This is a genomic window from Chryseobacterium sp., assembly GCF_045629545.1.
In the GTDB taxonomy this organism is placed as follows: domain Bacteria; phylum Bacteroidota; class Bacteroidia; order Flavobacteriales; family Weeksellaceae; genus Chryseobacterium.
Map to the genome: position 1 here is coordinate 1 of NZ_JAZQRK010000033.1, position 57,671 is coordinate 57,671.

The following is a 57,671-nucleotide window of genomic DNA, read 5'->3' on the forward strand; positions in this document are numbered from 1 at the left end:
GCAAATCTCGTTGTTCTTTGAAATGATTTCTACAATCTTCTTCGGTGCCAAAATGTGCTGTGAAACTAAATAAATTCATCGTCAATCTTTTGATAAACACAAAGATAATGATTTTTAGGCAATTTTACGGATATTCATTAAAGAATTACACTAACTTAGATAAAATATTTTCGATAATAGATTTTGCATGGATTCTAGAATTTTCTATAAACCAAAGATGCGTATCCTTACCGCCACAAACTACGCCTGCAAGATACAAATTGGGAATATTGGTTTCCATAGTTTCTGCATTATGACGAGGTATCAACAGATCTCCTTGCAGATCTATACCACAGTTTTTTAAAAATTCAAAATCTGGGATATAACCTGTCATTGCCAAAACAAAATCGTTTTCAATTTCTTGAGTCTTTCCATTTTTATCTTTAAAAACAACAGAATTTTCTTTAATTTCTATTAATTCAGATTGAAAGTGGGCCCTAATTTCGCCTTCAGCAATCCTATTTTCAACATCAGGTTTTACCCAATATTTTACATTCTTAGAAAATTCGGCTCTTCTCATGATCATCGTTACTTCGGCACCTTTTCTATAAGTTTCCAAAGCAGCATCAACAGCAGAATTACTCGATCCAACGACCACCACTTTTTGTTGAGCATACGGATATGGCTCGGTATAGTAATGATGTACTTTCGGAAGTTCTTCCCCAGGAACGCCGATCAGTGCAGGGATATCATAGAATCCAGTAGAAACTATTACGTTTTTGGCATAATACGTAGATTTGCAGGTAGTAATCTCGAAAATACTACCATTTTTGGTGACTTTTATAACTTTTTCATAAAGATGAAGTTCCAATTTTTTTTGTCTTGCAATACCTTGGTAGTATTCTAGAGCATCTTGTCTTCCCGGTTTTGGAGACGTTGTAATAAACGGAATTCCGTCAATTTCTAGTTTATCAGCTGTAGAAAAAAACCTCATGTACAAAGGATAATTGTACAAAGAATTGGCAATAGTACCTTTTTCTACAATCAGATAAGAGAGGTTGTTTTTCTTTGCTTCAAGTGCGCAATTCAGGCCAATAGGTCCGGCACCTACAATTAGAATATCTAAAATTTCCATCTTATAAATTTACTCAATTATCAGCCTAAGAAGCCAATTGATCTAAAATTTCGGATAAGTTTTTTGTTAAATTTCTTCTTGAGAATTCTTCAATATTTCCCTTGCGCTCAGAAAGTTTCCCATGTTTCCAAAGTTGATATTTTTCTAATATAAATTCCGTAATTTTTGACTCATCACTATATCCAAAATGATGTCCAGCATCCGTTTTATTTAAAATCGTTGCTACATCTGCTTCATCAGGACCAAATGAAATAATTTGTTTCCCTGTCGCCAAATATTCAAAGATTTTTCCTGGAATTATTCCTTTAGAACTATCGTTCGGGAAATTGGTCATTAGCAATAGAGTAGAGTTTTCCATCTCCAAGATGGCTTTATCATGAGATAGATAACCTAAATTCTGAAGATGATTTTTTAGGCTTGAATTTTCTAAATTTTGAAGGATTTTATCATCCACTCTTCCAACAAATTTCAACTTAAAATCTTTGGCAAATTGAGAATTCACAGCGACTAAGTTTTGCAAAGATTTCCATAGATATTCAGGATTTCTCAGCTGCTCTAGTACGCCAATATAACTTAGGGTAAAATAAGTTGAGGAGTTGGCAATTGGGTTGTTTTTAGCATCTTGCTCATCAAATCCATTGGTAATACAGATGGCATTTGCTCCATTTTTTCTAAAGTTTTCTGCATCGGTATAGCTTGTCGCTAATGTAAAATCTGCCGTTTTGAAAACCTGGCTCTCGAGCAAACGATGTTTTTTGTCAGAGCCCTTCGTGAGTTTTAGATGTTGGTAGTAGGATATTTCTGTCCACGGATCTCTAAAATCGGCAATCCATTTTATATTGGGTAATTTATTTTTTAAATTCAAACCAATCAAATGCATAGAATGGGGTGGCCCCGAAGTAACTATGGTATCTATTTGATTTTCTTTTAAATATTTCTCTAAAAATTTCACCGATGGATTCACCCAAAAAACTCGCGCATCGGGAATAAAAAAATTACCTCGAACCCAAATTGAAAGTTTAGATTTCCAAGATTGATTAGTTCCTACATCAAACTGACCAGCCTTGAATTTTTTGTTACTTTTATTAAGTTTTTCAGCCAATTGATAAGGTTCCCAGATTTTTGTTTTCACAATTTCAATATTCTCAGGAACGTCATTTACTAAGGTTTCATCCAACAATGGGTAGCTTGGATTTTCTGGAGTATAGATAACAGGTTGATATCCAAAGTCGGGAAGATATTTTGCAAACTTTAACCATCGTTGTACACCCGGACCACCTGCTGGAGGCCAATAATAGGTGATAATGAGTACTTTTTTCCGATTCATTATAAGACTACGCTACAGGTAAAGCTGTTTTCTTATTTTTATTTAAGTAAAATATCCCAAATCCACTCAAACCTAAAAATAGGAAGAAACAAATCATAGAAATCCATTTTCCTTTTTCAATAACTTCTGGTTCAAAAACCATTTTTACAGTATGAGTTCCTGCAGGAATCTCTACCGCTCTCAACATATAATTTGCTTTGATGTATGGGACTTCTTTCTCGTCTATCATAACCTTCCAACCGTGTGGATAGTAGATTTCTGAAAATACAGCCAACTGAGAAGTTTTGGTTTGAGCTTTAAACTCTAAAGCATTCGCTTCGTATTTTGTCAGCTGAATAGTTGCAGTAGAATCTGTGCCTAAATTTTTATCTATATTGATGATTTTATCCGCGTCTTCTTTTCCAATAATGGCAACCTTTTTTGTATCAACATCACCAATAAGTTTTAGCTCTTCATCTGGTGTGTTTCCTACTTTTACCTCTTGCACAAACCAAGCATTTCCGTTGTTATTCGGGTTCGTTACCACTTGTGGCTGCTGAGGATCTCCAAAAATCATATACTTTGTATTTAGCATATTAAGGATTCTTGGTGTTTTTGCGCTATCAGGCTGTGTAATGTATGCATTCAGCACATCATCATAACGTCTTAGTCTTACGGCATGATAACCACCTATGGAAGATTTAAAATAAGAAGTATTAGTTTCGCTTGTAACGCCCAAAATTTGGTTGTAAATTCTGTAATGATTCTTATCTTTTTCAGCAATAGTTTCCAATGTTTTGTTTACCGGAATACTTGCCAAAATGGATTGCAAATTGGCATTATCGCCTACTTTTTCAGCTAAATAATCTGAGCCTTCTGTTTGGAAAGGGTTCTCTGCGAAGATTTTATCAACATAATTGTCATCATTTAAATAACGCTTGTTTACAGTCCAAAGATCAAATAAACTTACGACACCAATAATGACTAAAGCAATATTTTGACCTATTTTTTGTTTTAAACTTAAAAATAAAACTCCTGCAGCAATGGTTACATATAGAAATGCTTTAGTAGCATCAATTCTAAATAATTTAAATCTTTCTTCGCTTAAATAATCTAATAAATATGGTGGGAAATAAGTTTTCTCATTGTCTGTATGGAAGCCTAAAATAGATTTGCCGAAAACAATCATTAATAATGTAATTCCCAATACACCACCACTTGTGTAGGTAAGTATTTTCTTTTTGTAATTTTCTTTTAGGGTAGAATCTGTGAAGAATCTGTACAATCCAACAATCGCAATCAGAGGAAATAATAGTTCTACAACAACTAATATTGAAGATGGAGCACGAAATTTACTATAAAACGGAATATAATCGATAAAGAAATCTGAAAGGAACATAAAATTACTGCCCCAAGCCAATAGAATGGTAAGAATACTTGCTCCCAAAATCCACATTCTGTATTTTTTCCAAGCAAAGAAAAAGCCTAGAAGAGCTAAGAAACATACAATTGCTCCCTGGTAAGCTGGGCCAGAAGTTCCGGGTTGATCTCCCCAATAGGTAGCGCCACTAAAGCCTTTAGAAATATTTTGCGATACATTGTCCATCTCTTCTTGCGAAGAAACATTCTCTTGCACTAATTCTGAAACTTTAGACATGATTGCTTCACCTTCAGGTTCTTGGCTTCCTCCGCCCATCAATCTAGGGATAAAAAGGTTAAAGGTTTCCAATTTACCATAACTCCACATGAGGATGCTTTCTTTATCCATTCCGGAGTTTCCAGCAGTATGCTCGTTATTGCTAAGGATTTGTTTTCCTCTTACGGTTTCCTTAATGTATTCTGAATTGGCCATAATTCTCTGAGAGTTCATCCCAACACCCAATGTCAATGCAAAAGCAATAATTCCAGAAGAAATAAGGAAATGTTTCATCAGGATTTTTTTCTGTATCGCTCTTATTAATTCTGATAAGAATAAAAATCCTAAACCTAGAAACAGATAATACGTCATCTGTGGGTGGTTTGCAGCAACTTGTAAACCAAAGAATAGGGTAGTAATAATAAACCCGAGAACGTATTTTTTTCTGATATAAACTAATAATATCCCGGCAAGTAATGGAGCAAAATATTCAATTGTATTCACTTTTCCATTGTGTCCTGCAGCAATAATAATGTAGAAATAAGTAGAAAGTCCAAAGAAGGTAGCACCCAATAAAGCGTACTTCCAATTTCTTACAGCAACCATCCCAAGTAGAAAAAATCCTGAGAAAAGTAAGAAAATATAGTTTACAGGTCTGGGCAAAAAGTTGAGATAACCATCTATCTTTTTTATAAAATCTCCTTCAAATCTACTTCCCATCTGGTAAGTAGGCATACCTCCAAACATAGAATTACTCCAATACGTCTCTTTATCATGAGCGGCACGGTAATCTAGAAGTTCTTTGGCTCCACCACGGTATTGTACGATATCGTGCTGGAAGAGTTGCTTGCCTGTAAAAACAGGTGTAGAGTATAAAAATGCTAAAACTAAAAAAGCGATTATAGAAATTGCTATAAAAATTAAGTTTTTGTTTTTGGTCATATTGGTTATCGTCTTTTGATTGCTCAGAAGTTATTTTTTATATTCTTTCACTTCCTCGTAGTCCACAGTTTCAGCGTCCCACTTTACTTTTTTTTCAATATTCGTGTTTGAGTTTTTGGTTTCTTGCTTACTATTATTTTGAGGATTAAAGCCTGTGTATTTGTAAAAAGCTTTAAAGAAGATTCTTTTTAAAATATTCCACACAAAAAAGCAAATTATCGTAGCGAGTACAAACTCAAAAAGGAATTTCATATTCTTTAAAATTAATTAAACTTCAATTATTTACCAGAAGGATTCACCATTACAGAAGATTTCGACTCGCTCTTCATAGATTGAGATTGTTTTCCGTCTGATATAGTTTCTATCTGTGTAGTATTTACCGTAATATTTTGGTTGGTAATCCAACCTGTATTCTGATCAAATTTAATTGTACCATTCTGTACCAATTCGCTACTCATACTGTGCGTCATTGGCCCTTGAGTTTTCTTGTCAGATTTCTTAGGAATTCCACCACTGATACCAATTTCTGCAACTCCATTACCTACACTTTTGAGCACATAATTAGAAGTTACTTTCATTTTTCCTTCAGGATCAGCATTTTCGCTAGTGGTCCATTTATCGCCAATTTTAGCACCTTTTTTTGGTAAAATAGAAAGGTTTTTTGTAAACTGATCTTTCAACACTTTCTCATTAAAACTCTCCTTAAGGCTAGCAACAACGCTTGCTTTTTGGTTAGCATCTTTGATCATTGTTCCCAATGCGGTGGCAATCTTTGTGTATACTGGTTCAAATCCAGTGATAGAGATTACGTTACCTTTGGTATCCATTTTCATATTTAGCTTATTACCCGTCAATGCTGTGTTTACATTCCAAAGCATTTTCAAGTTGTCATCTTTAGGTAAAGCTTGTTTTGTATCTACAATCACTGTTTTTCCATCAGCAGTCTGAGAGTTTCTTTTGCTAATAAGATTAATTGTGATATCGTATACATTACCTTTTACATCATTCACGGTAAAGCTCATCTCGTCAGTAGATTCGCTAGTGCCAGTTATGGTTTTACCTTGAGGATCCGTCATTGTTTTCACATCTCTTTGGTAAGTCGTCAAAGGATATGTTTTTCCTTTTTCTAGCTTAAAAGATTGAGTGTAAAGACCTAATGAATCTTTGATTGCAGGGTTTTCTTTCACTTCAGCAACAGAATCTGCTGGAACTTCTACAGTTATTGTTTTTCCTGTTTTTGGATCTAGTTTTGTCACCGTTGCAGTTTCTTTCTTACAAGAAAATAAAGCCAGTGAAATAAATGCTAATGCAGCTATATTGTTCATTAAATAGTGTTGAATTGTTGTTAATTGATCTTTACCAATTTTTGTCTCACCGCTTCGTACATAATTGCTCCACAAGCTACAGATACGTTTAGAGATTGAGTTTTTCCTTCAATAGGTAATTTTATTTTCTCATCAGAATGGTGTAATACTTCCTTAGAAATACCAGTTTCCTCATTACCCATTACGATGGCACACGGTGCTGTAAAATCTACATCGTAGATCATTTTTTGAGCTTTTTCTGTTGCTGCAAATACAGAAATTCCACTTTGTTGTAAGAAATCTACTGTGTGTGCAAGATTGGGCTCTTTACAGATTTTGATATTGTACATTGCTCCAGCAGAAGTTTTTATTGCATCCGAATTGATAGGTGCGCCCCCTTTTTCTGGGATTACGACTGCGTGGATACCAACGCATTCTGCAGTTCTACAAATAGAACCAAAATTTCTTACATCGGTAAGTCTGTCCAAAATTAAGATAAAAGGCGTTTTTCCTTCTTCGAATAATTCGGGAATAATATTTTCTATTCTGTGAAAAGGCACATCAGAAATAAATGCCACAACGCCTTGGTGGTTTTTTCTTGTAAAACGGTTTAGTTTTTCAATAGGCACATAGTTGGGACGGATTTTATTTTTAGCTAAAATTGCTTTCAATTCTGCATAAATTTCCCCTTGCAATGCATTTTGTATAAAGATTTTATCAATAGTTTTTCCTGCTTCTATAGCTTCTAAAACGGGACGTAGCCCAAAAATAAAATCATCTTTCTTGTTGTCTGTCATCTTAATTTTTTTCTCCTAAAATTGCTCTCTTTTGTGCCAGTGCATATCCATAATGCAGGCATTCGTGCATATTATTAAAAATTATCGCATCCTGTATACTTTTCAGATCCATCCCAAAACTGGTGGTGTAAGGTGTGTAGTCTAAAAAGAAATCGTTATCATAATCTTTCATCAAAATCTTTGAAGTTTCGGTAAGCAAAAACTCCAAATCTTCTACCTCAGAACGGTCTACATTCATATTCGGAAGCGTCCCCTTTTTGTAAGTTTCTATCCAATATTTATCTATTCTGAAAGGATTTCCGCTCAGATAATAATGCAAAAGTTGCTGAGTTGCAACGGTATGTGCAATATTCCAATACAAATTATTATTAAAACCATCGGGTATCAACATAAGATCCTCATGCGAAGTATTTTGTAAGATATCAAGTAGGTTTTTTCTTACCTGACGATGTGCTTGAAAATGATAATTCATTTTGCGAAATTTTTAATCATCAAAAATAGTTTAATAAACTGATAATTACAATTTTTGAAGGGCCGTTTAAAGTAAAATTTATATAAATTTATGAGTTTTTAAAGAAAACTATAGATAAACAGCGAGCATTGTGAAAATACGTCCATTATCATCCTTGCAATATTTAACAAATTTTAACTCAAAAACTCACTTTTTTGGGTTGATTTGTGCAAGTATTTATCAGAAATTTACCAATTATTTTAATTATAACTATGTCAGATTCATACCAAGCAGAAGACATCCGTCAGCTTACAGAAAAAGTAAGAGAACAGAATTATTTTTTTACGCTTTTAAGGCAAGAGATAAATAAAGTTATCATCGGGCAAGAATACATGATAGATCGCCTTTTGGTGGGTCTTTTGGGTAACGGACATGTCTTGCTAGAAGGTGTTCCAGGCTTGGCAAAAACACTTGCGATAAAGACTTTGGCAGATGCTGTAGATGGAGACTTCTCTAGAATTCAGTTTACGCCAGATTTGCTTCCTGCAGATGTGGTAGGAACTATGATTTACAACATCAAAGAGAACGATTTTACTATAAAAAGAGGTCCTGTTTTCGCAAATTTTGTTTTGGCAGATGAGATCAATAGAGCGCCTGCAAAGGTACAATCTGCACTTCTAGAAGTGATGCAAGAAAAGCAAGTGACTATTGGTGACGATACGATGGCATTGCCTAAACCATTTTTGGTATTGGCTACTCAAAACCCGATAGATCAAGAAGGAACTTATCTGTTGCCAGAAGCACAAAGTGACCGTTTTATGCTGAAATGTACGATAGATTATCCAAAATTGGAAGACGAACGCGCAATTATGAGAATGGTTTCTACGGCGCATCAGCCAGAAGTAAAACCCGTAATTTCGCTCTCTAATATTGTAGAAGCAAAAGCGATCGTTAACCAAATTTATTTAGACGAAAAAATAGAAAAATATATTCTAGACATGGTTTTTGCAACTCGTTATCCTGAAAATTATGGTTTGTCTGAATTGAAAAATTACATCAGTTTTGGTGCTTCTCCAAGAGCGTCTATCAACTTGGCAATTGCTTCTAGAGCCTACGCTTTCTTGCGTGGAAGAGCATTTGTAATCCCAGAAGATGTGAAAGAATTGGCGAAAGATGTACTGAGACATAGAATTGGACTTACGTTTGAAGCGGAAGCAGAAGATATCACAACGGAAGAAATTGTGAATAGAATTTTAGCAAAAATTCAAGCACCATAAACGATTGTTGAAAAATAGCAATGTTTGAATGATCAATTTATTTATTGTTAAATTGAAATTCTAAAATATTGTTGCCTATTAAACTATGGAAATAAAAGATATTGTAAAGAAAGTAAAACAGATAGAAATCCGAACTCGAAAGAAAACGGAAGCTTCTTTGATGGGGCAGTATCACAGTGCTTTTAAAGGACAAGGAATGACGTTTTCTGAAGTGCGACCTTATCAATTCGGGGACGAAATCCGTAGGATAGACTGGAATAAAACAGCACGTTTTCGAGAGCCTTTTGTGAAGGTAATGGAGGAAGAACGCGAGCTTACCATGATGATTTTGGTAGATATTTCGGCTTCTATGGACTATGGGACAAAGACGCAGCTGAAAAAAGAATATGTGGCAGAAATTGCAGCGAGTTTAGGTTTTTCGGCTGCTGGAAATAATGATAAAGTAGGTCTTATTTTGTTTGCTGATAAAGTATATAAAGTCGTACCACCACAGAAAGGGAAGAAACATATTTTGTCTATCATAAGCTCTATTATTACAGCAGATTATATACCAACGCCATCCAAAATAGACAAAGCGCTAGAATACATGATGGGTGTTTTCAAAAAGAAATCTTTGGTGTTTTTGTTATCAGATTTCGAGGATTCTTATGACTCCAAAATGCTAAAAGTAGCTTCGAAAAAGCATCAGCTTTTAGGAATGAGAGTTTTTGACGAGAAAGACAATGAAATTCCGGATGTTGGATACGCGCTTTTGTATGATGTAGAAACGGGAAGAGAAATTTGGGCAAATACTTCGGATGCAAGATGGAGATACACTTTTGCTGAAGGTCAGAAACAAAAAATAAGAAATCTAGAAGAAGATTTTGCCAATAGTTCTGCTAGTTTCCTTAATATTAATACAGGTGATGATTACTCTCGAATGCTGTATAATTATTTTCAGAAACGATAATTATTTTTAAATTTAAAATATTCATTTTCCTTTAATGATAAAATTGAAAAAAATACTATTTACCTTTTGTCTTTTACTCTGTGCTAATACTTTTTCACAGATTTTATCTTCTACGTTAGAAAAGAAAACTTTGGCATTGGGTGAAGTGGATAGTTTTGTAATAAAAATTGACAATCTCAACAATCAAAAAGTAAGTGCTGCACCAAAAAACGAGTTGTTGCCCTTTCATTTTGAAGAAATAAAAGACAGCGTAAATGCTCGACCCAATTCTTATTACCGAAAAGTAGAGTTTTCTGTGTATGATGAAGGAAAATTTACAATTCCAGAGCTTGAATTTAAAGTTGGAGATAGAGTTTTAAAAACCATATCTTACGAAGTAGAAGTGGTAAATACCGCACAAAAGACAGATGCCATCAATGATATTATGAATAACAAAGATGTGGAACTGGATATGCAAGATTACTGGCAGTTGTACAAATGGTATGTTTTGGCAGCATTGGCAGTTATTGCAACCCTAATTGCCATTGTAATAATTGTGAAATATGGAAAAAAAACAAAAGATTCCCCAGTAGTTGCTACCAACCAAACTTTGAAGGAATTGGAATCCTTGAGAAAGAAAATGTATGTTGAAAAAGGTGATTTTAGATCTTTTTATGTTGAATTAATCGATATTTCTAGAAATTTTATGACCAAGCAATATCATATTCCTGCAGACGTTTTATTAACAGACGATTTGATAGATCTCATGAAGAGAAATAATACTATTTCTCAGGAAAATGAAAAAATAATTGAGAATGTATTCATGCGTGGTGATAGGGTAAAGTTTGCAAAAACGTTTCCTGACGAAAAAACAATGGAGAAAGATTTTGCGGATATCAAAGACTTTGTGAAGAGATCATCAAAGGATTTAGAATTTGAAAAACTAAGAAAAGATGCCTGATTTTCAATTTCACAGTCCGTGGTTTTTTCTTTTGTTCCTGCTTTTCATACCCTTATTATTTAGAGATTTAAATAAGACAAAAAAGAAAGGCATAAAGGTTCCTACCACTCATCATATGGAAAGTAGTGGTACCATTTTTCCTGTTTTATTTTTTTTAAGGATATCAAAATATATCCTTCTTTCTTGTTTAATTATTGCGATGGCGAGACCTAGAAGTTTTACCATTTCCCAAGATAGAGACGATACAAAAGGCGTCGACATTATGTTTGCGGTAGATGTTTCTCTGAGTATGTTGTCCAAAGATCTTTCACCAGATCGTCTAACTGCGCTTAAAGATATTGCCGTAGAGTTTGTGAAAAAGCGTCCGAATGATAGAATTGGCGTAGTTACGTATGCTTCCGAAGCTTTTGCCAAAGTTCCTGTAACATCGGATCATCAAGTGGTAATTGATGAGCTCAATCATCTCAACACCCAAGAATTGTATCCTGGTACTGCTATTGGTGAAGGTTTGTCGGTAGCAGTAAATCACTTGAAAGACAGCAAAGCGAAAAGCAAGATAATCCTCTTGATGACAGATGGAGTAAGTAATGTGGAAAATGCAATTCCACCCCAGTTGGCTGCCGAATTGGCGAAAAATAATAATATAAAAGTGTATTCAATCGGGATTGGTTCCAATGGATATGCACTAATGCCTACTCAGGTTGATATTTTTGGTGATCTAGTTTTTACAGAAACAGAAGTGCAGATTGATGAACCTGCATTGCAAGAAATTGCTGACTATACTGGAGGGAAATATTTCAGAGCAACTTCTAATGCAAGTTTGGAAGAAGTGTATAATGAAATCAATAAATTGGAGAAAACAGATCTAAAAATATCAAAATTGTACAATTTCCAAGAATATTTCCATATTTTTCTGTGGATTGCACTAGGAGTATTATTAATAGATGCACTATTAAGATGGGTATTATATAAATTTTTAAGCTAATGGAATTTTATTTAGGAAATTATTGGTACTTATTATTACTCTTACTGATACCAGTTTTAGTATTTATCATTTCAAGATATTTAAAATGGAAAATAAAAAAACGAGCATTATTTGCGAATAGTCGTTTTCATGATTCTTTGTTTGAAAGAAAATCTAAGTTTGCACGTTATTTCTCCATCTTCTACAGCATCGCTATTTTATTCTTGGTGCTATCTATTGTCGATATTTTGGAAGGTTCGGAAGAAGTATCTACTCGTCAAAAGCTTAATAATGTAATTTTTATGATTGATGTTTCCAATTCTATGAATGCGGAGGATGTATCTACAAATAGACTTCAAGAAGCAAAAAATGTGATGATACAAACTATGAAGAAACTGAAAAATGATAAAGTAGGCGTGGTTATTTTTGCAGGACAAGCGACCTCTATTATGCCTTTGACAACAGATTACAGTTCGGCTGAAAATTTTGTGAGTGCTATAGAAACAAACACCATCAAAATTCAAGGGACAGATTTTCTAAAAGCCATGGAAGTGGCTGTAGATAAATTTAAAAATACTAATAGAAATGGAAGGAAAATAGTATTACTAAGTGATGGCGAAGATAATGAAGGACATGAAGATGAAGCCATAAAATTGGCAAATAAAGAAGGTCTTATTGTAACATCAGTTGGTATAGGTTCTGAAGAAGGTGCTCCAGTGCCCGAATATGTATATGGACAATTGATGGGGTATAAAAACGATGCTAATGGGCAGACTGTGCTTACCAAAAGGCAAACAGAAGCGCTTTCAAAAATCGCACAATCCACAGGTGGAACTTATATAGATGGCAATAATATCAATGATGCACCAGACCAAATTGTTGAAGCTTTGAGTAAAAACGCCTCATCTTCTGAAACAATGGTGAAATCTCAAAATGCAAGCCATTATTACCAATATATTTTGGCTATTTCTATTTTGTTTTTTATGATTATATATATGTTTAATCCTAAAAGAGACTTAAATATTTGATCTAAATTTCATAAAAAATAAATTGAAAAATACTTTAACCCAACTTTAACAATCAATAGACAGTTTATTAACATATAAAGGAATAATTTTGCATAAGATGTATACTAAATTTATAATTTTTACGTTATTAGGTATTTCTATGTTTTCAAATTCTTTATTTGGACAAAAAAGTTATAAAACTTTAGTCTACGAAGGAAATGAAAAATTTAAGGCAAGCAACTATGATGCTGCCTCGTCTCGCTATTTGGAAGCTATTAAATCTAAGGGAAAAGATTTTACGGCTCATTATAATTTGGGTAATGCTTTGTATAAAGGCAAAAAATATGAGGAGGCAAAAACAGAATTTGAAAAGGCTCAAAAACTATCAGAAACTATTCCGGACAAAGCAGCGGCTCTTCACAATTTGGGCAACACTTATATGCAAATGAATCAGCCCGAGAAAGCTGCCGATTTTTATAAACAAGCTTTGAAGCACGATCCTTATAGTGAGGCAACAAGAAAAAATTTTGAAATTGCTAAGCTGAAGGAAAAGCAAAATCAACAACAAAAGAACAAACAAGATAATAATCCTGGTAAAGGAGGTGATGGGAAAGATCAGCAGGATAATAAAGACCAAAATGGAGATCCCAAAGATCAAAATAAAGACCAAGGAAACGGACAAAAACAAGAAGGAGAGAGCCAAAATGGCAAACCAGATCCCAATAAGCAAAATGATGGTAGGATGCCTAAAGAGCTAGAGAATGCCATCCTCAACAAAATTGCTGATAAGGAAAAAGAAACCGCTAAAAGAATATTAAACAAAGATTCTTATTCTATGCCTCAGAGCAATGAAAAAGATTGGTGATGAAAACTAAGTTAATCTACATACTGCTTATTCTCTTTTCCGTATTTGCTTACGGACAGGTTGAGTTATCTATGAGACCCGATAAAACCGACTATAATAGCAAAGAAGTAGTAACGTTAATATTAGTTTTGGAATTAGATGGAAGTGAACTTCAGCAGCAAACAGGTTTCCAATTGCCAGATTTATCAAAATTTACCATGATTGGCAGCGGATCGGTTACCAACACTTTGGTGGATCCTGAAACCAATACAGTAATTATCCAAAAAATCACGAGAATTGCCCTAGAACCCAAACAAAAAGGAAAGATAAAAATAGGATCTGTTTTGGTAACGGTAAGTAATAAGCGTTATAAAACCGAGCCCTTCAATATTTTTGTGAAGGATGTAGAGCGCAAATCTTTAGGTGGGAATGTGGACAATGATGTCTACCTCAATATGGAAATTGAAGATAGAGAAGTCTACCAAGATCAGCCTACAATGGCAGTACTTAGAGTTTATTCTAAAAATATTGATAACCTCCGAAAAATTAAAAAAATACATCTTCCAGAATCCGATAATATCAATGTACATCCTATAGATTTTCAAAAATCTGAAATTGATCCTTCTGGAATTGGCAATATGCCTTCGCAGATCCTAGGTATGTTTATGATTTTTCCTAATGAATCTGGAATCGTAGAGGTACCTTCAGTTTCCGCATCGGTAAGCAGCTATTCTCATAAGGCAAAGATTGTGTCCAATAAGGTAAAATTGTCTGTAAAGAAATTGCCAGAAGGGGCTCCCACCTATTTCAAAAATGCAGTAGGTAATTTTAAATTGGATTTATTTGCAGATACTAAAGAAAAAATAGAGGTAGAGAAGCCTATCAATGTGAGGTTGAGAATTTCTGGTGATGGAAATCTTGCGGATATGATTATCCCTAAAATTCAAAATTCTGACGATTATAAGATTTTCGAACCTAAAATTACCAATCATATTACAACGGCTAAAGATGGAATGAACGGATATATCCATGCAGATTATATTTTGATTCCGAAAAAAGCTGGTACAATCAATATTACAACAGAAGACTTTGCTTTTTTTAATCCAATAAAGAAAGAGTATGTAAATACTAGTCCCGAAAATTTGAGTATAGTTACATTTTCACACGACGAGGTTTTACAAGCGAGAACTGCCGTTGAAAAGGTAAATGAATACACCAATACGTTTTTGGAAACGGTGGATAGCCCAGTTTTGAAGACAACAGTATTTAAGGTAAAAGAAAAAAAGCAATTCAATTGGAAAGTTCTTTTCATTAATTTGGGAATTTTGTTTGCTCTTTTTATTTTTTATATGCTCATCAGAAGTTGGAAAAAGAGAAAAAAGAATGCAAAAAAACTCGTTCAAACTTCTTCAAATATTGGATCTGTAGCAGAAACAGAGAAAGAAATAAGAGAAAAACTGAAAACAGACCATACTGTTTATTTCAGTTACCTTAGTATCTTGGCTCAGGATAAAAATTATGATCAATTTTTCAAAACATTAGAAGAACTAGATGCTGAGGTAAGAAGCAATTTTCATTCTTCTGCTGCTAATGATTTTATTGCTATTTTAGAAAGGAATTATGGGAATGCAATTGCGGAAGAGTATAGAGTTTTATCTCACAATATTCAGATAGAAAAATATACACCTATGAAAGAAGAGGGGAATATTAACGAACTCTTAAAAAAGGTTGTTAAATTATATGGAGAAATTAATAAATAGTCATTAATTATTTATATTTTTGCGAAATTAATAATTTTTTTAGAAATGATAGAAACCCTGCAAGAATTTTCGTGGAAAGAAACGGTAACTTGTTTTATGGTGCTGTTTGCTGTAATAGACATTATAGGATCCATCCCTATTATTGTGAGTTTAAAGCAGAAGTTCGGTCAAATTGAAGCAAAAAGAGCGTCCATCACAGCAGGTCTTATAATGATTGTTTTTCTCTTTGTAGGGAAACAAATTTTGAGTTTTATAGGAGTTGATGTAAATTCCTTTGCAATCGCAGGTGCTTTTGTGATTTTTATCATAGCCCTGGAGATGATTTTGGGGATTGAGATCAATAAAACTACGGAGGCGAAGTCTGCATCCATTGTCCCTATTGCTTTTCCACTAATTGCTGGTGCCGGAACTCTTACTACAACATTATCCTTGAGGGCAGAATTTCATGACATCAATATTATTTTGGGGATTGTTCTCAATACAATTTTCGTATATTTGGTGTTGAAATCTGCGCCATGGTTGGAGAAAAAAATGGGAGAGGCAACGCTATCTGTTCTGCAAAAAGTTTTCGGGATTATCCTACTCGCAATTTCAATTAAATTGTTTACAGCCAACTTTGCACAATTGGTGCAAAACTATATTAATTTTTAGATCATGAAGAAGTTTTATAAAGTATTTTTAATCTTGTTTATAGTTATTATCGCTATTAATCTATATGCATTCGACTGGAATGGTGATTTCTTGTCAGAAGATAACCAAAAATTCATATTCTCAATTGCTTTTGGTGTAATTGGGGTGGCCTTACTTTTTGTATTAAATACGTGGAGTAAAATAGGAGTGAAAACTAAATAATTTGAGTTGAAAAATTATAAAGCCGTTCAATTTAGTTTGAACGGCTTTTTTAATGCACTTTACGCGAATGAAAGATTTTGCAGTATTGCTTCAGATTTTAACTCTGTTTCTTGCCATTCTTTTTCAATATTGCTTTCCGCAGTTATTCCTCCGCCAACAAACAGATGCACTTTATTTCTATATAATCTTGCACATCGTAGATTCACGAAGTAATAAACCATGTCTTCGGTTTCTATCTTAATGTAACCAGCGTACAATTCTCTAGGAAACTTTTCAACTTTTTGAATTTCATTAAAACAAAAATCTTTTGGAATTCCACAAACGGCAGGTGTAGGATGCAATGCCTGAATTACTGTTTCTAAATCTTCTGCATTAATCTTTGCTTTAAAATCGGTTTTTAAATGTTTAATATTTCCCGAAATATGATCATACGTTTCAGATTCATATAATTTTTCTGCAGTATTATATTGAGTTAAAATATTTCTAATGTAGGTGGAAACTGGCTTTTGTTCTTCAATCTCTTTTGTGCTCCATGCTTCTTCCACAGGCAAAGTTCCGGCAAGGCTCATGGTTTCAAACTCTGAAGTTTTTTTATTGTATTTTCCTAAAACTTCAGAAAAAGCACCTATCCAAGAAACCTCATCTTTTTTAAATACATATTTAAAAGCATTAGGATACGTTTTGCAAAGATTATTGAAGCTTTCGTTAAGGTCTATTACCCCATCATAGTCTATTATTTTTCTTCTGGAAAGAACCAATTTTGGAAGTTTTTTTTCTTTAATAATAGAAATAACATGAGATAAACTTTGAAGATATTCTTGCTTGGTTTCTGGAATATATCCTGTTCTGTCATCAGAAAACTGACGAGTATTTTCCAAATTCAAGGCGATATTTGATTCATCAACTTCAGCTATTTTACCATTAAATTCTATACTCTTTTGGTTGTCGAATGAATGAAAAACAACTAGATTTTCTTTTGTTAATCCATTTTTTTCTACTGTGAAAAGTGTGTTGTTGAAGGGAAATTTAAAATAAATCATTTAAATATAATCAAGACGTTTAATAATAGAATTTAAGATTTTACAACTTCAGATTGAGTATAATGTGTAAAGGCTTCTTCCAAACTTCCGAATTTTCCTTTGAACTCTTCAATTTTACAATCTTGTAGAATATTTCCTTTATGGATAAGAATCACTCTCGTACACAAAGCTTCTACCTCTTGCATAATGTGAGTAGAAAGTAAGATAGTTTTTTCTTTACCAATTTCTTTAATAACGTTCCTTATTTCAATAATTTGGTTAGGATCCAAACCATTTGTCGGTTCATCTAGAATTAGCAAGTCAGGCTGATGTAGGATGGCTTGGGCAAGACCGATTCTTTGTTTGTAGCCTTTGGATAATTGTCCTATTTTTTTAGATTTTTCTGGTGTTATACCTACAAGTTCTATTACATCGCTTACTCTTGATTCTGATATTTTATGAATGTTAGCTACAAACTGTAGATATTCTTTTACATACATTTCTAGATACAAAGGATTGTTTTCTGGGAGAAAACCTATTTTTTTCCTGCTTTCTATTTCATCAACAGTAATATCTTTTCCATTAAAGAATATGCTACCTTCATCTATTTTTATAGATCCTACTATCGATTTCATTAAGGTGGATTTTCCTGCACCATTTGGACCAAGCAGTCCTATTATTTCATTTGAATTAATTGAAATTGAAATATTATTGAGTGCAGTTTGGTCTGCAAATTTCTTAGTTAGATGAGTTATTTCAAGAGACATAATGTATAAAGTATCGTTATACAAAAATAAAATAAAAAAACTCATTCAGGAAGAATGAGTTATATATTATTAAAAATAAATGTATTATTTTCTTTTGTATTTTTTCTTTACAGTTTTCACTGGTTGCACAGCAGGCTGTGTTGGTGTTTCGAGCACAGTATTTCGAACTGTAGTCGTATTTGCGGTAGGAGTAGACCTGTATTTTGGCTGGGTGTAAAGTGTCGCTTTACCTGTGCCTATCCCAAATATTTTATCAACTTGCTTCTTATTAAGAAATTGAGATTTACCAACGTATTTTTTATTTTTATTAATAAATTGGATAAATTGTACTGTGGGTTGTCCATAATTTTTCTCAAAATGAAGTTCTATAATATCATTAGGGAGTTCCAGAGTAATATTACCAGATGGCTGATCGATAAAACCATCAGTAATTAATTTATATAAATCTAATACATCACCATTCATATCTAAAAAAGAAAATGATCTGAATGTGTTAAGATTGGCTGTATTAAGATCTTGATAGTTGAAGGTATACTTATTGTCTTTTTTATATAGACCTACAGCGTTTTCTTTACCTATTTCAACTAAAGTTTCGTTTTTCAAAACTTTAATTTGGGAAAAAACAGACAAACTAAACATGCATGTAAATAGTAGAATTATTTTTTTCATGTATTTGGTTTAAATTTAATATTAACAATGGCGGAAGCAAAAACAATACCATCGTAAATCTAATATCTGCGCAAAATTAGAATAATAAATTTATAAAACAAAAAAACAGCTTAAAAATCCGGTTTTGTGACCAAGACGAGCTTATCTTCAAACACTTTTATAAATGATTTGGTTGGATTGAGCCGAATGAAGCATGAATGACAAAAACTGTTTTTCATCAAGTAATTAATTTTAGTCTATCTATTTACAATATAACTGTAAAAATCGATCACAATTTTTTATTGAAATGGTAAGTATCTCTTTAGCTCTGTTTGTCTTAAATCCATTATCCAAGAATATCGAAATATTTCATGCTCAATTTTTAAAAACTTATTCATTGTATTTCAAAATAGTTTAAAGTAATTTTCTTTACAATTGTCCTGAGTTTTTCCTCGCGATTTTCGCTTCCTTTTGCCTTTTTGGATGGTATCCAAAACAGGGATTTCTCAATAATTGTTTGCTTACTTTTTGTGAGCTTGTCTTTGCGCTACACCTTCTTTTTCTGCTATTTTAGCACAGTTTTCTATTATATTTAGATGATTCTAGATTTGGTTTAGGTTAGTAATAGATGTTTGGAGAAATTTTTATTTCTTTACAATGAGTTTAAATGTTTTTAATGCTTCCCCAGTACCTGAAGATAAGTTGAGAACATAAGCTCCGGATACAAGCAGATTTTCTAATAAGAATTGGTGAATTTTACCTTTATGTAAGTCTTCTTTATAGATTAGTTTTCCGGAAATGTCAAAAAGATGGATTTCGTAATTTGCGGTGCTTAATACATCTCCAGTGATATAGAAATTCCCGTTATTCGGGTTATTAAAAAGCTTAATTTGATCAGCCTTTGTACTTTCTGAGGTTGAAAGGTTTGCGGAGGTAAACTTAGCAATAAAAAAAGTATAGTCTGAACTGCTTGGTCCTGCTATTGGTATGATTGCGGGTTGAAGTGCTCCTTCTGTAGAGAACCCGTTGTGGTTTGCAGTAACTCCAGCCAGGTAGAATGAGTCTGAATTTTTTGAGAAAAAGGATGTAACAGACCCACCCAAGAATACACCTAAAGAAACGTAGTAGCTCCATAATAAGAAGAGACAACCAATTCTCCAGATGTATTAAACATTGCAAAAAATAGGTCAGGTATACTCAGGTTGGGCTTTACGTTGACAAAAGCATTTGCGCTGGCAATATTCTGACTGGATGTTCCCCCTGAAATCAATATTTTGCTGCCTTTTACATCCAGACCAGAGAATGCGTCTGATTCTGTACCTCCAAAGTAGGTACTCCAAACTCGCTGTCCAGAAAAATTAAATTTACTTATTACAATATCCTCACTCCCCATTGGCTGCGCCTGATACGCTCCTGGGGTTGCAAAATAGTTGGTATTATTAGGTGAATAAATTTCAAATGACAAACCTAATGTGTAAATCCCGGTTTCTGTTACTTTTATCTCGCTGATGCTACCATAATTATCAGAGGTTCCATAATAAGTACCCCAGATTCTTTCGCCAGTATTGGCATTAAATCTCGAAATAGCACTGAGCGCTTTTGTTTGCTGAAATGTACCATTGGTGGCAAGTTGCATATTGGTACCTAAAAAATCTGAAGTGGTAACGAGGTACAGATCACCATTATATTCATCAAGTGATAATATTCGTTCAGCGGGATAATAGGTTGACCATATTTTTTGTCCCGAAGAATTTAGTTTTACGAGATAGGCGTTTGGTCTAGGGTTTCCATTTATGTAATCTAGTACAAAATTGCTTTGGTAACTTCCCGTATCAGCTAAGTCTAGTTTATGGGTAAGTCCGGAGAAGTATATATTTCCGGCATCGTCTGTTGTAAAGCTTAGATCTGAAATGCCTGCAGGAATAAAGGTTCTCCATAGAAAAACACCGTTAGCGTCATACTTTGCTAAAAGTGATGTTCTGTTGTTCTGTAGATCTTCTACTATCGGATTGGTAAACCAAACTCCCGCACTTGCGGAAGCATTGAGTATATTTTTATATTCGTTTACATAATAACTTCCATCCTGATCACGATACATTATTTTTTCACTTTCGGATGTGCCTAATGTAGTACTGGGAATTGTATATTTTGAATAGAGCAAAGAACCATTATTATTCAACTTCCCTTCCAGGCGATTGCTTATGCCGGGAGTGAATCCCTGCATGCCTGAAGTGATAAATTGATTGTAATAACTGGTATTCGTGCTACTATTATATTCTTTGTCAATAATAAGATTACCGTCATTATCTTCTATTGCTTTATAATTGGTGGATCCCGTAATTCCGTTGGTATGAACTCCCCCATAATAAGTTCCCCAGCTTCTTTCATAGACCTGAGAAACTTGTGCAGAATATAATCCTGCACAAAATACTAGAATGTAGTAAAAAGAATTCCTCATCTTTATTGAATTATAAAGTATGTTGCACCGCCGACTGTAAACCATTCACCATAGATAGGATAAGGAGCTGTATCTCCAACAGTAGGAACAAATACATTGGAAGTACCACATCCTATGCCACCTATTGAAAATCCACCATTTGGTAAACCTATGCCTGTAACTTTAACAGCATTTTCGTTTCTGTAGAAGAGGTATTGTTGGGGTTAGAAGTAAACCACACATTACTGCTTGCGGCATCTGCTGTTGCATTATATTTTTTGGTATAAATTCCATTACCAATTCCGTCAAACGCCCACTGATACTCATCGTTGATATCATTAGGAGACAAGTATTCGCTAAGTACTGCGTTGCCGGTACTGTTGAAAACTCCGTGTAGTGTGTTGAATAAATTACTACTTTCTACATAATTGGTACTGTTGACTACATATTGATTATACTGAGCATCCGTTAAGCTAGCGTATCCAAAAACAACATTCCCATTAACGTAGATATTATTAGGGAGCGAAGGATTAAAATATACATATCCCATATTATCAGGGCCTCTAAGCTCCGTGACTGCAGGCCTATAGTAGGTGCCATAGGTTCTTTCATAATCAAAACTTTGCGATGGGTAAAGAGATGAAAAGGCTAAAAAGAAAAACAATAAATTTTTCATAATGATTCAATATTTTAAAGAGGTTGTCCTAATAGATTCTTCTTGTAGAGAAGAAACTTTTTCATCATTTTGACAGGCAACCATAGTGCCCGACATAATGAAAACAAAAATGAGTTTTTTCATACGAGGATTTGTATTGTGTGTTAAAAATTTATTAAAGTAGTTCGAACTGTTGTATATAATAAAAAAAAAGACTGTTGATAAATCTTAAGACCTTTTTCGATAACATCTCTTCCAGTAAATCTATATATTTTGTGTGGTAGCATCTGAAAGAATATGTCGTGCAACTTTAAGATGATAACTTTTCCGTTACGATCATTATGGATTAGAATGTATTGTAAATTGTTAAAACTTGTTCCCTCTAGGAGATCAGTAGAAAATAAATTTCCAATTTCAGAAAATTTTCAAGAGTGAGTTGCAGAAGGCATACATGTGTTCATGTTTTGTCCTAAAGAAATTACATATTGATTATAATAAGCAGAACTTAAATCAGTATTAATAATTACCGAAGTACGGATATGCAAATTATCATGATTATCTACCCAAAATCTACCTTGAGAAAAAGCGAAATTACAATCAGATTCCGCCGGAATATTACTGTGTCGCAACTTTTTTTGTATGAAAAATTTTGTAAAATGTAAAAAGAAAATTGTAAACAACAATAAAATTATTAGAAATAATTTAATAGGTTTAAGTGTGTTATTGTTATTTTTTTTACACAAGTAATAGCTGATAATTAATAAATATACGTTTATATTGATTTTGAGAAATAGCAATAATGCACAATAATTTTGTAAACCATTTTTTATTCTTTAGAACTAATTTTTCAGAGATATTACTATTTTTTATATAGAAATTCTCCAACTCTGAACGAGTTCTTGTTGCGATAATACTTTGTTCCATAGAATTTGTATTATGCTTTTTTACTAAAATTCCATTTTTAGTAGGCGAAAATGAGAAATCAATCATAGGTGCTTTGTCCTTTTATGTTTTATCAAACAAATCTTGGCTTTAATTCCGAAAAAAAATGTCATTGTAGAGTTGCAAAACAAAAAACGTCATTGTATCCAACGGACTTAACCCTAACTAAATGTAAAAAACATTAGATTTTGATGACAGAAAAAGAAAATATGATTTGATTGTGATTTGAAATGCTATTAGTTATTTCGTGAAAACAGTCTGTCAATAATTATTTTTACCTCATGATTTTCCAAAGTGGCAATTGGTTTATTACTATTATTCTAATTGGTCAAATCTGGAGATTTTCAATTTGTTATTATCAAAATTAAGAGAGAAAGTATGAAGAAACAGAGATCAGAAATCCGAGGCAAGTTTGCGAACTATGGACCGTCAAAATGTTCGTTACGGAAACAACCGTTCACTCAATGGCTTTGACGGAGGTAAAAAAATTAAAGGCTATGTGATTATTATTTATCATCCTGTTCGTCCATTATCTTAATAAGCCCTTCTCATAGAAATTCAAGGAATTCTATTCTGTTTACCTTACTATTTTGTAGCTCTACATAAATGTGATAAAAATCGCCGAGGTTAACATTGAAAGTATTTTCAAAATGCCTTGCTACTAATCTAACGTCAATATTACTATTATTAAAAGCATTTTGTAATTGAAATTATAAACATTGTGTTAATTTTTTATAATTTTTTCAATGATATGTGGTTTTTTTTTCTAAATTGATACCTAAATTATTTACACCATGACTAAATTATTAAACAAAATTAGAAAAATATGAGAAAATTATTTGTATAGCTTTATTCAGCTTTTTGACAATCGGTTGCCAAAATGAGCAGAGGCATAGTACGGAATCTATTCAAACCGTTGAATCTTCAAATAGTGACGGGATGCAGAGATTTGATAGTGTATTGAAAAGTATTGCCAAAAGCAAAGGGAAATTCGTTGACGTTAATAAACAATTAAGCGATGAGGGAATTGACCTTTTATTCCCTGGCGCTAAAACAATAATATTAGAAGCGGGTATGTACAATTCTCACTTAACCACCATCCCGATTAGTACTTGGTATGTAACAGGTTCTGCTACTACAGCACCATTTCCAATCGCCTCAACTAACACCGTATTAAATGGTATCTATGCAACACAAACAATATGGACAGGAATGATTGTTGAATATTGGGATAATATCAGTGTTAACGCTGGTTTCGCTGTTAATACTGCAGTGGGAAACTGTGAGCAATATCCTTTATATGATAGTGATATAAATATCGAGGCAGAATCTTTTTATATCGATAATAATTTTCTTTTTACAATTATTTAAATAAATAAAATCTACGTTATGTTGAAAAAATTAGCTTTTATTCTACTTTTCTATCTATCTCTTCATCCAATATTTTCTCAAGCTTTTGATTACGAAAGAACTTGGGGAACTTATTACGGACCTGCAGGAAATATTTTTGATGTTCATACAGCAAATGGTGGTTTCATAGTTGACCCTCAAAACAATCTTCACTTACTTGGACAGATAGATATGAATAACGGTGTGAGTGCAAGCTACTATAATCAATATCTTACACACCCGGTGGGCAAGGTGTAGTAATGAATGTTATTGGAAACCTTATTCAGACGAAGTTTGATAGTAATGGCAGTTTGCTAACATCAGAATACACTGGTCATTCTTCTGTCAGTAGTACTGAAGAACATTTGGTACATATTGATGTAATTGGAAATTATTATTATATTAAAGAAAAGCTTGATGCCATTACTGATCCAGCTACTCCCAACACATGGTTTTCAACTGATCCTATTATTTCTACAGGAAATAATATATCTCACCAACTGCTCATTAAAAAAAACAACAGTGGTAATATTGTTTGGAAGACCTTTTTGCCCAATATTGCCAGTAAATTAAATTCTGTAGCTTCTGATGAGAATGGAAACGTATTCGTGTACAGTAATACATTTTTGCAACAAGGAATAGGTACACTAGGTAGTTTTATGCAAAATTATCAAACAAAATACGTTAGTGGAGTTATTCAACCCAATGCTTATGTGGTGAAACTGGGATTACAGGGGCAATTGCTTTGGGGGACATACATTCCCACTGTTGGCAGCAGCAATTTTGCAATAGACTATTACAACCAGCAATTATTTATTATTGGGGGACCGGACTTGGATATAAACATTCCTCAACTTGCTACTTCTAATACCTGGCAAACAAATACTGGAGGTAGTTCTGTAACGGTTCTTAATACTCAAACAGGAAGTCGAGCGTGGGGCACTTACAATGGCTCCGGTCAGTCATACGGGGTAGGTATTGGTGTAAAAGTGAACGCAACAGGAATTTACATATCAGGTATGGATTTTGATCCCGGTGCATCATATTTCGCTACGCCTGGTGCGTATAAAACTCAGGTAACTGGTGGCAGTGATTATTTCCTTACGAAATTAAATTTCACAGGAAATCGGGTTTGGGGAACGTATTTTGGAAGTGATGGATATGAGAAGAGCTTAATACGACGAACCCAATTGCTTTAACCGCTCATGGTGTTTTTATAGCGGGTAGCATACTTGGTACAGGATCTAACATAGTAACTCCTGGGGCGTTCTTGGAAACCCCTCCAGCAAATGGTGGCAACAGTGTGAATTTTTTCTTTGCGCAGTTTGATTTTTTAGGAAACCTAAAATGGAGCTCCTATTATGGTGGATCTCAATACCAGCTTGGTCAGCAATATCGAAGCATTAATATAATTGCTCCTGATCATTCAACATTTTATTTATTTGGTGGCACTGGTGCAGCCACTGGAATTGCTTCTACAGGAGCTTGGCAGCCCCAATTACCAGCAGATTTAGGAGGACGTAGTACAGGATTTCTTGCGCGTTTTAGTTATAAAGGTGAACTTTCTACAACTGAACCACTTCAATTAATAGATTTAGTTCTACTTGACAACCCAAATAACGGCAACTTCAGCTTAAAAGGAAAAAAATTGGGTAAGGAAGACACTCAATTAAGTATTTCTGACGCATCGGGCAGACTCATTTATAAACAAAACTTGCCTAAACAAGAAACTGTAGAAATAAGACTTCAGGATCAGCTGACACCAGGAGTCTATTTTCTGCAAATCAATGGGCAGAAATACAAAGACGTCAAAAACTTTAAAATGATTGTGAAAAAATAAATTGAAGTGCTTGACTTGTCCAAGAAATTCAATAAGAATTTAATTATTATTGAACAGAAATAAATAATTAAACCAAAGCAAAATCGTTTTTGCTTTGGTTTTCGTTTTTATAGGTTTTCATTTTGATTGGCGATTTATAATGAATTTACTTTGGGATAAAAGGGAGCTATTGGAAAAGTGTTTCTCCAGTTCGTTATAAATCTCTATGGATTCACCCACGATTATTCTTCTAAATGAGGTTTCAATTTCAAATTCTTGATTAAAAATATCATCCGCTTCTGTATATGGTTTTTTTATAAATTCGAGATTGCTTAATTCACGAGGGTCTGAATTCTGTATCATATTGCATTTCAACTGATGTTTATCTAAGATTCTGTAACATTTGTTATAATACTATTACAATTCTAGGTCAGAGTGATAAATCAATGATTCGATGATCTATTGTTCTTCAATTTTTTTTTTTAAGTACTGTCAAACTTCTATCTGAATTTAGATTTTTACTACTACAATTTTTATGAAAGGAGTTTTGGTTTTTTATCAAAATGAAAGCGGGAATACCGATGCTTATGTGGAATATTTTGATATGGATAAAAACGGAAATCCAATAAATGCACATCCTTTGACCGTAAGAGAAGCGCAGAGATTATCCAAAACCCTCAACATTAAAAATAGAAAGGACAAGGATTTTTTGAAGCCGAAAGGCATTATTCCTCCACATAATCTCCAGTTTTATAACACCAAACTAAGGCGATCATTACAATCAAAAACAACTTTACCAGTCTCTTTTGGTCTGTAACGTGATTGTTTTCGATATTGAATCCACCACTCTTAAAAGCCTTCAATGATATCTCAATCTGCCATCTTTTCTTGTAATATTCCAAAGATTTCTCAGGCTTATTAAAGGAAACTAAAATCAGAAAATCTAATTTTCCCTGTCGGTCATAATTTTTAATTCCGAAAACATAACACTTTATACCATTGATTCTTACGATATTAGGATGATGATAAAATTCTCCTTATTGTAACTTATTAAATAGCCGAAAAACAGGTTTTTCTTCATTCTTATCAAAACAAGAAACTTTAAAGATATCCCTAAGCCGAATGTGATATTTAATTTTGTTTTGGGTCAGATATTCCAACCAAATAGGTCCCACAAGCTCCCTGTCTGCGAGCAAACAATCGATGCAGTCATTTCCAAACCAGTTTATAAACTGCCGTATAAATTCAATTCTTTCAACCGTATCAGAATTTCCTCTTTTATCCAGCATTGTAAACATGATCGGGATGGCATTATTTTTATAGCAAATCCTAAGCATCAGAATGTTGATGTTTGCTTCTCCAAACTTCAAATTCGTCCTATCCAAGACAAATACAAGGTTCTTTTTCTCGGGCAAAATCTCAAATATGAAGCTAGAAACAAGTATCATAGGCAAGTCAAAATCTGCCATATAACACTGTATTCTTCGCATCGAACTTTCTGCATTGGCACTGCTGTCAAAAACATTGGCCAAATCCATGTAATTTACCATTCTCACTTTATACAAAGCCAAAATCATCATAGAAATGAGATTCAATCTGGCTTTATTAATTTTTTGTTCAAAATTTTGTCCTAAAGCTGAACTGCAATCTTTACTTTTATATTCTTGACTGGTATTCATGTGCTTAGTTGATTGCCTAGAAAACATCTGCTAAGTTGCTGAATATCATTCGTTTATCTAAAATTCCATAATACTTAATTACCTGATTTTTAACAGGTTGTATTTTTTGTCATGTACTAATAAAAAAAATTAAAATTATTTCTTACATTTTTATTACAACTACCAGAGTGAATGAGATATTCTAGCGCTACAAATTTATTCAAATTGGCAATCAAAGGACCTTAAGCTTCCAATATTGTTTGTACATTCAATTAGGTTTCATTGGTCATTAGAAATTGTTGCTTTTTGGATTTTTGATTCCAAAAATTGTATAATTCATCAGTCAATTGCTCTCTTTTCATTTTTAGAAGATCTTCAATTCTTTGTCCAGTCACGCAATCAAATAGAAAATTGCCTAATGTTTTTTTGTGAGACTCAGAAATAAACTCAGAAAATAATATTGGCTCATTTTGGAAACTTCTTCTAATGATAAATTGGTCCTGTGCGATCTATGCTGTCTGATTTTAATATCTTCTATATATATATAGACAATATAGCCACGTGTTTTTAGCCAATTTGATATAATGCTTCACCACTTTTATATTGCTATAAACCGTCACTTCTGCATTGGATTCTTTGAAGAAGAGATATTTTCTGTAATTCTGAATAAATAGATCATTAATTTTGGCAAACAATATTACAGATTGATACTTTTTAAGTTTGGAGAGAATTGCTTTGTGATTTCGAACAGTACCAGATTCCATAGATTTCAAATTCATCTCGTACTCCATAAATGCAACAAAATTTACGGACAAATCAGGTCGCGTTATCATTTCAACACATTTTTCAACGGTCAAAGTTTGGTTGTTTAGGTGAAATTGTATCTCTACTTTGTTTATCTACGTTATGATCTCATTAATGAGAAGATTGAAATCTGAGAGCTCCACAGATTTTACAACTTGCTTTTTCCGGTCCCTATCTGTTTTTTTAAGAAAAGTCTCCACTGGAATTCTTTTTCGCTGTCAGTGTATCCATAGAATAATGTCCAATGGAAATTTCCCATCCTTATTTTTGTAGTCTATTTTGAAAAAAAAGAATACTTCATAGCTTTGATAATAGATTTAGAGCTACGAAAGTGCGTTGTGTAGGGTAGTTGTCCAAGCATAATTTAATGATTAAATTATAATTGGGCAAAAACTGTCACTAAAAAAATTGTTGGTGACAAAATTAGTGACAAAAAAAGGAATAATAGACATTTTGATGCGATGTTGGATTACTCCTTAAAAGCCGTAAATGTTTATTACTCCTATGTTTATGCGATTTTTACTATTTCTAATAATTTCGCTTAGTGACCTCGACAGGATTCAAACCTGTAACCTTCTGAGCCGTAATCAGATGCGCTATTCAGTTGCGCCACGAGGCCTTGTTTATCGGTTTGCAAATATAGCACTTTTTTCCGTTCTTTGAAATATGAAAGCAAAAAAAATAGTAATATTTTTACTTTTAGCCGTAATTGGCTGTAAACAAGAGACTAAAATTTCGTCTACGAATGAAGTCTCTTTGTCCCAAAATTTAAAATTTGAAGAACAGCAGAATATTATTAAGATAAGTTCGGGGAAATTTCAATATCAATTGAATAAAAACAAAATTCCATTCGAAAAAATAGTAGTTCTTAATGCAAGTTTACTTGGCTATATTGAGGAGCTAAATGCAGAAGATAGAATAGTAGGGGTATCTAGCCCGGAGTATATCTATTCTGAAAAAATAAATGCACTTATTGCGAAAGGTAAAATACAGAATGTGGGTAATGAACAGAAATTTGATGTTGAAAAAATTATTTCTTTGAAACCCGATGCTGTGTTATCTAATTATATAGCAAGTTTTGATAATACGTATCAAGTACTAAAGAATAATGGAATAGATGTACTATTTCTAGACGAATATACAGAGCAATTGCCTTTAGAAAAAACGGCATATCTGAAACTATTTGGAAATTTGCTAGGATTGGACGAAATAGCAAATTCAAAGTATGAAGAGATTGCAAAAAACTATCAACAAATAAAAATCCTAGCTTCTCGATCTTCTTCAAAACCTAAAGTATTGGCTAACGAAATGTACGGCGATATTTGGTATCTGCCTGGTGGTGCAACTTCTGTAGCTCATTTTATTTCAGATGCCAATGCACAATATGTATTGCAAAATAACCAAAATAGTAAGAGTGTAACAATGAGTTTCGAACAGGTTTTTGCTACTTCTTATGATGTGAATTTTTGGGTTAATGCGGGAAATCACAAGAGTAAGAATGATCTATTAGCCATTAATCCTTTTTATAATAAATTATCCGTATTCAAATCTGGAAAAATATACAGTATTTCGGCTAAAGAAAAAGATAAAGCAAATGATTTTTTCTGCAGCGGAGTGGTAAGAGCGGATTTAGTACTGAAAGATTATGTGAAAATTTTTCACCCAGAACTTCTGCCCAATTACACGCTTACTTACATGAAAGAGTTACTATAATTGCCACAATTTTCTTTACTTTTGCACAAGGTTTTTAACGTATGTGGAAAAAAATAAAGCAACTGATGTTTATCATTTTAGTGATCAATGTAGTATTTATAATTTGGGGAAGATTTTTCAATCCTCCCATTACTCTTACACAGATAGGTGGACTTTTTGAATACGGAAAATTGCAACGCGACTATATTTCTTATGACGAAATGGGAAATAATGTAAAGAAAGCAATCATCGCTTCAGAAGATCAAAAGTTTTTTAACCATAATGGCTTCGATTTTAATGAAATTGAAAAAGCCATGAAAAACAATGAAAAAGGAAAATCATTGCGTGGTGGAAGTACAATTTCTCAGCAAACTGCGAAAAATGTTTTTCTGTGGCAAGGTAGAAGTTGGCTGAGAAAAGGGCTAGAAGCTGGATATACTTTTATCATAGAAAAAGCTTGGAGTAAGGATATTATCTTAGAGAGATATCTTAATTCTATCGAAATGGGACAGGGTGTTTTCGGTGTAGAAGCTGCTGCGAACTACTATTTTTCTAAGTCATCTAAAGATCTTTCTTCTTCTGAAGCGGCATGGATAGCGGCCGTATTACCAAACCCCAAAAAATATGATCCCAAAAATCCTTCTGCATATCTAAAAAAGAAACACAATTGGATTATGAGACAAATGAAAAATGTAAGTTTGAAATAGTATCTTTGTAGTAATGAAATTTCTCAGCTCAAGCACAAAAAATTTTGAAACCGTTCTTAAAAGGTATTTCTCTTATAAGAATGAAACACTTTCTTTGGAACCCTTTGCAGAATTTCTGGAAAGTATTAAAAAGTCAGATTTTACAGCTGTCCTTAATTATTTAAAGGCTAATAAAGATATAGCTGAAAACTTTAAATATTACGTTCACAAAATATTTAAAGGTAGACCTTTCAATTTATCACTTACTGAAGCTAATATTCTATCAGAAAATGCATTTTTTCCTGAACTGAAAAAAAGAATTCTAAACAAAATATTACCACCCGTAGAAAATGAAAAAACGGTGTGGTATCTTATTGATAACATAAGTTTTAGACCAAAAAAAGATTTAGAATTTCTCCATAATATCCCCGAAAATGAGTTTAATGAATTTTTAGAAATTCTAGAGGTATCCAATTTTATACAAAATACCAATGTTAAAAGAGAACTTATCTTTTCTATGAACATCCTATCATGGCGCGTAACAGGGATGGCTTTGGATGTAGAAGTAGTGAGAATGGCTCCCGAATATAGAAATTTCGATAACCCTTTTTTAGCGCTTCAAAATGAGCTAGAATCATTGGCTGAAGATTTTAAAAACAACACTGAAATCAATCTCCATTCCAAAGATAGCCAATACAAACAGATAAAAATATACATAGAACAGTGTCTTTATTTTGTAAGTATAGCTTTCAAGAATTCTTCTAAGTACGGCATATCAGGTAAGATCAATCAATCTCTACTGAAGATTCGTCAGCAAACCAAAAGAATATTTGACATCGTGCAACTATTAGTAATAGACTCTGATGAAGATGTGGTGAATAATTCTAAAAAATTGATATTCAATATCCTAGGATACAAATCACATAAAAATAATATCTCAGAGCTTTTCAATGATAGTACTAGGATGATTTCTCATCTTATTACCAATCATACCGCCGAAACCGGAACGCACTACATTACCTCCAACCGAAAAGAGTACATGGATATGTTCTATAAAGCCAGCGGTGGTGGTATTATTGTAGGAGCATTATGTGTCTTAAAGATGATGTATGGTTTTATGCCTGGTAGTGATTTTTTCCATGCTTTTTTATATTCTCTAAACTACGCCATGGGCTTTGTGATGATTTACCTCATGGGCTTCACGTTGGCTACCAAACAACCTGCTATGACGGCAGCTACTATGACAAAAGTGCTTTCTGAGCAGGGTAATAATACAAGAAACTATACCGAATTTGCTGATTTGGTTTCCAAACTTTTTAGAAGCCAGTTTATAGCCTTTGTTGGTAATGTACTGCTATCTTTTCCTATCGCCTTAGCAATTATCTATGGATTAGATGTATTTTTCTCTCAAAATCTAGCGGTTGAAAAATCAGATAAGTTGCTCAAGGATTTAGATCCTATTCACTCCAAAGCAATATTGCACGCATGTATTGCAGGTTTTTATCTATTTATTTCAGGTATTATTTCGGGGAATATTGGGAACAACTCTAGATTTTTTCAGATTCCAGACCGCATTGCAAAAAACCAATTAATAAAAAGAGTCTTAGGTGCAAAATTTGCCAATAGATTGTCTAAGTATTATGCGAGAAATTGGGCTGGCATTATTTCGAACTTCTGGTTTGGAGTTTTTCTTGGAGCTACGGCGCCTATTGGTTTATTTTTTGGTCTTGACTTGGATATACGTCATATTACGTTTGCTGCAGGTAATTTTGCATTGGGCTTATACGGGAATGATTTTTCTGTTGACTCATATACTTTTTGGATTGCTTTGTTAACTGTTTTTTTAATTGGATTTTTCAACTTTGTGGTAAGTTTCAGTTTATCCATGTTTCTTGCATTTAGATCTCGAAAGATGGATTTTGGAGAAGTAGGAGATATTTATAAAGAAATATTTAGATATTTTTTAAGATATCCACTAAAGTTTTTTATCCCATTAAGATCCAGATATGATCATAAAATTACTGATATGATGCATCAATCGATGTCTACAAAATCAGAAGATCATTAATTTTTTCTTCTCCAAATTGAGTTTGAAATTTTTTCAGATAAAAACTTCTCCTGAGTCTAAAATCATTTTTTAGCATAGCAGAATTTATTTTTATCAAGATAGTTTTGTCTTGTATATTCACACTTTGGACTTCTGCAAAAAGACTATCATCTAGATATTCTTGCAAAAAATCTTTTATTTCAAAGGCTAAAAGCTTATCCTCAAAACCGTATATTCTGGCAAAAGACTGTACCAATTCTGAAGATTGAAACTCGCGTTTTTTCCTTTTCATGTTTATTAAATTTCAAAAATAATACTTTCCTCATTGATGTTTTTTACCACTTCTTCCGTTCTTCCTTTGTGGGTGTCTGTGATAAAAATTTGGCCAAAAGTTTCTTGGTTCACCAATTTTATCAATTGAGAAACTCGGTTGTCATCCAATTTATCAAATATATCATCTAGAAGTAAAATTGGAGCTTTACCAGTAAGTTCTTTTATCAAATTCATCTGAGCTAATTTTAATGAAATCAAAAAAGATTTCTGTTGCCCTTGTGATCCTATCTTTTTTATTAAAACAGAATCCATCTCGAAAAGTAAATCATCTTTATGAGTTCCTTTAGAAGTATAAGTAAGCATTCTATCTTTTTCTATACTTTGAGAAAGGAGATTGCGCAAGGTGTTTTCTGGATTGTTTTCATCAAAATTTTCCAAAAGATGAGATTCGTAGTTTACAGAAACAGATTCCATTCCGCCAGAAATTATTTTATAAAAACCTTTCACAATAGGATTTAGTTTTTCTATAAAATCTTTTCTTTTTTCAAAAATTCTTGTTCCGTATTTGGTTACTGGTTCATCATAAATTTCTAAAGAGTCTCTATCCCAAGTTCTATTTTTAGCAAAATATTTCAACAAAGCATTTCTTTGCTGAATTGTTTTTTGGTACTGAATAAGATCATACAAATACTCAGAATTGGTCTGACAAATCATAGAATCCAAAAATTTTCTTCTGCTTTCACCTGCATCAGAAATCAGATTAGAATCATAAGGTGATATCATTACACTAGGTAAATATCCTACATGATCTGCCATTCTATCATAGCTTTTATCATTTTTTTTTATTACCTTTTTTCCGTCACGTGGTTGCGTAATTTTTATATAATCTTCACTGTCTTCCGTTCCTATTGTGGCATTTATAGTGAAGAAATCTTCCTCCTTTTTAATATTATTTTGGTCAGAATTTCCTAAAAAGCTTTTTCCTACAGATAAATAATGTAAAGCATCCAGAATATTGGTTTTCCCTGCTCCATTGTTCCCAACAAAACAGTTAATCTGAGGCGAAAACTCGAATTTTTGAACAGCGTGATTTTTAAAATTGTAAAGTGAAAGCGTTTTGATAATCATTCGTCAAAAATACTTCATTATTACTGAAAATAAAAAAGGAAGTACAGAACATGTTTCTATTCCGAAAGAAAAATAGAGGTCATTGCGCTTGGTGTCGGCATAATAGGTGAAAACAAATGTGATGATAGAAGCTATAAAGAAAGCAGATGCAAATAATAATTTTAAATAAAATATAGCAATCATCATGGCTATAAAAATCAGGAAATAAGCTAAATACTTCGTGTTTTGTTTGCCTATTAACTTGGGGAAAGTTGCAATGGTATCAGTTTTCATATCTCGGATATCAAAAGGCAAAACAAGTGCTGTAGTAAAGAAAAAACTTATAAAAAAAATGGCGAAATTAAATTCGGGAATTGTGAGCCAGCAATTCATCAATCCCCAAATCAATCCAACATAGAAAATCTTCAACAAAGGTATCTTTCTAATGTAAGTTTCTAGAAAAAAGCTGTTGTATAATAATCCTAGCACTACAATCACAAACCACTTGATAAGTCGGACTTGATTATGATTTAGAATGATGAGCACAACACAAGCTATGCCTGCAATACAATTGAGTACCAATATTCTGTAAATATGTTTGCTTCCTTGGTATTTGGTGTAGAGATAACCACTAAAATAAGTAATGAAAAGTAGAAGTACACTCGGCAATCGGAACGTGTTTTGTTCTAGCATAAAAAATACGGCAAATAGAGTACCCATAGCTGCCACATAGACTTGGCTATCGATGATGTATTTTTTTAGTACTTTTAAGCAATTCATTAAGTAAAAATACCATTTATGAAAATATTCTCCAAAGTTTTGTTGCTTCTCGTTTTCACAATTAGTTTTTCGTGGGGTTTTTCTCAAACCAATTACGATGCGCTATGGCAAAAAGTAGCTGAAAATAGCAAAGACGGAACTTACAAAAGCAATTTACCCATCATTTTAGACATTCAAGCTAAAGCTATGAAAGAGAATAACGCCCTACAGATCATTCGCTCTTTGAAGGGCGAATTTAGTATGATAAACCAAACTCAGGATGATGAAAAAAATGATGCAGCTTCACAGTTTTTCAAAAAAATCCAGAATGCTGAGAAAAGTTTGAAAGGTAATGATCTGCTTATTTTTAAGGTTTTAGCTTCAAATTTTGTACTAGACTATTATCACCAAAATGCATGGGAAATCAACAGGAGAACCCTTAATGATTCTCAAGATCTTTCTCAGATTGAAACATGGAGTAAACTAGATTTTAAGAATTACATCCATAAAAGTGATCTTAATGTAGAACTGCTTAAACAAAATTTCAAGGATGTACCTTTAGCAAAATACAAATCTCTGTTTACTGCAGCTCAGAATATTAATTATTTCTCTACATTATCTGATTGGTATTTGTTTCAGAAAATAAATTACTTATCAGATTCCGAATTATTCACCAAAAATGAATTAGCAGAAAACCAAACTGCTATTAATACTTTGCTGGACGATTTGATTAATAGCAACTCTGGAAACGCTAGATTATATTTTAAACATCAAAAAATAATTAAAAACTGTGAGTTTAATTCTTGCAAAGACAAGATAGAACAACTTCAAAACTTAATGAATGCTGCAGAAGATGGAGATTATAAAGTTCTGATTGCAGAAGATCTAATGGCAAATTTGTCGGCAAATAAAAAAGCAGGAGAAGCTTTGGAGTTGGGTAAACAAATAAAGCTAAAATATCCTAAATCTCCTTTTTTAGTGAATATTAAAAGCAAAGAGAACGAAATTTTGGTTTCTACGCTTATCTTAAATTATGAACTGCAAACTCAAGCAAATTTGCCAATTCATATCGTTGCCAATTATAAAAACGTAAATCAATTTTCTCTTAAAATATATGAAGTGAAGAGCGATCTTCTTTCTTTTATTAAGTTCAAAGACAATTTGTACAACGATAATTTTAAAAACATTGAAAAATCTTTGGTAAGAGAAGACCAATTTCAACTAACTAGTCCGAAAGATTATCAAAATCATCAATCATCTTTAGAAATAAAAGCGTTGCCTTCTGGGATTTATCTTGCAGAATATCTGATGAATGATATGGATAGTGAGGAGGAATACGAGCCAAAGAAATTTTATTTTATAGTTTCCAATCATAAAATAATTGATCAAGCAAAGGCTCAAAAAGATAAGCCAGACAATGAAAAAAAGTTGGTGAATGCTGAAAATGGAAAATCCATCAACAATGAAAATATTGTATTTTATGAATTTTCAGATCGTCAAAATTTAATAAGAACTGAAGCTAAAACCGATAAAGATGGAGTTTTTATACTTCCAAAATCTTCTAGCGATATTTATTATAGAAATATATTAGTACATCAGCCAAAAACCAACGATTATCAGTGGCTTACATCGTATGGTAACGATAGATTTGTAGAATACGGAAATAATGATAAAAGCAAATCTACTTCACAAATCTTTACTGATAGAGCAATCTATCGTCCTGGACAAACGGTTTACTTTAAAGTCATCAATACGAAAATTGAAAATGGAGTAGAAGCAGTTGTTCCCAATTACAAGCAAAAAATTATCTTGAAAGATGCCAATGATCAGGAAGTTGGAAACCAAGAATTTACTACCAACGAGTTTGGGTCTTATCATGGAAGTTTTATTTTGCCTAAAGGAAAACTGAACGGCAGATTTATGATTAATGCGGTAGGCACAAGCAATGGAATAAAATGGATTGACGTAGAAGAATACAAACGTCCGAAATTTGAAGTTACTTTTGATGCTATTAAAGATGAATATAAATTTGGCGAAAAGATAGAATTGAAGGGGAAAGCAATGATGTTTTCTGGAGTTGCTCTTAGCAATACTACCGTAAAATATGAGATTAAAAAGAATGACATCCGTTGGAGATATTTTTCTTGGTATGGAGGTTCTAATGATAACGAAAATTCTATTTTGGGTGAAGTAACTACCAACGAAAAAGGAGAATTTACGATTCCGTTGGATCTTAAAAAAGACGATCAATTAGAAGGAATTCAGATCAATAATTACGAAATTAATGCTTCTATTACAGATAGTAATGGTGAAACACAATTTGGTGATACTCAGCTTAAAATTGCTTCGGTTTCTCATTATATAAAAGCGGATGAGGTGAAAAATGCAATGACAGATGAAAATGTAATTGTAAAAGTCTCTACCAAAAATTATAACGAGCAAAATCTTAAAAAATCTTACCAAGTAAAATTATCCAAACTAGAAACTCCAAATAGAATTTTTAGACAAAATTTTGAATCTGAAGTTCAGAATTTACCTCAATTTTCTAAAGAAGAATTCATCACTAAATTTCCTTACGATTTGTTTGATAAAAATGACAAACTGACAAATTGGAAAGTAGAAAAAACACTGGTAAATAAAATTCAACAGCCTTCATCCGATAATAATCAATTGACAACTAATCTTGATTTGGGTACATTGGAAGCTGGAGATTATTCTCTAGAACTTTATAATATTGAAGGGAAAGATACCATCAAAACCATTCATAATTTTAGTGTTTGGGATAAAAAATCGTTAAAACCCAATCAGAAAACATTTTTAACTGTTCTGCAACCGAAAAATGAATTTGAAAGAGGAGAAAAAGCTACGATATATGCTTATTCTGCTATTCCAAATGCTTTGCTACATATTTTTGTACAAGATGGTTCTGGTAAAACAGCGTATGAAACTCAATCTTTTAAAAATGGAGTTTTAGCGTATGAGGTAAATATTTCACAAGATAAAAAAGTCACCGATTTGAATATCCAATTTCAAGTGGTTGCGTACAATGATATACAGACCGAAACTGTTTATCTTAAAATAAAAAATACAGATAAGCCTTTAAAGATAGAAACTGTAACATTTCGAGATAAGTTACAACCGAATTCTAAGGAAAAATGGACGGTAAAAGTTACAGGGAACGAGAAAGAAAAGATAAATGCTGAAGTTTTGGCAAATATGTATGATATGTCGTTGGATCAGTTTGCTACTAATAATTTTAGTTTCATAAATTTATTTCAAAATACTTCATACATCACTTCCTACCAAATTAGACAAAATTTGGAACAGAAATCATTTCAGAAGCGTTATCCTTATTTTGAAAATAAAGAGATTAATGTTCCACAATTTAATTGGTTTGATGGAGATATAGGTATTCTTTATTCTCAAGACTTAGATAATGATGGAATTCTAGATTATTTAGACTCTTGTCCTACAATTCCAGGTTTGAAGGAATATAGTGGTTGTCCAAAACCAAAAGAAATGACTGCAATGGAAGTACAATATTCTCCTAGCATGAAACTTAGTTCAACGAGGTTAAGTGACGATACAGTAGATATTGTAAATTCTGGTAGACAACTTACAGAAGCAGAAAAAGTACAATATACAGACGTTGATGCCGATGGAGTTCTTGATAAAGATGATGGAGAGCATCAAATGGAGAAAATTAAAGTTAGAAAAAACTTAAACGAAACTGCATTTTTCTATCCCGATTTAAAAACGGATGCAGAAGGAAATGTAAATTTCGAATTCACTTCTCCTGAAGCGTTAACAAAGTGGAAATTGATGTTTTTGGCACATACCAAAAATGCAAAATCTGCTACCTTGGAAAAAGAAGTAGTTACGCAGAAAGAATTTTCGGTAACGCCGAATTATCCAAGGTTTTTAAGAGAAGGAGATGAGTTGAATCTGCAATCTAAATTATCAAATCTTACTGACAAAAAATTGAGTGGTAGTGCACAATTGCAAATTTTGGATGCTTTTACCAATAACGATATTACTTCTCAATTTGGATTAAATGCAAATTCGCAAAATTTTAATCTAAATGAAAACGGAAATACAGCGCTTACTTGGAAGGTAAAAGTGCCAAATAATGTATCTTCTATTATCTTGAAAGTAGTAGCAAAGGCTGGTGCATATTCTGATGGTGAGCAAAAAGCAATTCCAATATTACCAAACAGAATGTTGGTGACGGATGCCTTACCTATTTTTGTGAAGGAAGGCGAAACAAAGACATTTGTTTTAGAAAACCTACAAAATGCCAATTATTCAACAATTTCTAATGTTTCTAATACTTTGGAATTGACTACAAATCCTATTTGGGAAATTTTGTTTTCATTGCCGAGTCTTAAAAATGATCAGGATAATTCTGCTGACGTGATTTTTAACAAATGGTTTGCAGACGTATTGGCTTCAGAAATTTTTAAATCAAATCCTAAGCTAAAAACAGTTTTCGAGGAATACCAAAATAAAGGTTTGCTACCATCTAATCTCGAGAAAAATCAGGAGCTGAAACAATTGCTTTTGGAAGAAACGCCTTGGGTTTTGGATAGTAAAAATGAAGAAGAACAAATGGCAAAATTGGCGCTATTGTTTGATGCCAATACCATGAAAAACTCGATTAATCAAGATTGGGACGATTTCAAAAAGTTGCAGAATGCCGATGGTGGATTTTCTTGGTATTCAGGGTATCCTAGTTCTTATGGAACATCATTATCTATTTTAAAAAACTTAGGCAAAATTAATGTTTGGTTAAAAGGAAATACCAAAGAGTTTCAATATTCAGAACGAAAAGAATTGGTGAGTAAATTGATAAAATACATTGATGCCGAAATAACCAACTATTACCACGGGGATCAACCAAAAAATGCTATTAATAATTGGACGTTAGATTATCTTGATACTCGAAATTATTGGGAAAAAGAGTTTCCTCTAAAAGGTAAAGGACTCACTTTGAAAAACGCAGTAAAAGAAAAAGTAGCAACAACAAAACTGAAAGATTTTACTTTCTTTGGCTTGCATCGTATGGCTTTATTAACGAATAATTATGGTCTAAAAGATTTGTCTAATAAATTGCTCAATTACCTAAAAGAAACTTCTACAGATACCAAAACGCAAGGTGTTTATTGGAAGCAAAACTTAAATGATTGGGGTTGGTTTGGTTCTAATGTTGTGAACCATGCTGGCGCGTTGGAAGCCTTTAATATTCTAAAACCTACAGATGAAAAGTTCATTGAAGAAATGAAGATTTGGTTGATTACCCAAAAAGAAGTCAACTCTTGGGGAAGTTCTAGAAGTACTGCTGAGGTTATATTTACCATTTTAAATTCTGGAAAATCTTGGACAACACCAGAAAGTGACAAAACCAATATCACTTGGGGTGGGAAAGTGGTAAATCCACAAACTGAAGCAACTGGATATCTGAAATCTGCTGTAAAAACGGATGTTATAGACAAGAATTTAGCATCAGTTACCGTTTCCAAGCAAGGTGCAGGTATCGTACAAGGAGGATTGTTTTGGCAATATTATGAAGATTTAAACAAAATAAGATCAGCTGAAAACTATATCTCTATCAGTAAAGAGTTATACAAAAAAGTAAAAACAACAAATGGTGAAGAATTGCAAAAAATTTCTGCAGAAACTCCAGTAAGGGTTGGCGATAAAGTAACGGTGAGAATGCTCCTAAATACAGATCGTGCGATGGAATTTGTACATCTAAAAGATATGAGAGCCGCAGGTTTTGAGCCATTGGATGTGATTTCAGGATATCAATGGAAAAATAACTTGGGTTACTATCAATCTACCAAAGATGCTTCTACTAATTTTTATATTCAATACATGCCAAAAGGGAAATATGTTTTTGAGTACGATTTTGTAGCAAATGCCTCAGGGACGTTTTCTAATGGGATTACAACATTGCAAAACTACTACGTTCCACAGATGAATGCGCATACAAAAGGGACGACTGTGCAGATAATGGAATGATATTTGGGTGCTTGTTAGCAAATCTTAAAAATAGTACAATATGAAGTTTATTAAAATTGCCCTTACAAGTTTAGTAATAATGACAGGGGTTAGCCTTTCTGCTCAAAAGAAAATAGAGAAGTTCGAAAAACTGGAGATAGAAATGTTTCCTAAGGCAAAAGAAGGTTACAAACAAGTATACATACAGCTTCCCATTGCAAAGAATGAAAATGATCTGAAAGTAGAATATTTCGTTGGTGCCGATAGAATGGTAGATTGCAACCAGCAATCTATAATGGGAAGTATAAAGAAAAAAGATGTAGAAGGTTGGGGATATTCTTATTTTGATGTGGATTCTAAAGGAGAATCTATGACGACACTGATGGGTTGTCCAGACCAAAAAAAGACCAAAAAGTTTGTCACCTTACAACCAGAAATTACTCGTTACAATAGCCGGTTACCATTGGTATTCTATATCCCTAAAGATTTGGAAGTAAGATATAGAATTTTGAAACCAGAATCTGATCTGAAAAAGGCAACTCACAAATAAAAAAGTAACAGTGAAAAACTATGGTTCCTCTCCATTTCGGTGAGGAATTTTTTGTTATGAAATCGGAAGAAAGTTTATTGTATTGCGTATTTCCATACGTATGATCATACGCTATCATAGAATTCGGTAATTTCTATAGTATCACTACCAAAGCTATTGTGAGCATAATACGAGGTAAAATAATCTGAAATTCAATTATTTAAATAAAACATCGATATATTTCAATTCATTTGTTGTATCTTTGCATCATAATTAATAAAAAGGTTTCTTGTTTTCTATAATCATAATAGCTAAGAACACTTACTTATTTCTCTGTTTTCACTATTCTGACTGCCAATTTTTCAATTTGAATATCTGTGCTGCCACTTTATATGATTTATACAGATAATAAACAAAAATCTTTTTAATTCATTTAGAAAGTTATTTTGGATTCTAAAAATCATCTGATGCTTTCTTAAAACCAGTTCTTAGAACACTCTTTTGACGATTTTACATGGTGAAATTATCAAATATGAACACGAATTAGTAATTTAATATCAAATAAATATATGGCGGATTCTTTCTCAAAAAAAGAAAACTTTAAGAAAAAAATTCAAAAACAAAAGGAAAAGGTGATGCGTCGTGAAGACCGCAAGTCTAATAACGACAAAGGAAAAAGTCTTGATGACATGATTATGTATGTAGATGCAAACGGTCAATTAACAAGTACTCCTCCAGATGGAAGTTTGAAAAACGAAATCAACCCAGACGAGATTCAATTGGGTGCTGCACCAATTATTGCAGAAGATCCTATTAAATCAGGTATCGTAACCTTCTTTAGTGATAAAGGATACGGATTTATCACAGAAGATAGCTCAAAAGAAAACGTTTTCTTCCACAGTAACAACTGTTTAGAAATGGTCAAAAAAGGAAACAAAGTGTCTTTCGAAAAAGAAAGGTCGCCAAAAGGTTTCTCAGCGATCAATATTAAAATTATCAAATAATTTTATTTTATTCTATAAATTAAAAGCTTCAATTCGAAGCTTTTTTTTGTGCCTAATATTCTATAATACTAGCCAATGTATCATCAAAAGATAGATATGTAGAGCGTGCTATTTACCGCTAAAAAATAATCACAAGGATTCATAAAACTTTTGTACATTCGGCTCTCCAAAATTTCCTTCTCTACCAAAACACAAAATTACTATGATGCATACATTTTTGCCTTTCGTACTCGTGATGATTTTCGTCATTGTACTTCTCAATATTTGGGCAAACAAACTCAAGATTGCTTATCCTATTTTGCTTGTCTTAGCAGGATTGGGCATTAGTTTTATACCGAGTTTACCCATAATAAAAATAGATCCAGATCTTATATTCTTTATTTTTTTACCGCCCTTATTATTCGAAGCTTCATGGCATATATCATTTAAAGAAATGAAAAAATGGTGGCGTATTATTGGGAGTTTTGCATTTTTGGTAGTGCTTTTTACGGCATTTTTGGTGGCTATTGTTTCCAATTATTTTATTCCAGGTTTCGGTATTGCACTCGGGTTTGTGTTGGGTGGAATTGTATCACCGCCCGATGCAGTAAGTACTGGAGCCATTACAAAATTTGTGAAAATACCCAAATCTACTGCTGCGATACTTGAGGGTGAAAGCTTACTAAATGATGCTTCTTCACTGATCATTCTTAGGTTTGCACTAATTGCTGTAAGTACTGGGCATTTGGTGTGGATGGATGTAGCGAGTCAATTTACATGGATGCTTATTGGAGGTGTGGGCATAGGACTTATTGTTGCATTCTTATTTATGCAAATACATAAAAAGTGGTCTACGGACGGACCATCTGATATTGCATTAACGCTTATTGCTCCCTATTTTATGTATTGGCTTGCAGAGCAGGCACATTGTTCTGGAGTATTGGCTGTGGTAAGTGGTGGAATTTGGATGTCGGCTCAGCGATTGGTTTTTTTACCAAGCAGTAGCCGAATAAAAGGATATAATGTTTGGGAAAGTTTTGTATTTATCCTTAATGGTTCGGTTTTCTTACTGATAGGGCTAGAACTCCCAGAGATTGTAGAGGGTATAAAAGGAGAAGGAATTCCTATTAGAACAGCCATTGGATATGGGATCATTGTCACTATAGTGTTGGTATTGGCGAGAATTATTAGTTCTTATATTGCGCTATTATCTACTGTAATCTTCAGACCTACTGTAGTGAACGCAAGAATCATGACCAAAAGAAGTTGGCTATCACCTTTGGTCTTAGGCTGGACTGGGATGAGAGGTGTGGTGTCCTTGGCGGCCGCATTATCCATCCCTCTACAATTGGGTAATGAGCCATTTCCGCACAGAAATCTTATTCTATTTATTACTTTCGTTGCCATCTTGCTAACATTGGTAGTGCAAGGGCTTACTTTACCTTATATGATTAAAAAACTTAATCCCTTTCGTGGTCTAGAGAATGAAGAGTGCGATGATTTCCATACCCGAACTGAGATTAAAAAAGGCCTAAAGCAGCACGTTTATGTTCATATTAAAAATAAATATGATAACGATGAAAAATGGATCGGGCATGTAGGTATGGAAAAAGTATTAAAACATTGGGAAAACCAAACCAACACAGAGGATATCCGTTGGATAGATGATAATATAAAAGAGGTATTGCTAGAGATGTTTGCGGTACAGAGAGCCTATCTGCACGAGCTGAATAAAGATCCGAACATCAACGAGGAAATCATTAGAGCGCAGATTCATCAGGTAGACCTAGAGGAGGAGAGAATTAGATTTGTGTAGAAAGATTTCATATACCCATTCAATGCATAAACCTGATTTTCTCATTAAAATTAATAGTAAAATTCTTTAAAGTAATTATTGAAATTAACAAGATACCATTGTATTTCTAAAGTGAACTAGTTTAAATGGGAAGCAAGAAACGTTAAGATAGGCGAGTAAAAAAAAATTATTGTTTTTCTGTAAAAAAGTATGTAGAAATACTAGATTATTAAGCTGATATAAAAAAAATATAGAAAATAATATAGATGTATCGTTTTTATAACCCAGAAGTTTTGAGGCTTCTTATTAAAACACTTTTCCCAAAAAAGAATGATTATAGATAGTAAATAATCAGTGAATTTAAAACCTTTATTATAGTTAAAATCTATTAATTTTTCATTTAATATATCATATTTCAATTTTAAAAGATGTAATTTTGCTGAAATTATTTAGAGTCTTAATTGACAAAGTGCTTTATTGATGAAGAGTCTCAGATTTTATTTACACATTTTTGTTATACTATTTGTAAGTTCCTCTGTGGTAATAGATTGGAATGGTTTCCCATTTGAATCTAGTTCCAAGAATGTGCAAGCTACCATGTTAATGGAGGCTTATGAGGATCATAATCTTAAAATATCTCATCCTACATTTAAACATTTTAAGATTAAAATATCTAAATCTAGTAGATGGGGAAATATTTTCTATGATAAAAGTAGTACCCCAAAAACCTTTTCTACATATTTCAAAAAGAACGCTTATATTGATGTTCGGTGTGCAGTAAAGTCATTTCTGCACCTTCTTCAGCTATATTAAAATATAGATTATTTCAACGATTTTATAAAAAATTGATTAATATTCTATAATTAATAAAATGTACTCAAAAAAAATTTTAGCAGCTAGTGCTCTCGCATTGGTTATGCTTTCTTGTAGCAAAAATAAGAAAGTAAATAAAGAAGAGAATTCAGAAGTTCCTATATTAAGGATTGTGGAGAAAGACACAATTGTATCGAACTCTTTTGTAACTGATATTCAAGCAAAAAAGAATATTGAAATTCGTTGTCGTATGATGGGTCTTTTGCAGCACATTTATGTAAACGAGGGGCAATCTGTCAGAAAGGGACAGATTTTATTTAAGATAAACGATTCTGAATATCAAATGGAATTGGCTAAAATAAATGCAAATGTACGTCAAGCAGAGGCAGATATTCGTATTGCATCTATAGAAGTGAGCCAGTTACAATCTCTATATAATAAGAAATACGTAGCTTCTAACGAATTAGATTTAGCCAAAGCAAAACTAGAGTCTGCCAAAGCAAAAAAGGCTTATACTGTAGCTGAGAAAGATGCTATTCTTCAAAAAATTAGCTTTACTAAAATTACGGCTCCTTTTGATGGTGTGATAGATGTAATACCTTTTAAGGAGGGAAGCTTGATAGAGGATGGTGCTTTGCTTACAACATTATCTCAGCTAGATGAGGTTTTTGCTTATTTTTCAATACCAGAAAAATTATACTTTGAGCTAACTTCTGAAGATAAATTACATAAACATCAGAAAATAGAATTAACGCTTCCTAATGGAAAGAATTATGAATTTGGTGGTACTTTAAAAACAGCAGAAAGTGAAATTGATCGAAATACTGGCTCTATTCGTTACAAAGTAGCTTTCCCGAATCCTGATCGGTTAATAAAACATGGAACATCTGGTAAACTGGTGATTTCTGAACATCAACCGAAATCTATACTTATACCACAAAAATCTACTTTTTCAATTCAAGACAAAACGTATGTTTTTGTTGTTGATAAGAATAATAAAGTGAAGCAAAAAAATATTGTTGTTGCTTCTCCACTTAATGATTCTTATTTGATAGAGTCTGGCTTGAATAGGAACGACATTATCGTTCTAGAAGGAACACAGTCTTTAAGAGATGGTGATATGATCAAAGTAAAAGCGAAAATGTAATCTTTCGGTAATTCTAATTTAAAAATTTTTATCATGGTAGAAATGTTTATTAGGCGAAAGGTTCTTTCGCTGGTAATCTCTATTATATTTATTATACTAGGAGTAATGGCAATTATGAAGTTGCCCATTACTCAGTTTCCGGACATTGTCCCTCCATCAGTTACCGTGACAGCAAAATATACTGGCGCCAATGCTGAGGTATCTGCCAACGCAGTAGCTTTACCTTTAGAACGTGCCATCAATGGGGTTCCTGGGATGACTTATATGTCTACAGTAACCTCTAATGATGGTTTAACGTTGATACAAGTATTTTTTGAAGTAGGAACTGATCCTGATGTTGCGGCAGTAAACGTACAAAATAGAGTAACCACTATCTTGGATGAGCTTCCAGAGGAGGTAATCCGAGCAGGTGTTACCACCGAAAAAGAGGTAAACTCAATGTTGATGTATTTAAATATTACGAGTACGGACGACAGTCAAGATGAGCAGTTTATCTACAACTTTACAGATATTAATATTCTACAAGAACTCAAACGTATTGATGGAGTTGGGCGTGCCGAAATTATGGGACAAAAGGAATATTCAATGCGTGTTTGGCTAGATCCACAGAAGATGTTATCATATAATATTTCTGCCGACGAAGTGATTGCCGCCCTACAAAAGCAAAATATATCTGCAGCTCCTGGTAAAGTAGGAGAATCCTCTGGGAAGACAACAAGTCAACTACAGTACGTAATTAAATATACAGGTAAGTTTTTCGAGCCTAAGCAGTATGAGGAAATTGCCATTCGATCTAATGGTGAAGGAACAATGCTTAAACTAAAAGATATTGCCAAAGTAGAATTTGGTGCAATGAACTATGGAATGGTATCTAAGACAGATGGTCGTCCATCAGCATCCATTATGATGAAGCAAAGACCCGGATCTAATGCCTCTGAAGTAATTGCTAACGTAAAAGCTAAGATGGAAGAATTGCAAGGAACTTCTTTCCCTCCAGGGATGGAGTTTAATTTGGCTTATGACGTATCCCGCTTTTTAGATGCTTCTATTAGTTCGGTTCTCAAAACTTTAATTGAAGCATTCATATTAGTAGCTATCGTTGTATTTTTATTTTTACAAGATTGGCGTTCTACCTTAATTCCTGTTTTAGCCGTACCAGTTGCGCTCATAGGAACATTTGCATTTATGCAAATGTTGGGATTCTCAATCAACTTATTAACGTTATTCGCTTTGGTGCTAGCCATTGGTATTGTGGTAGATAATGCCATTGTTGTGGTGGAAGCCGTCCATGTAAAAATGGAGGAAGGAATGCAACCCTTACAAGCTACCATAGAAGCTACGAAAGAAATTGCAGGTGCAGTGGTGGCTATTACGATTGTAATGTCAGCTGTATTTATTCCGGTGGCATTCTTAGAGGGACCTGTGGGAGTTTTCTATCGTCAGTTTTCTCTCACTTTAGCCATATCTATTGTAATCTCTGGAGTCAATGCATTAACGCTCACACCTGCTTTATGTGCTATTATTCTTAAAAATAACGGACATGGTGATAAAAAAGGATTGTTGGGTAATTTCTTTAACAAGTTTAATAATGGTTTCGATAAATTAACGAATGGTTACACATCAGTTTTAAGCAAATATGCAACAAAATCGTCTGTAACTTTTGGTGTTTTATTCTTATTTGTTGGGCTCACATTTGCCACGTCTAAAATTTTACCTAGTGGATTTATACCCATGGAAGACCAAGGAATGGTTTATGTAAACGTAACTACTCCTCAAGGAGCTACCGTAGAGCGTACAGAAAAAGTACTTGATGAGGTGACAAAGATTGCTAAAAAGATTGATGGGGTAGAGAATGTGACTACATTAGCAGGATATAGTATTGTCACAGAAATTGCGGGTTCTTCTTATGGTATGGCAATGATCAACATGAAAGACTGGTCAGAAAGGAGTAAATCTGTGGATGATCTTATTGCAGAATTATCAGAAAAAACAAAAGGAATTGCAGATGCTCAGATTGAAGTTTTTGCCCCACCTACGGTTCCTGGATTTGGAAACACAAGTGGCTTCGAGCTCCGTTTGCTAGATAAAACTGGAGGATCCATAGAAAATACGGATAAGGTTACCAAAGAATTTGTGAAGAAGCTGAATGAAGCACCAGAAATTCAGAATAACTTTACGAGTTTCGACGCTACTTTCCCTCAATATATGATTCATATGGATTACGATCTGGCTTCCAAAAAAGGAGTTTCTGTGGATAATGCGATGTCAACTTTACAAACATTACTAGGATCGTATTATGCTACCAACTTTATTAGATTTAGCCAAATGTATAAAGTGATGGTTCAGGCAAGCCCAGAACATCGTGATACTCCAGAAAGTATCATGAATCTATATGTTAAGAGCGACAATGGTGAGATGGTTCCTTTTTCATCATTTACAAAAATAGAAAGAGTATACGGACCAGAAGTTCTTACACGTTACAATATGTATATGTCTGCCATGATCAATGGAGAACCCAAAGCAGGTTATAGCTCAGGAGATGCGATTGCAGCAGTAGAACGCGTTGCCAAAGAATCTCTACCAAAAGGATTTAATGTAGAATGGTCCGGAATGACAAGGGAAGAAATTCTTTCTGGGAACCAAACAATCGCCATCTTCGGGGTGTGTTTATTATTTGTATACCTACTATTGGCGGCACAATACGAAAGTTTCTTGCTTCCAATGCCTGTAATTCTAAGTCTACCAACGGGTATCTTTGGTTCCTATATCGCTTTAGTATTAGCCGGGTTAGAAAATAATATCTATGCTCAAGTTGCTTTGGTTATGTTGATTGGTTTGCTCGCCAAAAATGCCATCTTAATTGTAGAATTTGCAATTGCAAGAAATAAAGAAGGCTATGGTATCGTCCCAGCGGCTATTGAAGGAGCAAAACAGCGTTTGCGTCCAATTTTGATGACCTCTTTTGCATTCATTGCGGGTCTGATTCCATTGTGTATGGCTTCTGGTGCAGGTGCTGTTGGTAACAAATCTATTGGGATGGCTGCAGCAGGGGGAATGCTTATCGGAACTATTTTCGGATTAGTAATTATCCCAGGACTGTACATTTTCTTTGCTAAACTTGAAAATAAGAAAAAAAATGAACTTTAAATCAAAATACATAAGCTTAGGCGCTCTAGCATTCCTATTAGTTTCTTGTGCCACGCCTCAAGTTGCGGAACTAAAGAAAGCAGAACAGCTCCCTGAAACTTTAGTTGAATCCACAATTCAGCCGATATCTGGTTTTAAGAATGTGACTTTAAAATCCTATTTTAATGATCCCTATTTAATTCAGTTATTTGATAAATCGGTGGCAGCAAATCCAGATTTTGGAATTGCCCAACAACGTATTCAAATTGCAAATAGTTATTTACAACGTTCAAAAAAAGAGCTTTTGCCATCTTTAGAAATTGGAGCTATAGCTTCTGGTGATCGTTACGGTGACTATACGATGGAAGGTGTTGGAAATTATGATACCAATCTCTCTGCTAATATTACAGAAAAACAAAAGATCAACCGAGATTTCACACCCAATTATTGGTTGGGTGGACGTTCTAATTGGGAGGTAGATTTGTGGGGAAGACTGAAAAGCCAAAATCAATCTTCTTTAAAGCAATTTTTAGCATCTGAGGAGGGTTTAAAGCTTCTTAAAATTGAGCTTTTTACAGATATTACAAAATTATACTATCAGCTTATTGCGTTGGATAATCGATTGAAGATTTACGAAGAAAACTATCAGCTTCAGCAACGCGCTTTCGAGATTATCTCTGCCCAAAGAGTAGTTGGAAAGGCTACAGAATTAGCGGTACAACAATTTAAAGCTCAAAATAAAAATATTAAAGCCCAAATAGAGCATTTAAAAATAGAAATTGTTTCTGTAGAGCAAGCTTTAAGAACCTTAACCGGAACTTATGAAGGCGAAATAAAAAGAGGAGATCAGCTTTTGAAAAGTAATATCGACTTACTGAATCAGTCTTATGATGTGGAAACCATCATCCATTCTAGACACGATGTATTGTCTAAATATTATGAGCTGGAAGCTTCTCAAGCTAATGCTAAAGCCGCAAAGGCAGCTTTCTACCCTAGATTAAATATAGATGCTAAAGTAGGCCTTAATTCTTTTTCTAGTGGAACTTTCTTTAATGTAGGTTCTATGGCAGCGCAAATTTTGGGTGGTTTAATGGTTCCTATTTTCAACCAAGGTCAGCTGAAACATAATTTTAATGTTGCTAATGCAGAACAGGAAATTGCTTTCTTAAATTATCAAAAATCCGTCACTTCTGCTTATAACGAATTGTATGCGATTCTAAAACAAATGGATATTTACGAAAGTGCTTTGAAATTGAAAAATGAAGAAGTTGAGCATTTGGATTTAGCGGTAGAAGTCTCTAATGAATTGTACATTACAGGGTATGCAAACTATTTAGAATTAATAAATTCTCAGAAAAATAAATTGCAAGCTGACCTAGATTTCCTCCAATTTCAAGAAGAAAATTCTCAGAATAATGTGATACTGTTTAAAGCTTTAGGAGGAATAATAAATTAAATTTTTTATCAATCCCCATTATAGAAATATAGTGGGGATTTTTTTTACCCAATTTTAATTTAAATGAAACTGTATTTAAATTTTTTTTATATCATGTACATCGAAAATTCTTAGATTGAAGGTTTAGTAATGATAAAATATTCTACAGCAAATATTACTATAGCATTCTCTTTTTTTTGAAAACATATTTGTTTTAAAATTCTTTCTCATCTTTCAAATTGATTATTTTTGTGGCTAGGATATTGGTTCTAATACTCGATAAATACTAGAAAAAATTGATAAAAATGTTATCACAAGAATTACAACACAAGATAGATTTCAAAACAAAACCATTAGGAGCGTTAGGCTATTTGGAAACATTGGCGCTTCAAATTGGAATGATACAAAATACCACTTCTCCGAAGTTATTACATCCTCATATGGTTGTTTTCGCGGCGGATCATGGTATAGCAAAAGCTGGTGTTAGCGCATATCCACAAGAAGTAACGTACCAAATGGTGATGAATTTTGTACATGGTGGCGCAGCGATGAATGTTTTTTGTAAACAAAATAATATAGAACTTAAAATTGTAGATGCTGGCGTGAATTTCGATTTCCCCGAAGAGCTAAATTTAATTCATAAAAAAGTAAGAAAATCCAGCCGGAATATCTTGGAAGAACCTGCTATGACGGTAGAAGAATACCAATTGGCAAAAGAAAATGGTAAATCTGTAGTTGCCGAAATTGCAATTACGGGTTGTAATATTATCGGTTTTGGCGAAATGGGAATTGGCAATACTTCGGCGTCTTCTATGATAATGAGCCAATTGCTACATATTCCGATTGAAGAATGCGTAGGAAGAGGAACTGGACTCAACGACGAACAATTGAAAAATAAAGTAGAGATTCTTTCTCGTGCAATTTCGCTTTATCCTGAAGTAAAAACAGCAGACGAAATTATTCAAACTTTTGGTGGACTAGAAATTACGCAGATGATTGGGGCAATGCAAGAAGCATTCGAACAAAAAATGATTATTCTAATAGACGGTTTTATTGCTACAGTAGCCATTACCGCACTTTGGAAACAAAATCCTGAGATCTTAAATTCGTGTATTTTCTGCCATGTAAGTGATGAACAAGCGCACCAAACTTTACTTTCTATTTTGGGTAAAAAGGCGGTGATCAACCTCAACCTAAGAGTAGGAGAAGGAACTGGTTGTGCGTTGGCATATCCGCTTATCCAAAGCGCCGTGAATTTTCTAAATGAAATGTCGAGCTTTGAAGATGCCCAAATTTCAAATAAAGATTAAATGAAAATTATCAAAAATGAGCTCATCTACTTTGCTACCGCATTGATGTTTTTTACCAGAATTCCCATTCCGTTTTCGATTCCATATTCATCAGATATTATGAATAAATCTCAGAAATATTTTTCTTGGGTCGGATTATTAGTCGGCTTGATGAATGCTGTGATTTTGTATCTATCTTTCCAATTATTCAATATCGAAATAGCAATTATATTGATGATGATTTCTAGTGTTTTGATTACTGGCGCATTTCATGAAGATGGTTTTACCGATGTTTGCGATAGTTTTGGTGGCGGATACGGAAAGGAGAAAATCCTTACCATTATGAAGGATAGTAGAGTAGGAGCTTATGGTGCGGTAGGTATTGTTTTGCTGTTTGCGCTGAAGTTTTTTAGTATTCAGGCATTAGCAAATGTAAATTTGTTTCAAACTTTATGCATCATTATTATGGCGCATACTTCTAGCCGATTTATTTCTGGAACGATGATCTATACCCACGATTACGTTACAGATATCGATGCCAGCAAGTCTAAACCTCTTGCTAACAAACCCTTGGATGCGAAAGCTTTATTGGTAAGTGCTTTGGCTGTAGTTATTTCTCTTCTTCTATTACAAGATTGGAGACTGATTCTCGCCTTAGTCTTAGCTTATATTGGTAAAATATATCTCGGTTGGTATTTCAAAAAACATATTGGTGGATACACAGGCGATTGTTTGGGAACGGTGCAACAAGTATGCGAAATTCTGTTTTATCTAGGAACAATTCTCGTATGGAAATTCATATCATAAGGCATACCGCAGTAGAAAATCCTGAGCAATTGTGTTACGGATTTTCTGATATTCCACTTCGAGATCGTTTTCTTGAAGATTTTAAAATGGTAAAAGCAGATCAAGATTACGATTCAATTTTTGTAAGTCCATCAGAGCGTTGTCAGCGTTTAGCTCATTTTTTTAAGTTTAAATTTAAATCAGATGAAAGACTTAGAGAAATGAATTTCGGCGATTGGGAACTGAAAAAATGGAACGATATTCCGTCTGTAGAAATAGATCCGTGGTATAAAGATTTCGTAAATGTGCCTGCCAAAAATGGAGAAAGCTTGGTAGAAATGCAATCTCGTGTATCTGAATTTTGGAAGGATTTATTAAATAATTCTAAGGATGAAAAAGTACTTCTCATCACGCATCTTGGTGTCATAAGATTAATTATTCAGCAGGTTTTGGAATTTCCATTAGAGAATATGTTTCGCCTTCAAATTGATTATGGTAAAAGGGTAGTAATTACTTTCAATAATGGGATTTTTTCTTTGAAAGGGTTTAATGAATGATGTTTATTTTGTCATCCAGAGCGAAATGCAATGTAGCGAAGAATCTATTTTTTTTAAATAATTATTCTTTTGTCTTGAAATAAAAGAACCAAAATTACCTCAGCTTCTTTTTGTTTTAAAATTTTGAATCGGCGAATCTTCGATTTCAAGACTCGAAACTCAGGCTAAAAATGAAACACATTTTCTTAATGCCTTCACATCCTAAGTCTTTTTGTGCGCGCTTATATTTTTTTGTCATTCAGAGCGCAATGTAGTGGAGCGTAGAATCTTTTTTTTAAATAATTATTCTTTTGTATTGAAATAAAAGAACCAAAATTGCCTCAGCTTTTTTTTGTTTTAAAATTTTGAATCGGCGAATCTTCGATTTCAAGACTGGAAACTCAGGCTAAAAATGAAATTCATTTTCTTAACGCCTTCGCATGCTAAGTCTTTTTGTGAGCGTTTATATTTTTTGTCATTCAGAGCGCAATGCAATGTAGTGAAGAATCTTTTTGAGATTCCTCCTTCGTCGGAATGACAGCATGACGTTTTATTTTTTTGTCATTCAGAGCGCAATGCAATGTAGCGAAGAATCTATTTTTTTTAAATAATTATTCTTTTGTCTTGAAATAAAAGAACCAAAATTGCCTCAGCTTTTTTTTGTTTTAAAATTTTGAATCGGCGAATCTTCGATTTCAAGACTGGAAACTCAGGCTAAAAATTAAATTCATTTTCGCATCCTAAGTCATTTTGTGAGCGCTTATATTTTCTTGTCATTCAGAGCGAAACGGAGTGGAGCGAAGAATCTTTTTTAAAAATAATTATTCTTTTGTCTTGAAACAAAAGAACCAAAAATTGCCTCAGCTTTTTTTTGTTTTAAAATTTTGAATCGGCGAATCTTCGATTTCAAGACTGTAAACTCAGGCTAAAAATGAAACTCATTTTCTTAACGCCTTCGCATCCTAAGTCATTTTGTGAGCGCTTATATTTTTTTGTCATTCAGAGCGGAATGCAATGGAGCGAAGAATGTTTTTTAGATTCCTCCTTTGTCGGAAAGACAGCGAGTAGTAAGTGAATGCTTGATGAGCAGTTAATAATCCTTTAACAAAAAATAGACTACAGCGAACTGTAATCTATTTCGTTTAATCTATTAAAAGTTGGGTTACCTTCGCCGAATCTATTGCCCATTGGGAAGTATAGATTTCGTCTGCTACTTCTGGGGATGAAACAAGGGTAAGGTTTTGTGCCGCGGCTTTGATTTTTAGGATATCGCCAATTTTCATTTTTGCATCCAATTGTTTTATCATTGCATAGACTCCTTTGTTATCCAACGTCTGAATGTTTTGTCCACCAAAAGCCATCTCTAACCAAATGATTTCTCCTTGGGCAACATCCAGTACTCCAAAAACCATCCCTTTGGAAACCGAATTGGTAATTCTCACCTGGTGGATAACGCAAGAGGGATCGTAGGCTACGCCTGTACGTTCGGAGATCTTCATTGGATTTTTAGAATCCATCCAACCCACAACCAAGTTTGGGCTAATGCTTCCATTGCTGTAGGCATTACAAGTGAAGGTGACGTATTGGGCTTTCGCTCTTCTCAATTCTGTAAGATTGATGTTGATATACTCGGCAGTTCCTATTTTATTCGGAATACTTCGGATATCTCCACTGTGTTTACACCCAACCGCTTTTAGTTGATAATAACTGCAAACTTCATAAGAACCTTCGTAGGCGATATGACAGCTAAGATCCATATCCAGATGTTGCGCAGGCATATCTTTTCCCCATTGCATAAACAACCTAATGGTATCGCCTTCCATTGGAAAACGGGTACCCATAAGCGCCGCCGGAAGGTCTTGCGTATTCTCGCTTCTATTCCCAATGGCTAATGGTATTTGGAACAATGTAGGATCTATATACATTGTTTTGTTTTCTGTTTTTATTTTAGCAAACCTTAGTCGAAATGCCTTTAGGGTAAGTGCTTCTACCTTTTGTTTCATTTCATTCAGTTGGTCGTCTTCATAGGCAGCAATCCATTGGTTGGGAGGTAACGATTTGTTGGTTCCTCCCAAAGTTTTTACATTTCGGATATTGTTTTTACTAAAATAAAGATCGGCATAGCTATTAAGAGTTACCAGCAACCTCATCGGAATCTGATCTACCACTTCTTCAAAATGTTGCAACGTAAGATCTTCCCCAAACCAAAGCATATTGGCAAAAAGTGACCTCGCGAATAATCCTGGACGTTGTTTTAGCAGAGCAAAAGTATTGGCTTCATCAGATTTCAATTTGAAATATTGCAGTCTTCCTTCCAAAACTGTATAATCTTGACGATAGAATACATCCACTATCTGCTGTAGCTTTTCGAAGCCTTTTTTCTTGCTGTATTCAGACAAACGCAAAGCTCTGATAAAACGAATCCACATTCCTCTTTTGGGATGCATATTTTCGCAAATAGCTTCTGTTTTTTGTTGTAAATTATTCAACCATTCGGCAACCATTTTACACTCTGCTCTAGAATATTTTAATTCTAAATCTTTCTTGCTAGTAATCTTTACAATAGCGCTTGTATCCAAAGGTGTATTATGATGTTGGTGGTTTTTTGCCAACCTCTTGATAATTACTTTTGGCTCTACAATTTGCAAATATCCTGTATGCATATACCATAGATATCGCAGGATATCGGTAGGTGTTTTCATTAGTTTTCCGGCTTCGCTAAATTTGTTTTGAGACACAAGGATTTCTATCATCACCATAATGGTTTCCTTCATTTGTATTTCTACATTGGGCAGTTCGGAAACTTCAAGCAATAATTTTAGAGAATCTATTTGGGTAGCGTCTAATGCTGTTTTGGATGATAAAAGAGAATGCAAATAATTTTCTGCGTCTTTAGTCGTCCAAAGTTCTAGCACTTTGATTTTACTTCCTTTACCGAAAGATTCAACCTCCCCAAACTGGAAAGGAGTACCGCAAAATGGACAACCATTATAACGCTCTAAAGGGAATGTATTGGGTGGAATAATATGTCCACATGCTAGTTTTGCACCTTCTTTTACTTGAAAGACGTTCCAAATTTTGGTCATGAAATGATCATATCTATTTTCGCCAGTTGGGATTTCCCAATTTTTCACCAAAGGCGTCCAGTTGTGCTTTGTTCCTAAAGTATATTGTAAGGTATCGTAGATTTCTCTTTTGTAAAATTCGGTTGTGGTAGATAAAGCCAACAGAAGATTTTCTGCCAATCCGAAACCCAATTTTTTCAAATTGTTTACCAATTCAGCAGTATCTTTATTCAGGTATTTATCTACCGTATTTTGTGTTTCTGGGATATAGATGGCTTTGTTTCTAAGGGCTACTTGTAGAAGATTTTTGTTTTTCATTTTGTTTGTTTTTAAATTTAAAAAAGGTAATTGTACATCTGTGTTTTCGTGACAGGAAGGGTTTTGAAGTAAGATGTACTTGACCTTAATTGGGTTTGATAATTGAGAAACTTGCACGGAATTGAACCGCATTAACCAATGTTTGAAGTAAGTTTCTCTTGACCAAAAAGTGGAGTAGGCAGGATTCGAACCTGCGACCGTAGAATCCCTAAAGAAGTAATTTACAATTAGACCATAAGGAAATTTTGTAAATAAAATCTAAGCTCTACCAACTGAGCTACTACCCCAAAATTAAAAAAGCGAGATAAGGGTAAAAGTGAAAACTTAAAGGGTTGTGGAAGTAACTTTTATTTGACCTCGCTCATTTTGATATTACAAAGTAATTGCTCTTGTGCGCAATCTTTTTGCGCAGTAGGATTTTAAGTAAAAAAAATGAAAAATTTATTTAATAATTTAGCTATCAAACTATTTCAGGTGCTGGATAAAGGTTTCCTGTGCTTTTCTGGAATTTAATTTCTCTAGTATCTTGATCCAAGTGAAGAAGTAAACTTACCGATTTCTCATCTTCTTTCAGCAAACTTATTTTTTCAATCTGCGAAATATATCGTCCGCCAAGATCTAAATCGAAATCTTTAATAACATTCAAGTGCTTTTCAAAAAGACCTTTGTTTTCAATAAGTTCGAGCTGAGGTTTTCCTAGAGGAGTATAATTTACAATTTGAACACGGTAATCATTGGGTAAAGGTTGCGAATAATACAATCCATGAGGCGTCATGGAAAGAATTATGGCAATAAAGGGAATCAGCATGGGAAGAATGCTTACTAAAATAGCCGTAGCAAGTCCTCCAAGATATATTTTCGCGGCTTTTTTCTTCCAATATAAAATAATAACAATAATACTGAGGATAAACCAACCCCAAAATATAGAGATGTCGGAGAAGTATCCTTTAAAACTTAATTCAAAAAAAGAATAGAGTAGAATATCCAACAAAAGTAAAAAGGTG

At 33.5% G+C, this 57,671-nt stretch carries 50 protein-coding genes, 2 tRNA genes and 2 pseudogenes (1 of these 54 running past the window's edge); 28 read left to right on the forward strand and 26 right to left on the reverse strand.

The window, feature by feature from the left end:
* Positions 1 to 145: 145 nt before the first annotated feature.
* Genes ACKI42_RS07735 through ACKI42_RS07765 form a run of 7 tightly spaced genes read right to left on the reverse strand, consistent with a single transcriptional unit; the run spans position 146 to position 7,571 of the window.
* Complete coding sequence (locus tag ACKI42_RS07735) at positions 146 to 1,114, reverse strand: YpdA family putative bacillithiol disulfide reductase (RefSeq protein WP_407404129.1); 969 nt, start codon at positions 1,112 to 1,114, stop codon at positions 146 to 148.
* A 25-nt stretch (positions 1,115 to 1,139) separates the two neighbouring features.
* The gene (locus tag ACKI42_RS07740) at positions 1,140 to 2,441 is read right to left on the reverse strand and encodes a glycosyl transferase family 1 (protein ID WP_407404131.1); all 1,302 of its coding nucleotides are present in this window, start codon (positions 2,439 to 2,441) and stop codon (positions 1,140 to 1,142) included.
* A gap of 7 nt (positions 2,442 to 2,448) precedes the next feature.
* On the reverse strand, positions 2,449 to 4,998 hold the full coding sequence (locus ACKI42_RS07745; RefSeq protein ID WP_407404133.1) for a YfhO family protein: 2,550 nt from the start codon (positions 4,996 to 4,998) through the stop codon (positions 2,449 to 2,451).
* 30 nt (positions 4,999 to 5,028) lie between these two features.
* Positions 5,029 to 5,250 (reverse strand): hypothetical protein, encoded by a 222-nt coding sequence (locus ACKI42_RS07750; protein WP_407404135.1) that lies wholly within the window; start codon positions 5,248 to 5,250, stop codon positions 5,029 to 5,031.
* A 26-nt stretch (positions 5,251 to 5,276) separates the two neighbouring features.
* Positions 5,277 to 6,323, reverse strand: coding sequence for a DUF6263 family protein (locus ACKI42_RS07755; RefSeq protein ID WP_407404137.1), 1,047 nt, complete (start codon positions 6,321 to 6,323; stop codon positions 5,277 to 5,279).
* Between the two features lie 20 nt (positions 6,324 to 6,343).
* Complete coding sequence (rlmB, locus tag ACKI42_RS07760; protein ID WP_407404139.1) at positions 6,344 to 7,099, reverse strand: 23S rRNA (guanosine(2251)-2'-O)-methyltransferase RlmB; 756 nt, start codon at positions 7,097 to 7,099, stop codon at positions 6,344 to 6,346.
* A gap of 1 nt (position 7,100) precedes the next feature.
* Complete coding sequence (locus ACKI42_RS07765) at positions 7,101 to 7,571, reverse strand: DinB family protein (RefSeq protein ID WP_407404141.1); 471 nt, start codon at positions 7,569 to 7,571, stop codon at positions 7,101 to 7,103.
* Positions 7,572 to 7,822: 251 nt separating this feature from the next.
* Here ACKI42_RS07765 and ACKI42_RS07770 point away from each other — a divergent pair, with 251 nt between their 5' ends.
* From ACKI42_RS07770 to ACKI42_RS07810, 9 genes are all read left to right on the forward strand, one after another.
* A complete protein-coding gene (locus ACKI42_RS07770; protein WP_407404143.1) occupies positions 7,823 to 8,827 on the forward strand; it encodes an AAA family ATPase in 1,005 nt (334 codons plus the stop codon).
* 85 nt (positions 8,828 to 8,912) lie between these two features.
* Positions 8,913 to 9,776 (forward strand): DUF58 domain-containing protein, encoded by an 864-nt coding sequence (locus ACKI42_RS07775; RefSeq protein ID WP_407404145.1) that lies wholly within the window; start codon positions 8,913 to 8,915, stop codon positions 9,774 to 9,776.
* Positions 9,777 to 9,810: 34 nt separating this feature from the next.
* Positions 9,811 to 10,716, forward strand: coding sequence for a hypothetical protein (locus ACKI42_RS07780; RefSeq protein WP_407404147.1), 906 nt, complete (start codon positions 9,811 to 9,813; stop codon positions 10,714 to 10,716).
* Positions 10,709 to 11,701: a VWA domain-containing protein gene (locus ACKI42_RS07785; RefSeq protein WP_407404149.1), complete on the forward strand. Its 993-nt coding sequence runs from the start codon at positions 10,709 to 10,711 to the stop codon at positions 11,699 to 11,701. The genes ACKI42_RS07780 and ACKI42_RS07785 overlap by 8 nt, the downstream gene beginning before the upstream one ends.
* Positions 11,701 to 12,708 carry a vWA domain-containing protein gene (locus ACKI42_RS07790; RefSeq protein ID WP_407404151.1) on the forward strand — a complete coding sequence of 336 codons (1,008 nt, stop codon included), beginning with the start codon at positions 11,701 to 11,703 and terminating at the stop codon, positions 12,706 to 12,708. Before ACKI42_RS07785 ends, ACKI42_RS07790 begins: the two co-directional genes overlap by 1 nt.
* Positions 12,709 to 12,805: 97 nt before the next feature.
* Complete coding sequence (locus ACKI42_RS07795; RefSeq protein ID WP_407404153.1) at positions 12,806 to 13,552, forward strand: tetratricopeptide repeat protein; 747 nt, start codon at positions 12,806 to 12,808, stop codon at positions 13,550 to 13,552.
* Positions 13,552 to 15,291: a BatD family protein gene (locus tag ACKI42_RS07800; RefSeq protein ID WP_407404155.1), complete on the forward strand. Its 1,740-nt coding sequence runs from the start codon at positions 13,552 to 13,554 to the stop codon at positions 15,289 to 15,291. Before ACKI42_RS07795 ends, ACKI42_RS07800 begins: the two co-directional genes overlap by 1 nt.
* A 45-nt stretch (positions 15,292 to 15,336) precedes the next feature.
* Entirely contained in the window at positions 15,337 to 15,942 is a 606-nt protein-coding gene (locus tag ACKI42_RS07805; protein ID WP_407404156.1) for a MarC family protein, read from the forward strand.
* A 3-nt stretch (positions 15,943 to 15,945) separates the two neighbouring features.
* Positions 15,946 to 16,143 carry a hypothetical protein gene (locus tag ACKI42_RS07810; protein WP_407404158.1) on the forward strand — a complete coding sequence of 66 codons (198 nt, stop codon included), beginning with the start codon at positions 15,946 to 15,948 and terminating at the stop codon, positions 16,141 to 16,143.
* A gap of 59 nt (positions 16,144 to 16,202) precedes the next feature.
* On the opposite strand, the gene ACKI42_RS07815 is transcribed toward ACKI42_RS07810, so the two are convergent.
* From ACKI42_RS07815 to ACKI42_RS07855, 9 genes and pseudogenes are all read right to left on the reverse strand, one after another.
* The gene (locus tag ACKI42_RS07815) at positions 16,203 to 17,183 is read right to left on the reverse strand and encodes a chorismate-binding protein (protein WP_407404160.1); all 981 of its coding nucleotides are present in this window, start codon (positions 17,181 to 17,183) and stop codon (positions 16,203 to 16,205) included.
* A 32-nt stretch (positions 17,184 to 17,215) separates the two neighbouring features.
* The gene (locus ACKI42_RS07820) at positions 17,216 to 17,929 is read right to left on the reverse strand and encodes an ATP-binding cassette domain-containing protein (RefSeq protein WP_407404162.1); all 714 of its coding nucleotides are present in this window, start codon (positions 17,927 to 17,929) and stop codon (positions 17,216 to 17,218) included.
* 84 nt (positions 17,930 to 18,013) lie between these two features.
* The gene (locus ACKI42_RS07825) at positions 18,014 to 18,598 is read right to left on the reverse strand and encodes a hypothetical protein (protein ID WP_407404164.1); all 585 of its coding nucleotides are present in this window, start codon (positions 18,596 to 18,598) and stop codon (positions 18,014 to 18,016) included.
* 623 nt (positions 18,599 to 19,221) lie between these two features.
* Positions 19,222 to 19,680, reverse strand: coding sequence for a T9SS type A sorting domain-containing protein (locus tag ACKI42_RS07830; protein WP_407404166.1), 459 nt, complete (start codon positions 19,678 to 19,680; stop codon positions 19,222 to 19,224).
* A gap of 8 nt (positions 19,681 to 19,688) precedes the next feature.
* Positions 19,689 to 21,035, reverse strand: coding sequence for a hypothetical protein (locus tag ACKI42_RS07835; protein ID WP_407404168.1), 1,347 nt, complete (start codon positions 21,033 to 21,035; stop codon positions 19,689 to 19,691).
* A 148-nt stretch (positions 21,036 to 21,183) separates the two neighbouring features.
* Complete coding sequence (locus ACKI42_RS07840; RefSeq protein WP_407404170.1) at positions 21,184 to 21,690, reverse strand: hypothetical protein; 507 nt, start codon at positions 21,688 to 21,690, stop codon at positions 21,184 to 21,186.
* A 404-nt stretch (positions 21,691 to 22,094) separates the two neighbouring features.
* The gene (locus tag ACKI42_RS07845; RefSeq protein WP_407404172.1) at positions 22,095 to 22,298 is read right to left on the reverse strand and encodes a hypothetical protein; all 204 of its coding nucleotides are present in this window, start codon (positions 22,296 to 22,298) and stop codon (positions 22,095 to 22,097) included.
* Between the two features lie 106 nt (positions 22,299 to 22,404).
* Positions 22,405 to 22,659 carry a hypothetical protein gene (locus tag ACKI42_RS07850; RefSeq protein ID WP_407404174.1) on the reverse strand — a complete coding sequence of 85 codons (255 nt, stop codon included), beginning with the start codon at positions 22,657 to 22,659 and terminating at the stop codon, positions 22,405 to 22,407.
* 500 nt (positions 22,660 to 23,159) lie between these two features.
* A pseudogene (locus tag ACKI42_RS07855) lies at positions 23,160 to 23,306 on the reverse strand (RteC domain-containing protein); the annotation flags it as partial.
* A gap of 244 nt (positions 23,307 to 23,550) precedes the next feature.
* Between ACKI42_RS07855 and ACKI42_RS07860 the strand changes: the two are divergent.
* The 5 genes from ACKI42_RS07860 to ACKI42_RS07880 all read left to right on the forward strand — a co-directional run bounded on the left by ACKI42_RS07860 (position 23,551) and on the right by ACKI42_RS07880 (position 26,636).
* On the forward strand, positions 23,551 to 23,982 hold the full coding sequence (locus ACKI42_RS07860) for a hypothetical protein (protein WP_407404176.1): 432 nt from the start codon (positions 23,551 to 23,553) through the stop codon (positions 23,980 to 23,982).
* Between the two features lie 18 nt (positions 23,983 to 24,000).
* The gene (locus ACKI42_RS07865) at positions 24,001 to 24,258 is read left to right on the forward strand and encodes a hypothetical protein (RefSeq protein WP_407404178.1); all 258 of its coding nucleotides are present in this window, start codon (positions 24,001 to 24,003) and stop codon (positions 24,256 to 24,258) included.
* Positions 24,259 to 24,260: 2 nt separating this feature from the next.
* Positions 24,261 to 25,199: a hypothetical protein gene (locus ACKI42_RS07870; protein ID WP_407404180.1), complete on the forward strand. Its 939-nt coding sequence runs from the start codon at positions 24,261 to 24,263 to the stop codon at positions 25,197 to 25,199.
* Between the two features lie 71 nt (positions 25,200 to 25,270).
* Positions 25,271 to 25,840: a T9SS type A sorting domain-containing protein gene (locus ACKI42_RS07875; protein ID WP_407404182.1), complete on the forward strand. Its 570-nt coding sequence runs from the start codon at positions 25,271 to 25,273 to the stop codon at positions 25,838 to 25,840.
* 514 nt (positions 25,841 to 26,354) lie between these two features.
* Complete coding sequence (locus tag ACKI42_RS07880) at positions 26,355 to 26,636, forward strand: hypothetical protein (RefSeq protein ID WP_407404317.1); 282 nt, start codon at positions 26,355 to 26,357, stop codon at positions 26,634 to 26,636.
* Position 26,637: 1 nt separating this feature from the next.
* Here the strand turns inward: ACKI42_RS07880 and ACKI42_RS07885 are convergent.
* From ACKI42_RS07885 to ACKI42_RS07900, 4 genes and pseudogenes are all read right to left on the reverse strand, one after another.
* Positions 26,638 to 26,721 (reverse strand): annotated as a pseudogene (locus ACKI42_RS07885) (hypothetical protein); the annotation flags it as partial.
* Positions 26,722 to 26,856: 135 nt separating this feature from the next.
* The gene (locus ACKI42_RS07890; RefSeq protein WP_407404184.1) at positions 26,857 to 27,498 is read right to left on the reverse strand and encodes a hypothetical protein; all 642 of its coding nucleotides are present in this window, start codon (positions 27,496 to 27,498) and stop codon (positions 26,857 to 26,859) included.
* A gap of 503 nt (positions 27,499 to 28,001) precedes the next feature.
* Positions 28,002 to 28,310, reverse strand: coding sequence for a phage integrase SAM-like domain-containing protein (locus ACKI42_RS07895; protein ID WP_407404186.1), 309 nt, complete (start codon positions 28,308 to 28,310; stop codon positions 28,002 to 28,004).
* 516 nt (positions 28,311 to 28,826) lie between these two features.
* Positions 28,827 to 28,900: transfer RNA gene (locus tag ACKI42_RS07900), tRNA-Arg, on the reverse strand.
* A 47-nt stretch (positions 28,901 to 28,947) separates the two neighbouring features.
* Between ACKI42_RS07900 and ACKI42_RS07905 the strand changes: the two genes are divergently transcribed.
* From ACKI42_RS07905 to ACKI42_RS07915, 3 genes are read left to right on the forward strand one after another with little or no spacing between them, the layout of a single operon-like run.
* The gene (locus tag ACKI42_RS07905) at positions 28,948 to 29,994 is read left to right on the forward strand and encodes an ABC transporter substrate-binding protein (protein WP_407404188.1); all 1,047 of its coding nucleotides are present in this window, start codon (positions 28,948 to 28,950) and stop codon (positions 29,992 to 29,994) included.
* Positions 29,995 to 30,035: 41 nt separating this feature from the next.
* Complete coding sequence (gene mtgA, locus ACKI42_RS07910; RefSeq protein WP_407404190.1) at positions 30,036 to 30,680, forward strand: monofunctional biosynthetic peptidoglycan transglycosylase; 645 nt, start codon at positions 30,036 to 30,038, stop codon at positions 30,678 to 30,680.
* 13 nt (positions 30,681 to 30,693) lie between these two features.
* Positions 30,694 to 32,727 carry a recombinase gene (locus ACKI42_RS07915; protein ID WP_407404192.1) on the forward strand — a complete coding sequence of 678 codons (2,034 nt, stop codon included), beginning with the start codon at positions 30,694 to 30,696 and terminating at the stop codon, positions 32,725 to 32,727.
* Here ACKI42_RS07915 and ACKI42_RS07920 read toward each other — a convergent pair.
* The 3 genes from ACKI42_RS07920 to ACKI42_RS07930 are packed head-to-tail and all read right to left on the reverse strand — an operon-like array spanning position 32,705 to position 34,866.
* Complete coding sequence (locus tag ACKI42_RS07920; protein WP_407404194.1) at positions 32,705 to 32,998, reverse strand: hypothetical protein; 294 nt, start codon at positions 32,996 to 32,998, stop codon at positions 32,705 to 32,707. The genes ACKI42_RS07915 and ACKI42_RS07920 overlap by 23 nt on opposite strands.
* Before the next feature lie 5 nt (positions 32,999 to 33,003).
* On the reverse strand, positions 33,004 to 34,107 hold the full coding sequence (gene recF, locus ACKI42_RS07925) for a DNA replication/repair protein RecF (protein ID WP_407404196.1): 1,104 nt from the start codon (positions 34,105 to 34,107) through the stop codon (positions 33,004 to 33,006).
* 3 nt (positions 34,108 to 34,110) lie between these two features.
* Positions 34,111 to 34,866 carry a hypothetical protein gene (locus ACKI42_RS07930; protein WP_407404198.1) on the reverse strand — a complete coding sequence of 252 codons (756 nt, stop codon included), beginning with the start codon at positions 34,864 to 34,866 and terminating at the stop codon, positions 34,111 to 34,113.
* A gap of 18 nt (positions 34,867 to 34,884) precedes the next feature.
* Between ACKI42_RS07930 and ACKI42_RS07935 the strand changes: the two genes are divergently transcribed.
* The 11 genes from ACKI42_RS07935 (at position 34,885) to cobC (ending at position 53,305) form a co-directional block, all read left to right on the forward strand.
* Positions 34,885 to 40,866 (forward strand): alpha-2-macroglobulin family protein, encoded by a 5,982-nt coding sequence (locus ACKI42_RS07935; RefSeq protein WP_407404200.1) that lies wholly within the window; start codon positions 34,885 to 34,887, stop codon positions 40,864 to 40,866.
* Positions 40,867 to 40,906: 40 nt separating this feature from the next.
* Positions 40,907 to 41,395: a serine protease inhibitor ecotin gene (gene eco / locus ACKI42_RS07940; protein WP_407404202.1), complete on the forward strand. Its 489-nt coding sequence runs from the start codon at positions 40,907 to 40,909 to the stop codon at positions 41,393 to 41,395.
* Positions 41,396 to 41,943: 548 nt separating this feature from the next.
* Positions 41,944 to 42,378, forward strand: coding sequence for a cold shock domain-containing protein (locus ACKI42_RS07945; protein WP_407404204.1), 435 nt, complete (start codon positions 41,944 to 41,946; stop codon positions 42,376 to 42,378).
* 202 nt (positions 42,379 to 42,580) lie between these two features.
* Complete coding sequence (locus tag ACKI42_RS07950; protein WP_407404206.1) at positions 42,581 to 44,173, forward strand: cation:proton antiporter; 1,593 nt, start codon at positions 42,581 to 42,583, stop codon at positions 44,171 to 44,173.
* A 459-nt stretch (positions 44,174 to 44,632) separates the two neighbouring features.
* The gene (locus ACKI42_RS07955; protein ID WP_407404208.1) at positions 44,633 to 44,965 is read left to right on the forward strand and encodes a hypothetical protein; all 333 of its coding nucleotides are present in this window, start codon (positions 44,633 to 44,635) and stop codon (positions 44,963 to 44,965) included.
* 58 nt (positions 44,966 to 45,023) lie between these two features.
* A complete protein-coding gene (locus tag ACKI42_RS07960) occupies positions 45,024 to 46,112 on the forward strand; it encodes an efflux RND transporter periplasmic adaptor subunit (RefSeq protein ID WP_407404210.1) in 1,089 nt (362 codons plus the stop codon).
* Between the two features lie 33 nt (positions 46,113 to 46,145).
* Entirely contained in the window at positions 46,146 to 49,259 is a 3,114-nt protein-coding gene (locus tag ACKI42_RS07965; protein WP_407404212.1) for an efflux RND transporter permease subunit, read from the forward strand.
* Positions 49,249 to 50,694 carry a TolC family protein gene (locus tag ACKI42_RS07970; RefSeq protein WP_407404214.1) on the forward strand — a complete coding sequence of 482 codons (1,446 nt, stop codon included), beginning with the start codon at positions 49,249 to 49,251 and terminating at the stop codon, positions 50,692 to 50,694. The genes ACKI42_RS07965 and ACKI42_RS07970 overlap by 11 nt, the downstream gene beginning before the upstream one ends.
* Before the next feature lie 284 nt (positions 50,695 to 50,978).
* Complete coding sequence (gene cobT / locus ACKI42_RS07975) at positions 50,979 to 51,983, forward strand: nicotinate-nucleotide--dimethylbenzimidazole phosphoribosyltransferase (RefSeq protein ID WP_407404216.1); 1,005 nt, start codon at positions 50,979 to 50,981, stop codon at positions 51,981 to 51,983.
* Complete coding sequence (locus ACKI42_RS07980) at positions 51,984 to 52,769, forward strand: adenosylcobinamide-GDP ribazoletransferase (protein ID WP_407404218.1); 786 nt, start codon at positions 51,984 to 51,986, stop codon at positions 52,767 to 52,769.
* Positions 52,751 to 53,305: an alpha-ribazole phosphatase gene (gene cobC, locus ACKI42_RS07985; RefSeq protein WP_407404220.1), complete on the forward strand. Its 555-nt coding sequence runs from the start codon at positions 52,751 to 52,753 to the stop codon at positions 53,303 to 53,305. The genes ACKI42_RS07980 and cobC overlap by 19 nt, the downstream gene beginning before the upstream one ends.
* 1,121 nt (positions 53,306 to 54,426) lie before the next feature.
* Here the strand turns inward: cobC and ACKI42_RS07990 are convergent.
* The 3 genes from ACKI42_RS07990 to ACKI42_RS08000 form a co-directional block, all read right to left on the reverse strand.
* On the reverse strand, positions 54,427 to 56,667 hold the full coding sequence (locus ACKI42_RS07990; protein ID WP_407404222.1) for a hypothetical protein: 2,241 nt from the start codon (positions 56,665 to 56,667) through the stop codon (positions 54,427 to 54,429).
* Positions 56,668 to 56,837: 170 nt separating this feature from the next.
* Positions 56,838 to 56,954, reverse strand: a tRNA-OTHER gene (locus ACKI42_RS07995).
* Positions 56,955 to 57,127: 173 nt separating this feature from the next.
* A protein-coding gene (locus ACKI42_RS08000; RefSeq protein WP_407404224.1) for a hypothetical protein crosses the window boundary here: on the reverse strand, positions 57,128 to 57,671 show its 3' portion. It continues 38 nt past the right edge of the window; only the last 544 of its 582 coding nucleotides appear in the window; its start codon lies off the right edge, out of view — the gene reads right to left on this strand; the stop codon is at positions 57,128 to 57,130.

Excerpts from the sequence above, each read along its gene's own strand:
- ACKI42_RS07735 (WP_407404129.1), bottom strand. The coding sequence starts at position 1,114 with ATGGAAATTTTAGATATTCTAATTGTAGGTGCCGGACCTATTGGCCTG.
- ACKI42_RS07740 (WP_407404131.1), bottom strand. The coding sequence starts at position 2,441 with ATGAATCGGAAAAAAGTACTCATTATCACCTATTATTGGCCTCCAGCA.
- ACKI42_RS07745 (WP_407404133.1), bottom strand. The coding sequence starts at position 4,998 with ATGACCAAAAACAAAAACTTAATTTTTATAGCAATTTCTATAATCGCT.
- ACKI42_RS07750 (WP_407404135.1), bottom strand. The coding sequence starts at position 5,250 with ATGAAATTCCTTTTTGAGTTTGTACTCGCTACGATAATTTGCTTTTTT.
- ACKI42_RS07755 (WP_407404137.1), bottom strand. The coding sequence starts at position 6,323 with ATGAACAATATAGCTGCATTAGCATTTATTTCACTGGCTTTATTTTCT.
- rlmB (WP_407404139.1), bottom strand. The coding sequence starts at position 7,099 with ATGACAGACAACAAGAAAGATGATTTTATTTTTGGGCTACGTCCCGTT.
- ACKI42_RS07765 (WP_407404141.1), bottom strand. The coding sequence starts at position 7,571 with ATGAATTATCATTTTCAAGCACATCGTCAGGTAAGAAAAAACCTACTT.
- ACKI42_RS07770 (WP_407404143.1), top strand. The coding sequence starts at position 7,823 with ATGTCAGATTCATACCAAGCAGAAGACATCCGTCAGCTTACAGAAAAA.
- ACKI42_RS07775 (WP_407404145.1), top strand. The coding sequence starts at position 8,913 with ATGGAAATAAAAGATATTGTAAAGAAAGTAAAACAGATAGAAATCCGA.
- ACKI42_RS07780 (WP_407404147.1), top strand. The coding sequence starts at position 9,811 with ATGATAAAATTGAAAAAAATACTATTTACCTTTTGTCTTTTACTCTGT.
- ACKI42_RS07785 (WP_407404149.1), top strand. The coding sequence starts at position 10,709 with ATGCCTGATTTTCAATTTCACAGTCCGTGGTTTTTTCTTTTGTTCCTG.
- ACKI42_RS07790 (WP_407404151.1), top strand. The coding sequence starts at position 11,701 with ATGGAATTTTATTTAGGAAATTATTGGTACTTATTATTACTCTTACTG.
- ACKI42_RS07795 (WP_407404153.1), top strand. The coding sequence starts at position 12,806 with ATGTATACTAAATTTATAATTTTTACGTTATTAGGTATTTCTATGTTT.
- ACKI42_RS07800 (WP_407404155.1), top strand. The coding sequence starts at position 13,552 with ATGAAAACTAAGTTAATCTACATACTGCTTATTCTCTTTTCCGTATTT.
- ACKI42_RS07805 (WP_407404156.1), top strand. The coding sequence starts at position 15,337 with ATGATAGAAACCCTGCAAGAATTTTCGTGGAAAGAAACGGTAACTTGT.
- ACKI42_RS07810 (WP_407404158.1), top strand. The coding sequence starts at position 15,946 with ATGAAGAAGTTTTATAAAGTATTTTTAATCTTGTTTATAGTTATTATC.
- ACKI42_RS07815 (WP_407404160.1), bottom strand. The coding sequence starts at position 17,183 with ATGATTTATTTTAAATTTCCCTTCAACAACACACTTTTCACAGTAGAA.
- ACKI42_RS07820 (WP_407404162.1), bottom strand. The coding sequence starts at position 17,929 with ATGTCTCTTGAAATAACTCATCTAACTAAGAAATTTGCAGACCAAACT.
- ACKI42_RS07825 (WP_407404164.1), bottom strand. The coding sequence starts at position 18,598 with ATGAAAAAAATAATTCTACTATTTACATGCATGTTTAGTTTGTCTGTT.
- ACKI42_RS07835 (WP_407404168.1), bottom strand. The coding sequence starts at position 21,035 with ATGAGGAATTCTTTTTACTACATTCTAGTATTTTGTGCAGGATTATAT.
- ACKI42_RS07840 (WP_407404170.1), bottom strand. The coding sequence starts at position 21,690 with ATGAAAAATTTATTGTTTTTCTTTTTAGCCTTTTCATCTCTTTACCCA.
- ACKI42_RS07850 (WP_407404174.1), bottom strand. The coding sequence starts at position 22,659 with ATGATTGATTTCTCATTTTCGCCTACTAAAAATGGAATTTTAGTAAAA.
- ACKI42_RS07860 (WP_407404176.1), top strand. The coding sequence starts at position 23,551 with ATGCAGAGATTTGATAGTGTATTGAAAAGTATTGCCAAAAGCAAAGGG.
- ACKI42_RS07865 (WP_407404178.1), top strand. The coding sequence starts at position 24,001 with ATGTTGAAAAAATTAGCTTTTATTCTACTTTTCTATCTATCTCTTCAT.
- ACKI42_RS07870 (WP_407404180.1), top strand. The coding sequence starts at position 24,261 with ATGAATGTTATTGGAAACCTTATTCAGACGAAGTTTGATAGTAATGGC.
- ACKI42_RS07880 (WP_407404317.1), top strand. The coding sequence starts at position 26,355 with ATGAAAGGAGTTTTGGTTTTTTATCAAAATGAAAGCGGGAATACCGAT.
- ACKI42_RS07890 (WP_407404184.1), bottom strand. The coding sequence starts at position 27,498 with ATGAATACCAGTCAAGAATATAAAAGTAAAGATTGCAGTTCAGCTTTA.
- ACKI42_RS07895 (WP_407404186.1), bottom strand. The coding sequence starts at position 28,310 with ATGATAACGCGACCTGATTTGTCCGTAAATTTTGTTGCATTTATGGAG.
- ACKI42_RS07905 (WP_407404188.1), top strand. The coding sequence starts at position 28,948 with ATGAAAGCAAAAAAAATAGTAATATTTTTACTTTTAGCCGTAATTGGC.
- mtgA (WP_407404190.1), top strand. The coding sequence starts at position 30,036 with ATGTGGAAAAAAATAAAGCAACTGATGTTTATCATTTTAGTGATCAAT.
- ACKI42_RS07915 (WP_407404192.1), top strand. The coding sequence starts at position 30,694 with ATGAAATTTCTCAGCTCAAGCACAAAAAATTTTGAAACCGTTCTTAAA.
- ACKI42_RS07920 (WP_407404194.1), bottom strand. The coding sequence starts at position 32,998 with ATGAAAAGGAAAAAACGCGAGTTTCAATCTTCAGAATTGGTACAGTCT.
- recF (WP_407404196.1), bottom strand. The coding sequence starts at position 34,107 with ATGATTATCAAAACGCTTTCACTTTACAATTTTAAAAATCACGCTGTT.
- ACKI42_RS07930 (WP_407404198.1), bottom strand. The coding sequence starts at position 34,866 with ATGAATTGCTTAAAAGTACTAAAAAAATACATCATCGATAGCCAAGTC.
- ACKI42_RS07935 (WP_407404200.1), top strand. The coding sequence starts at position 34,885 with ATGAAAATATTCTCCAAAGTTTTGTTGCTTCTCGTTTTCACAATTAGT.
- eco (WP_407404202.1), top strand. The coding sequence starts at position 40,907 with ATGAAGTTTATTAAAATTGCCCTTACAAGTTTAGTAATAATGACAGGG.
- ACKI42_RS07945 (WP_407404204.1), top strand. The coding sequence starts at position 41,944 with ATGGCGGATTCTTTCTCAAAAAAAGAAAACTTTAAGAAAAAAATTCAA.
- ACKI42_RS07950 (WP_407404206.1), top strand. The coding sequence starts at position 42,581 with ATGATGCATACATTTTTGCCTTTCGTACTCGTGATGATTTTCGTCATT.
- ACKI42_RS07955 (WP_407404208.1), top strand. The coding sequence starts at position 44,633 with ATGAAGAGTCTCAGATTTTATTTACACATTTTTGTTATACTATTTGTA.
- ACKI42_RS07960 (WP_407404210.1), top strand. The coding sequence starts at position 45,024 with ATGTACTCAAAAAAAATTTTAGCAGCTAGTGCTCTCGCATTGGTTATG.
- ACKI42_RS07965 (WP_407404212.1), top strand. The coding sequence starts at position 46,146 with ATGGTAGAAATGTTTATTAGGCGAAAGGTTCTTTCGCTGGTAATCTCT.
- ACKI42_RS07970 (WP_407404214.1), top strand. The coding sequence starts at position 49,249 with ATGAACTTTAAATCAAAATACATAAGCTTAGGCGCTCTAGCATTCCTA.
- cobT (WP_407404216.1), top strand. The coding sequence starts at position 50,979 with ATGTTATCACAAGAATTACAACACAAGATAGATTTCAAAACAAAACCA.
- ACKI42_RS07980 (WP_407404218.1), top strand. The coding sequence starts at position 51,984 with ATGAAAATTATCAAAAATGAGCTCATCTACTTTGCTACCGCATTGATG.
- cobC (WP_407404220.1), top strand. The coding sequence starts at position 52,751 with ATGGAAATTCATATCATAAGGCATACCGCAGTAGAAAATCCTGAGCAA.
- ACKI42_RS07990 (WP_407404222.1), bottom strand. The coding sequence starts at position 56,667 with ATGAAAAACAAAAATCTTCTACAAGTAGCCCTTAGAAACAAAGCCATC.